Raw genomic sequence first — 57,671 nt, forward strand, 5'->3', positions numbered from 1 at the left:
GATGCGTTCCTCCAGCTCGCGCAGCTTGGTGTCCACCTCCCGCGCATCGGTGGAGGCTTCCTGCACGCGCTGGTCGCGCGCGTTGCGGAGCTGGTTCCGGGTCTCGGTGATCTGGGCCTCGGCCCGTTCGACCTGACCCTGGAGGTCGGAGATATTGCCCTCGGCCGAGGCGATCTGCCGTTGCAGACCCAGCAGGCGCGGCATCCGCTCCAGCCCCTGCGCCACCAGCGCCTTCACATCCGACTCCTCCCGCCGCAGCAGGTCGAGCTGGCGCTGCTGGCTGGTGATCTGGGCGCGGGTCGAAAGGATGGAGGCGCTGTACTGGCCCAGCCGGGCCTCCAGCACCTGGATCTGGCTGGCGAGACTGGCGAGGCGGCTGGCGAAGAGGATGCTCTGCCCCGTCATCGCCTCCCGCGCACGGGGGTCTTCGGAGGCGAGCAGCTCCCGCGGATAGGCGACGGCCGTGGCGCCCGCCACCTCGGCCGCGTCCCGCGCCGCCTGTGCCATCAGGGCCCAGCGGGTGCCGCGCGAGCTCTCCAGCGTGGCATCGGACTGGGTGTCGTCCAGCCGCATCAGGATCTGGCCGGCCTTCACCTCGTCACCGTCGCGGACCAGGATCTCCCGCACGATGCCGCCTTCCAGGTGCTGCACGGCGCGGCGGTTGCCCTCGGCCTTGATGATGCCCGGGGCGATGGCGGCCTCGCTCAGCGGTGCGGTGAAGGACCAGGTGCCGAAGCCGCCGACGAAGAGCGCGATGCTGGCGATGCCGAGCAGCATCGGCCCACGCGTCCGGGGGCGCGGCATGTCCAGCACCAGTTCCGGCAGGCCCGGGTGCTGTGCCGGGGCGGGGGTCAGGGCGCTGCCGGGCGGCAGGGCGATATTCGCGCTCATGCGGCAACTCCAGGCTGGCCGGGCAGGGGGTGGGGCCACGCGGCGCGGCCACGGCCGGACGCGGGCCCATGACGCGGCTCAGCACCTCCTGCCGCGGGCCGAAGGCCTCGATCTGCCCGTCACGCAGCAGCATCACCTTGTCCACGCCCTGGACCAGGACGGGACGGTGGCTCACCAGCACCACGGTGGTGCCGTGCCCGCGCAACTCGCGCAACGCACTCAGCAGGCGTGCCTCGGCATCGCCGTCGAGGCTGCTGTCGGGCTCGTCCAGCACCAGCAGCTTCGGCCGGCCGAAGAGCGCGCGGGCCAGGCCCACGAGCTGCCGCTGCCCGCCGGAAAGCTGCTGCCCCGCCTCGCCGACCTCGGTGTCATAGCCCTGCGGCAGGCGCAGGATCATCTCATGGCAGCCGGCCAGCTTCGCCGCGGCGAAGACATCCTCCGGCTCCGCCTCTCCCATGCGGGCGATGTTGCGGAAGACGCTGCCCTCGAACAGCTCCACATCCTGCGGCAGATAGCCGAGATGGCGGCCGAGATCCTCGCGCAGCCAAGTGGAGACATCCGCCCCGTCGAGCCGCGCGGCGCCGGCGCTTGGTGCCAGGGTGCCGATCAGCAGGCGGACCAGCGTGGTCTTGCCGGCGGCGGAGGGGCCGATGATGGCCACGCTCTCCCCCGCCTCGATCGTGAAGCTCAGCCCCTTGATCACCGCAGCCGTCTGTCCCGGCGGCGCATAGGCGAGGCGCTCGGCCACCAGCCGGCCCTTGGGCTCCGGCAGCGGCATGCCCGCCGGCCGCAGGCGCGGCAGCGCCAGGAAGGCCTTCAGGCGGTTCAGCGCCTGGCGCACCTGCACCAGCCCCTTCCAGCCGGCGATCATCTGCTCCACCGGCGCCAGGGCGCGGCCCATGATGATCGAGCCCGCGATGGAGGCGCCGGAGGTCAGCTCCTGCCGCAGCACCAGCCAGGCGCCGAGGCCCAGGATGGCGATCTGCAGGGCCAGCCGGGTGAACTTGGTCACCGACATCAGCAGCGCCGCACGGTTCGCGGCGCGCTCCTGCTGCGGCGTGCCCTCGGCCACGGCCTCCCGCCAGCGGCGCAGCACCGCGGGGGCCATGCCCATGCTGTCGATCACCTCGGCGTTGCGGATCAGCATCTCCGCCCGGCGGTTGGCGAGCAGGCTGGCCGTGCCCGCCTGCTTCAGCAGGGGGGAGGTCACCGCCTCGCCCAGCAGGGTCAGCAGGAAGAGCAGGACGGCGCCGCCCAGGGCCACCGAGCCGAGCAGCGGATGGAGCAGGAAGATCACCGCCAGATAGATGGGCACCCAGGGCACGTCATAGAGCGCGAGCGCCGCCGGGCTGCCGAGCCAGTTGCGGGCCAGGGAAAGGTCCCGCAGCGCCTCGGTGCGGTAGGTCCGGCCGCGCAACTGGGCCTCCAGCGCGCGCAGGAACCCTTCGGGCGCCACCCGGGCCTCGATCCAGCCGGCGGCGCGCTGCATCACCTGCCCGCGCACACCTTCCAGCACCGCGAGGAGCAGGATCGCGCTGCCCGCGACCACGGTCAGCCAGAGCAGCGTGTCGGTGCTGCGCGTCGCCAGGACCCGGTCGAAGACCTGCATCATGTAAAGGGAAATCGTGAGCTGCAGCACGTTCACCACGCCGCTGAACAGGGCCACGCCCACGAATTGCTGGCGGCAGGCGGCCAATGCCCGCGACAACACGGTGTCCTTTTCCCGGATCTCCTTGGGAAGTGTCATACGGAATTCCTTTCCAGGGAGGAGGCGGGGGCACAGTGGGTCGTGGGGTAGTCCAATACCAACGAAAAGGTTCCTAAAGGTTAACGAGTACAACCGCTAGTATAGGACGACCTCACGAGAGTTTGTATTAATTCTGTGATGGAATCAATATCGTGACGGAATCGAAAGATAAGCCATCCGCTTGGCCTCCCGCCGTCCCTGGGTGACGGTGTCCAGGATCAGGCCGCAGGCGATCGAGAGCCAGGCCAGGATGGTCAGCCCGACCGATGCCAGGAAGCTCGGCATGCGCGGCACCAGCCCGGTTTCCAGATAGGTTTCCAGCACCGGCACCATCAGCAACGCCGCCAGCAGCAGGAGCAGCGCGGCAAGGCCGCCGAAGAAGGGCAGGGGGCGTTCCCGCCGCACCAGCGCGGCGATGGTGCGCAGGATGCGGATGCCGTCGCGGATCGTGTGCAGCTTGGAGGCCGAGCCGGCCGGACGCTCCCGGTAGGGGGTGGCAAGCTCGCCGACCGGCAGGCGCAGTTCCAGGGCATGGACGGTGAACTCGGTTTCCGTCTCGAAGCCGTTCGCCAGGGCGGGAAAGGACTTCACGAAGCGCCGCGAGAAGGTGCGGTACCCCGAGAGCATGTCGGTGATCCGGTCGCCGAAGACGAGCCGGACCATGCCGGTCAGCATCAGGTTGCCGAAGCGGTGCCCTGGGCGGTAGGCGCCCACGCTCTCATCCACCCGGATGGCGGTGACCATGTCCAGCCGCTCCTCCAGCAGCCGCCGCACCATCTCCGGCGCCGCCGAGGCGTCGTAGGTGCCGTCGCCATCCACCAGCACATAGGCGTCGGCCTCGATATCGGCGAACATCCGCCGGACCACGCTGCCCTTGCCGGGCTGGCTTTCCGAGCGCACGACCGCCCCGGCCTCGGCGGCGACCTGCCGCGTCCGGTCGGTGCTGTTGTTGTCATAGACATAGATGGTGGCCCCGGGCAGGGCGGCGCGGAAGCCGCGCACCACCTCGCCCACGGCGGCTTCCTCGTCCCGGCAGGGGACGAGCACGGCGATGCGGGGTTCCGTCATCGGTCGGTGAAGACGAAGCGGCGGGACAGGGCGAAGTTCCCGCCCATGCCGGCCAGCGCGCCGGCGGCCACGCCGAGCACGGGGTGCGCCGCGACCAGCGGCAGTTTGGACAGGAGCAGGGCGTAGGTTCCGTAATTCAGGGCAAAGCCGATGAGATTCACCAGGAGGAAGCGCGCCCATTGCCGGTGCGCCGGCCCGGCGCCGCGGCCGCGGAAGGTCCAGGCCCGGTTCAGTGCCCAGGTGGTGGTGGCCGCCGCGAGATAGGACAGCACCCGCCCGCCATAAGGGCCGGCGCCAAGGGCGATGGCCGCCATGAGCACCGTGGAATCGACCACGAATCCGATGCCGCCGACCACGCCGAAGCGCCACATCTGCCTCAGCACGGCCCGGATCTCCGGTCCGTTTCGGTCGGTCGTGGCAAGGCTGGCCTCCATGACGCAGGGCAATAGGCGAGCAGCGCGTGAAAGCCAAGCGGCGGGCAATACGTTCCGTTACGGAGGCGGGGGCTTGCGCCGCGTCCGGGGGCAGGCTTCCCTCCGTGACAAACCCGACATCTGGAGAGGTTGTCCGATGTTCCGCCGTGATCTCCTGGCCGGCGTCGCCCTGGCCGGAATGGCCTCCGCCCTGCCGAAGGACGGCTATGCCCAGGCGGCGAAGCCCGCAGCCACGCCTGCCGCCCCTGGGGCCGCCGCGCCGCGCGTGCTGAAGTTCATCCCGCAGGCCGACCTCGCCGTGGTCGATCCCATCGTCACCACGGCCTATGTCACCCGCCACCACGGCTTCCTCGTCTGGGACACGCTCTACGGCTATGACGAGGACTACAAGCCGCAGCCGCAGATGGCGGAGGGGCACAAGGTCGAGGAGGATGGCCGCCGCGTCACCATCACCCTGCGCGACGGGCTGAAGTTCCATGACGGACAGCCGGTGAAGGCGGTGGACTGCGTCACCTCCATCCACCGCTGGGCGGCACGCGACGCGCTGGGCCAGGCGCTGATGGCGGTCACGGAGGAGCTCTCGGCGCCGGACGAGAAGACCATCCTCTTCCGGCTGAAGAAGCCTTTCCCACTGCTTTTCGATGCGCTGGGCAAGCCCTCCACCCCGATCTGCTTCATCATGCCGGAGCGTATCGCCAAGACCGACCCGGCCACGCCGGTGAAGGAGATCATCGGCTCCGGCCCCTTCCAGTGGGTGGCCGAGGAGCGGGTGCCCGGCTCGAAGATCGTCTACAAGCGCTTCGAAGGCTATGTGCCGCGCAAGGACGGCACGCCGAGCTGGACCGCCGGGCCGAAGGTCGCGCATTTCGACCGGATCGAATGGATGGTGATCCCGGACGCGGCCACCGCCTCCAACGCCCTGACCAATGGCGAGATGGACTGGTGGGAACAGCCCACCGCCGACCTCCAGCCGGTGCTGCGGAAGGACCGCAACATCGTGGTCGAGATCCCCGACCCGACCGGTCTGGTGGGGATCTGCCGCTTCAACCAGCTCCATCCGCCATTCAACAACCCGGCCATCCGCCGCGCCCTGCTCGGCGCGGTGAACCAGGCGGACTTCATGACCGCGGTGATCGGCGAGGACCGCAGCCTGTGGCGTGACAAGGTCGGCTTCTTCCCGCCGGATACGCCCATGGCCAGCGATGCCGGGATGGAGGCGCTGACCAGCCCGCGCGACTACGACAAGGTGAAGGCCGATCTGAAGGCGGCCGGCTACAAGGGCGAGAAGATCACCCTGATCGCCGCCTCGGACTTCCCCTCGCTGAACGCGCTGGCCCAGGTCGGCGCCGACATGTTCAAGAAGGCGGGGATGGAGGTGGAGTTCATCTCCACCGACTGGGGCTCCGTGGTGCAGCGGCGCGCCAGCCGCGAGCCCCCGTCCAAGGGCGGCTGGAGCGTCTTCTTCACCTTCTGGGCCGGACTCGACCTGTTCAACCCGGGCGTCAGCCAGTCCCTGCGCGGCAATGGCGACAAGGCATGGTTCGGCTGGCCGACCGCGCCGAAGCTGGAGGAGTTGCGCAACGCCTGGCTGGAAGCGCCGGACCTGGAGGCCCAGAAGAAGCTCGCGGCCGAGATCCAGAAGCAGGCGTTCGAGGACGTGCCCTACCTTCCTCTGGGCCAGTATTTCCAGGCCACCGCCTATCGCCGCACCCTGAGTGGCGTCCTGAAGGGCATGCCGCTTTTCTGGAACGTGCAGCGCACGGCCTGACCCGGAGGGCATGGCCCCTTTCCTTGAAGGGGCTGTGCCAGGGGCCGTTGGCCCCGCCTTCCAGGCCAATACTGGAACGGCACAGGAATTCGCTGGTATTTTCTTCCAGAACAGCGCGCTGCTCCGTTTTCCTCAGAAAATGCACGAGGATAAATATCCTCCTTTTCGTCACGTTTGAGCAATACTGGCGACATTTTTCCGTGAAGGAGCAACCGTTTTCCCCTCGCGGACACCATGGCGCCTCGTGTTAAGCTTCCTGTCAGGAAGGTGACGCTTCTCCGGCTCCCCACGACCGTTTCAGGCGGCGGGTGGCCCGGGGGTGGCACGCATTGTGCTGGCTGACGGCAAGGTTCCAACAGGCACGGCTTTCGCCGTTCCTGACCGGAGCCTTTCCCGTATGGCCGCTCTCCCGGGCGCCGCTTTGGAGATTCGTTATCGATGGATCGACGTTCGTTCCTGAGGACTGGCGCCGGATTGGGCATCGCTGCCGCGACAGCGGGCCTTTCCGCCCCCGCCCTGGCGCAGGGCGCGGGGGCGCGGACGCTGCGCTTCGTCCCTCAGGCGAACCTCGCCAATTTCGATCCGATCTGGGGCACCCAGTATGTGGTGCGCAACGCCGCCACCCTGGTCTGGGATACGCTCTACGGCGTGGACAGCAAGCTCCAGCCGCAGCGGCAGATGGCGGAAGGCGAGGAGGTCACCCCGGACGGCCTGCTCTGGACCTTCCGGCTGCGGGAGGGGCTGAAATTCCATGACGGCGCGCCGGTGCTGGCGAAGGACGTGGTGGCCAGCCTGAACCGCTGGGCGGTGCGCGACCCGATGGGCCAGATGATCCGGGCCCTGCAGAACGAGCTGGCGGCGGTGGACGACCGCACCATCCGCTGGTCGCTGAAGAAGCCCTATCCCAAGATGCTGCTCGCCCTGGGCAAGGTGAACGCACCCTGTGCCTTCATCATGCCGGAGCGGATCGCGAAGACCGACCCCTTCGAGCAGATCAAGGACTATGTCGGCTCCGGCCCCTATCGCTTCCTGCGCGAGGAATGGGTGCCGGGCGCCAAGGCGGTCTTCGTGAGGTTCGACGGCTACAGGCCGCGGCAGGAGCCCGGCTCCTGGCTGGCCGGCGGCAAGCAGGCGCTGGCGGAGCGGATCGAGTGGATCGTCATGCCCGACGCCGCCACCGCCTCCGCCGCCTTGCAGAACGGTGAGATCGACTGGTGGGAAAGCCCGATCAGCGACCTGATCCCGGTGCTGAAGGCCAACCGCAACATCCTGGTCGATATCGCCGATCCGCTCGGCAATATCGGCAATTTCCGCTTCAACCACACGCAGCCGCCCTTCGACGACGTGAAGGTGCGCCACGCGGTGATGACCGCGCTGGACCAGGAAGACTACATGAAGGCGATCGTCGGCAACGACGACAGCCTGTGGAAGCCGATGGCCGGCTACTTCACCCCCGGCACGCCGCTCTATACCGAGGCGGGCGGTGAAATGCTGAAGATGCGCAACATCGAGGCGGCGCGGAAGCTACTCGCCGCCTCCTCCTATGACGGCCGCCCCGTCACCTGCATCGTGGCGCAGGACCAGCCGATCACCAAGGCGCAGGGCGACGTCACCGCCGACCTGCTGCAGCGCATCGGCTTCAAGCTCGATTTCGTGGCGACGGACTGGGGCACGGTGGGCTCCCGCCGCGCGGTGAAGGGGCCGCCGAGCCAGGGCGGCTGGAACATGTTCCACACCTGGCATGCCGGCGGAGACTGCATCAACCCGGCGGCCTACACGCCGATCCGCGCCAATGGCGACGGCGCCTGGTTCGGCTGGCCGAAATCGGATGCGGTCGAGGCGGCGCGTGACGAATGGTTCGCCGCGCCGGATTTCGCGGCCGAGAAGGCGGCCATCGACAAGCTCAACATCGCGGCGGTGGAGGCGGGCCTCTACGCCCCCACCGGGTTCTTCCTGTCCTACCAGGCATGGCGGCGGAACGTCTCCGGCGTGGTGCAGGCACCGTTCCCTGTCTTCTGGGGCGTTTCCAAGGCATAAGGGTCCATGTTCTCGTACATCCTCCGCCGATCGTGGCGACGATCCCCGTGATGGTGATCGTCGCGCTCTTCGTCTTCTCGCTGCTCTATTTCGCGCCGGGCGATCCGGCGGCGGTGATCGCCGGCGACCAGGCGACGCCCGCCGATGTGGAGCGCATCCGCGCCACCCTCGGCCTGGACCGCCCCTTCCTGGTGCGCTTCGGCGAATGGGCCTGGCACATCATCCAGGGTGACCTCGGCACCTCGATCTTCACCAACCTGCCGGTCAGCACGATGATCGCGCAGCGCATCGAGCCGACGCTGTCCCTGATGGTGCTGACCCTGCTGATCGCCATCACCGTGGCTGTGCCGATGGGCGTGGTCGCAGCCTGGAAGGCGGGCTCCTGGATCGACCGCTTCGTGATGGGCTTCGCGGTGCTGGGCTTCTCGGTGCCGACCTTCGTGGTGGGCTACCTGCTCGCCTACTTCTTCGCGCTGCGCCTGGATTGGGTGCCGGTGCAAGGCTACACGCCGCTGTCCCAGGGCATCGGCCCCTGGTTCGCCAACCTGATCCTGCCCTCCCTGGCGCTGGGCAGTGCCTATATCGCACTGATCGCCCGCATCACCCGCGCCACGATGATGGAGGTGCTGCAGCAGGATTACGTCCGCACCGCCCGCGCCAAGGGGGTGGGCCAGACGGGCATCCTGTTCCTGCACGCGCTCAAGAACGCGGCCGTGCCCATCGTGACGGTGATCGGCCTGGGCATCGCCCTGCTGATCGGCGGCGCGGTGATCACCGAGAGCGTCTTCGCCATTCCGGGCCTCGGCCGCCTGACAGTGGATGCCATCCTGCGCCGCGACTACCCGATCATCCAGGGCGTCGTGCTGCTCTTCTCCTTCACCTACGTGCTGGTCAATCTCTGCATCGACCTGCTCTACACCCTCTTCGATCCGAGGATCCGCTATTGAGCACCTCCGTCCTCGAGCCGCGGAGCACCGCGGCCGCGCCGCAGATGCCGGACGTCATGCCGGTCGCGAAGGTCCGCAAGGGCGCGATCGGCTTCATCCGGCGCCACCCGACCATCGCCCTGGGCGGCTTCCTGCTCGCCCTGCTGGTCTTCATCGCCATCTTCGCCCCCTATCTCTGGACGGTGGATCCGACCGCCCTGGCCCCGGCGCGCCGCACGCGCGAACCCTCGGCCATGTACTGGTTCGGCACGGACATGCTGGGGCGCGACGTCTACTCGCGCGTGCTCTACGGCACCCGCGTCTCGCTGATCGTGGGCTTCGCCACCGCCTTCTTCGCCTCGGTGATCGGGCTGGCCATCGGCCTCTTCGCCGGCTTCGTGCGCTGGGCCGACAGCATCATCATGCGGGTGATGGACGGGCTGATGTCCATCCCCTCGATCCTGCTGGCCATCGCGCTGATGGCGCTCAGCCGCGGCTCGGTCGGCAATGTGGTGCTGGCCATCACCATCGCCGAGATCCCGCGCGTCTCCCGCCTCGTGCGCGGCGTGGTGCTTTCGCTGCGCGAGCAGCCCTATGTGGACGCGGCCATCGCCTCCGGCACCCGCACGCCGGTCATCATCTGGCGCCACATCCTGCCCAACACGATCGCGCCGATGACGGTGCAGGCGACCTATATCTGCGCCGCCGCCATGCTGATCGAGGCGAGCCTTTCCTTCATCGGCGCCGGCACGCCGCCGATCATCCCGTCCTGGGGCAACATCATGGCGGAGGGCCGCGCCCTCTGGCAGGTGAAGCCCTATATCGTCTTCTTCCCGGCCCTGTTCCTGTCCATCTCCGTGCTGGCGGTGAACCTGCTGGGCGATGGCCTGCGCGACGCGCTCGACCCGCGCGCGGCCAAGAGGATCTGACCTGACATGGCTCTTCTCGAAGTCGAGAACCTCCAGACCCATTTCCGCACCCCCGATGGCGGCGTGAACCGCGCCGTCGACGGGCTGAGCTTCCACGTCAATGCCGGCGAGACGGTGGCGATCGTGGGCGAGTCCGGCTGCGGCAAGTCGGTCACCTCCATGTCCATCCTGCGGCTCATCCCCGAGCCGCCGGGCAAGATCGCCGGCGCCATCCGCTTCGAAGGCAAGGACCTGCTGAAGCTCCCGGACCACGAGATGCGCGACATCCGTGGCAACGAGATCAGCATGATCTTCCAGGAGCCGATGACCTCGCTGAACCCGGTGCTGACCATCGGCAGGCAGATCGGCGAGAGCCTGCGCCTGCACCAGGGCATGAACCGGCGGCAGGCGGAAGCGCGCGCCATCGAGATGCTGAAGCTGGTTGGCATCCCGGCGGCGGAGCGGCGGGTGAAGGAGTACCCGCACCAGCTTTCCGGCGGCATGCGCCAGCGCGTCATGATCGCCATGGCGCTGGCCTGCAACCCGAAGCTGCTGATCGCCGACGAGCCGACCACCGCGCTCGACGTCACGATCCAGGCGCAGATCCTCGACCTGATGCGCGACCTGAAGCACCGCGTCGGCGCCGCCATCGTGCTGATCACCCATGACCTGGGTGTGGTGGCCGAGGTCGCGGAGCGGGTGATCGTCATGTATGCCGGCCGCAAGGTGGAGGAGGCCGAGGTGGGCGAGCTGTTCCGCGCGCCCAAGCATCCCTACACTCAGGGCCTGCTCGGCGCCGTGCCGAAGCTCGGCTCCTCCCTCACGGGAGAGACGGAGCGCCTGGCCGAGATCCCCGGCCTGGTGCCCAGTCTGAAGCAGAAGATCCAGGGCTGCGTCTTCGCCGGCCGCTGCTCCTACGCCACGGATTTCTGCCGCAAGGTCGCCCCGGCGCTGGAGCTCAAGGCGCCGGGCCATCTCGCGGCCTGTCACTATGCGGAGAAGGAGGCGCTCGCGGCATGAGCGGCACGCCGATCCTGGAGGTCGTCGACCTCAAGAAGCACTATCCCATCCGCGGCGGCCTGCTCGGCGGGGTGAAGGGCTATGTCTATGCCGTGGACGGCGTCTCCTTCTCGGTGAACCGGGGCGAGACGCTGTCCGTCGTGGGCGAGTCCGGCTGCGGCAAGTCCACCGTGGGCAAGGCCATCCTGCGCCTCTTCGACATCACCGAGGGGCAGGTGATCCTGGACGGCCAGCGCATCGACGACATGCCGCTCGGCACGCTGCGGAAGATGCGGCGGCGGATGCAGGTGGTCTTCCAGGACCCCTTCTCCTCGCTGAACCCGCGCATGCGGGTGCGCGACATCCTGGCCGAGCCGATCCGCAATTTCGGCCTGGCCAAGAGCAGCGACGACCTGGAGAAGCGGCTCTACAAGCTGATGGACACGGTCCGCCTGCCGCGCGACGCCATCAACCGCTGGCCGCACGAATTCTCCGGCGGGCAGCGGCAGCGAATCGGCATCGCCCGCGCCCTGGCGGCGGAGCCCGACCTCATCATCTGCGACGAGGCGGTCTCGGCCCTGGACGTGTCGGTGAAGGCGCAGATCGTGAACCTGCTGCAGGACCTGCAGAAGGAACTCGGCCTCGCGCTGCTCTTCATCAGCCACGACCTCGCCATCGTCGAGCACATGACGCACCGCGTGGCGGTCATGTATCTCGGCAAGATGGTGGAGGTGGCGCCGCGCCGGCAGCTCTTCGCCGCGCCGAAGCACCCCTATACGGAGGCGCTGCTCTCCGCCGTGCCGGTGCCGGAACCCGGCGCGGGGCGCAAGCGGATCGTGCTGAAGGGCGACGTGCCGAGCCCGATCAACCCGCCGTCCGGCTGCCGCTTCCACACCCGCTGCCCCTATGTCTTCGACCGTTGCCGCACCGACGAGCCGCGGCTGAAGCCGACGGAAAGCGGGCATTTCGCGGCCTGCCACCTGCACGACCTGCCGGAATCGCAGAACCCGCTGGCCCGGAACGTCCCGGCCTATCTCTGAGGACCGGCCCCGGGGCTTCTCGCGACGGGGGGAAGGCATCGCCTTTCCCCCGTTCGCATATCCGCCACCCTTTCCTGGGCCAAGCGCCACTTCATCTGAGAATCGTTCTCAATCAACGCCCTGCTTGACGTGGGCGCCGGCGAGACAGACTCTTTCGGAAAGCCGGGACTCTCGCCCGGCATGATCGATCCGACGCAGCTGGGATGGGGGAGGGGTGCGATGCCTCAGGTATCACTGACCGTGAACGGCACGGCGCATACGGTGGAGGTCGAAGGCCGGACCCTCCTGGTGGAACTCCTGCGGGAGAAGCTGCACCTGACCGGCACCCATGTCGGATGCGACACCAGTCAGTGCGGCGCCTGCGTGGTCCATGTGGATGGGGAGAGCGTGAAGTCCTGCACCGTCCTGGCCGTCCAGGCGCAGGGCAGCCAGGTCACCACCATCGAGGGGCTGGCCGGGCCGGATGGCACGCTGCACCCGATGCAGGAAGCGTTCCGCGAGCACCACGCGCTGCAGTGCGGCTTCTGCACGCCGGGCATGGTGATGTCGGCCATCGACCTGGTGAACCGCCATCCGGAGGGCATGACCGAGGCGGAGATCCGGCACGGGCTGGAGGGCAACCTCTGCCGCTGCACGGGCTACCATAACATCGTGGCTGCGATCGACGCGGCGCAGCAGGTGATGCACGGCCGCAAGCCGGCCCTCGCCCCGGCGGCCGAGTAAGGGGAGAGGGCGCCATGTACGATTTCGCCTATCACAAGCCGTCCTCCCTCGCGGAGGCGGTGAAGCTCCTGGCCGATCCGGACGCCAAGGCGCTGTCCGGCGGCCAGACCCTGCTGCCGGCACTGAAGCACCGGCTGAACCGGCCTTCCGCGCTGGTGGACCTCACCGGCATCGCCGAGATGAAGGGCATCCGCCGGGACGGCGACACCCTGGTCATCGGCGCCCTGTCGCGCCATGCGGACATCGCGGGCAGTGATGTGGTCCGTCAGGCGATTCCCGCCCTGGCGCGCATGGCGGGCCATCTGGGGGACACGCAGGTCCGCAACCGCGGCACCATCGGTGGCAGCCTGGCGAACAACGACCCCGCCGCCGACTACCCGGCCGCCGCCCTGGCGCTGGGGGCCCGCTTCGTGACCGACCGGCGGGAGATCGAGGCCGACGAGTACTTCCAGGGCATGTTCACCACGGCGCTGGAGCCGGACGAGCTGATCGTCGCCCTGCGCTTCCCGGTGCCGGAGAAGGCGGGCTACGCGAAGATGCGCAACCCGGCCTCCCGCTATGTCCTGACCGGAGTCTTCGTGGCGAAGGGGCCGGCCGGGGTGCGCGTGGTCGTGAACGGCGCCGGCCCCGGCGTCTTCCGGCAGTCCGAGATGGAGGCAGCCCTGGCCGCCAACTGGAGTCCGGATGCCGTGGCGGGGATTCGGCAGTCGCCGGATGAATTGCTCAGTGACATCCATGGCGGAGCCGAGTACCGGGCGCACCTCGTCACGGTGATGGCGAAGCGGGCCCTCCTGGACGCCGGCTGAAACCTTCCGCGGCCCCTTAAGGGTTTTATGAGGTCGAAGCCTGCGACGGGAGGCGTGCACGCAGCCACCGTCGCGGGCGCCGCCAAAGTCGGTTGCCGGAGGGCCGCAGGGGTCATCCGATATCCAGGGCGGGCGGCGGAATGGCCGCGACGTAAAATTGCATGTCTTGACTCCGCATTTTGTCGTTTCGGCTAGATTTCCGCATGAGCGCGTGCGACCATCATCGCACCGGTCCTGCATTCCGTCGGGCCGTGGAAGTTGCGTAGGCGAAAGAGACAGTGTTTCCCGACAACGACCCCCAGGGTGGCACCGGCGCCGTCGAGGCCGAGGTGAAGTGGTATAACGGGCGTAAAGGCTTCGGCTTTGTGCTTGGCCCTGATGGCCAGGACGTTTTCTTCCACGCATCGGCACTGACCGAGGCTGGCATCGAGCCCCCCGAGACGGGCGACAAGCTGGTTTGCGAGATCGGCACGGATCGCCAGGGACGCCGCCTGGTGACCCGCATCACCGAGCTGAAGAAGGGTCCCGGCGGCCATGCCGGTGGCGGCTTCGGCGACCGTCCGCCCCGCCGTGATTTCGGCGACCGTCCGCCCCGCCGCGACTTCGGTGACCGTGGCGGCTTCGGCGGCGGCTTCGGCGACCGTGGCCCGCCGCGTGGTGGCTTCGGCGACCGTGGCGGCTTCGGCGACCGTCCGCCCCGCCGTGACTTCGGTGGCGACCGTGGCGGCTTCGGCGGTGGCTTCGGCGACCGTGGCGCACCCCGTGGCAATTTCGGCGACCGTCCGCCGCGCCGTGACTTCGGCCGTGACGAAGGTGGCCCGACCTACGCCGTCGGCGGCACCGTCAAGTGGTTTGACCAGGTGCGCGGCTTCGGCTTCGTGACGCCGGACGATGGGGGCCAGGACGTGTTCCTGCACTCCTCCGTGCTGCAGCGCGCGGGCGTCCAGGATGTCCAGCAGGGCCAGAAGGTGGCGCTGGAAGTCCGTGACGGACAGCGTGGCCGTCAGGCGGTCGTGCTCAAGGATAGCTGATCCGTTTCCGCGGATCGAAAGACCCCGGCACCGCAGGGTGCCGGGGTTTTTTTATGCGCTGTGCGCCGGGCTTGTGACGCATGGCAGAAGCCGGGATAATCCTCTCCTGACATGTCAGTTGAAGAGGCAGCGCCATGACAGAACCCACCCCGGACATGCCGGCTGCTTCGCTGACCCGGCAGGCCATGGACAGGCTGCGGGGAGAGATCATCGACTGCCGGTTGCGCCCGGGTGAAACCCTGGCGGAAGGCAGCACGGCGCAGCGCCTCGGCCTCGGCAAGGCTCCGATCCGGGCGGCACTCGCCCGGCTGGCGGAGGAAGGACTGGTCGAGGCTGTGCCACGGCGCGGCTGGGTGGTGTCGCTGGTGACCATCCGCGACATCCACGAGGTCTTCGACCTGCGCCTCCTTCTGGAGCCCGAGGCGGCGCGCCGCGCGGCCGGGCGCGTGGCGTCGGGTGACACGGCCCTGGCGGAGGCGCGGCAGCGCTCCCTGGCCGCGGCGACATTCGCCGAGCGGCTGGAGGCGCGGCATGACTTCCACCGGCGTGTCGCGGCCCTGTCCGGCAATGAGCGCCTATCGCAGCAGATCGGGCGCCTGCTGGACGAGTCGCGGCGCATGATGCTCCTCCGCCCCGGGCAGGGCGGCTCCGACACGCCGGTGGGGGAGAGTCTCCTGTTGGCCATGCTGGAAGGGCGCGCGGCGGATGCGGCCCGCGCCATGCACGAGGCCGTCTGGACCTCCCGCACGGGCGTGCTTTCCGTCCTGACGGCTCCGGAGGCTGGCACCGTCTTGTGATACTGACAGGTGATGCTGGGGTCTTGAAACCGGCGTTGGCGATCAGGTTGATATGATCCAAGTTTAATGCCAGTCTGTGATGCAACCTTTGGTCGCATCGTGGTCCAGCACCGAGCTTTCCCGGGAGTGTCCTCCCGGAAGATGGGTCGCGCCTTGCCGGCCGGCACCACGCCATGTCCCGGGTGGTGCCGGTCGTCTTCCCACCCCGTGGGGCCATGTGGATGAATCAGCGCACCTTGCAGGACCAGGCCGCGGACTCCCGCCCCCGGACACTCCTGATGGCGAAAAGCCTGGCGCTGGCCCTCGCCATCGCGGCCATCGCCTTCCTCCTGTCACTGGATCTGCGGGAGCGCGCCATCGCCACCGGGACGCGGGACCTGGAACGCCTGGCGCTGGCCCTTTCCGAGCAGGCGGACCGCGCCTTCCAGTCGATCGAACTGATCAATCAAAGCATCACCGACAGCCTGCGTGAGCGCGGCGTGGAGGATAAGAAGGATCTGACGCGCTTCGCCGCCGCGCCGGAGCTGACGCGCCGCCTCAGGGACTGGGTCGCCGGCCTACCGCAGATCGAGACCATCGGCCTCTATGACCGGTCAGGCCATCTTGTCCTGGATGTGGTGGATGGGGATCGGCCACGCCCACCCCTGCCGCAAGGCTGGCTCTCCGGCCCGGCAGCCTTGGAGGGGAGGGACAGAATCACCAGCGATCCGTCCGGAGGGCCGGCAGGGCAGGGCCGGCGGATCTGGATCGGCCGCCGAATCCTTGGCACCCAGGGAGATCTCCTGGGCTTCGTGCTGGTGGCCATGCCGATCAGCTACTTCGAGGATTTCTACGCCAAGCTGGCCACGCTGCCCGGCATGGCGATCGCCCTGATCCACCAGGACGGCGCGCTGCTTTCGCGCTTCCCGCCGCTGGGTGTCGGAGCGGACGGCACCGCAACGTCGTGGATCACTCTGAAGCCGGAGCCCGGCGAGGTCAGGATCCTGCCGGCGTGGAGCGCCCTTGGCGAGAAGCCGCGTTTGATCGTCCTGCACTCCCTTGAGCTCAATCCCCTGATCATCGCCGTCAGCCGCACGCGGGACGCGCTGCTCCAGGAATGGCGGCAAGAGCTGTGGCTCCTCCTGGGCTCGGCGCTGCTGGCCGAGGCCGGCGTGCTCGGCATGGCACTGCTCGGGCACCGGCAACTGCGCAACCAAGCCCGCATCGCCCAGGCCCAGGCGGCGGAGAGCCGCGCCGAGATGCAACTGCTGCGGGAGCGCGAGCGGGCGGAGTATGACCGCTCCCTCCAGGCGATGCGCTTCGGCGTCGCCCTGGACAATCTGGTGCAGGGAGTCTGCATGGTGGATGCGGCGCTCATCCTGCAGGTGGCCAACCACCGCCTTTCGGTGATCCTGGGCCTGCCGAACGGCACGGATCTCGTCGGGCATCCAGTGTCCCGCCTCTTCGCGGCCGCGCTGGCGGGTGGCACCCTGACCCGGCAGGACCTGCGGAATTTCCGGTCTCATCTCCGGACCGATCCGCGTCCGGGCGGATCGGCGGAGGACAGCACGGCCGGCCGCGCCCACCGGACCTTCCTGTGGGAGCTGGAGGATGGTCGTTCCCTGTCGGTCAACCTGCTCCAGATGTCCGACGGGGGCTGGATCGCCACGCTGAAGGACGTGACCGCCCGGCGTTCCGCTGAGGCACGGGTTGCCCATATGGCGCTCCACGACGTGCTCACCGACCTGCCGAATCGCAACCTGTTCGGCGAGCGGCTGAGCGCCGCTGTGGCCCGGGCCAGGCGCGGCGAGGGCTGCGCGCTGCTTTATCTCGATCTCGACCATTTCAGCGAGATCAACGACACGCTGGGCCATCTCGCCGGGGACGCCGTGCTGCGGGAGACCGCGGCGAGGCTGCGGCGCTGCCTGCGCGGCACCGACACGGTGGCACGGTTCGGCGGCGATGAATTCGCCGTGCTGCAGACGGGGCTGGAACGCCCGGAGGATGCCGCCATGCTGGCGGAGCGCCTGATCAAGGAGCTGAGCCTGCCCTGCCGCCTGGGAGGGGAGACCTTGCAGCTAAGCGTCAGCCTGGGCATCGCGGTGCTTCTGCCCGGTGAGGTGGGGGACGAGGACACGTTGCTGCGCAAGGCCGATCTCGCCCTCTACCAGGCGAAGGCGGAGGGGCATGGGTGCTTCCGCTTCTTCGAGCCGGAGATGGAAGAGGCCATGCTGTCCCGGCGGCAGCTCGATGCCGATCTGCGCCGCGCCCTGGCCCGGCAGGAGTTCGAGCTGTTCTACCAGCCGATCCTGCGTCTCCGCACCGGCGAGGTGGTCGGCTTCGAGGCACTGATCCGCTGGCGCCATCCGCATCGCGGGCTGGTCTCGCCGGCGGAGTTCATGCCCTTCGTCGAGCGGAGCGACCTGATGGTGCCGATCGGCGCCTGGGTGCTGGAGGAAGCCTGCCGCCAGGCCGCGGCCTGGCCACCGCACCTGAAGATGGCGGTGAACCTGTCGGCCACCCAGTTCGCCGCCGGGGAGATGCTGGTGGAGCAGATCCTCGGCGCCCTGGAACACTCGGGCCTGCCGCCGGACCGGCTGGAGCTGGAGGTGACCGAGACGGTGCTGCTGGAGGACACGCAGGACACGCTGCGCGCCCTGCACCAGCTCCGCCGGCATGGCGTGCGGATCGCGCTGGACGATTTCGGCACAGGCTATTCCTCGCTCAGCTACCTGCGGAAATTCCCCTTCGACAAGGTGAAGATCGACCAGTCCTTCGTCCGCGACATGGGCGGGCGCGAGGACTGCGCCGCCATCGTGCAGGCCGTGATCAGCCTCGGGACCAGCCTGGGCATGATCACCCTGGCCGAGGGTGTGGAAACCCCGGAGCAGCACGAGATGTTGCTGCGCCTGGGCTGCGAGGAAGGCCAGGGCTACCTGTTCAGCCCGCCCCGCCCGGCCGGCGAGATCGTCGCGATGCTGGCGGAGCCCCTCCGGGCGAAGGCCGATCCCCGGAACTGACCCAGGGGGGCGCTGCTCACGCGGCCGGGCAAAGGTCCGCGAATCCGCCCTTCTGGATCAGGCGGGAAACAGCGGCGATGTCAGGCGCCATCTGGCGATCGCGTTCCCAGGGCTCGGCCACGTTGCGCACCAGCGCATGCGCCCGCTCCAGCAATGGCGAGGATCGCAGCGGCCGGTGGAACTCCACCGCCTGGGCGCCGCAGAGCAGTTCGATGGCCAGGATGTCGGTCAGGTTCCGTGCCATCTGCGCCAGCCGCAGCCCGGCCCCGGTGGCCATGCTGACATGGTCCTCCTGGTTGGCGCTGGTGGGCAGGCTGTCCACGCTGCGCGGCGTGGCCAGGGCGCGGTTCTCCGCCACCAGCGCCGCCGCCGTCACCTGGGCGATCATGAAGCCGGAATTCAGCCCGCCTTCCTTCACCAGGAAGGCCGGAAGGCCGGACAGCACCGGATCGACCAGCAGGGCGATGCGCCGCTCCGCCAGGGCGCCGATCTCGGCCAGCACCAAAGCGAGGTGATCGGCCGCGAAACCCACCGGCTCGGCATGGAAGTTGCCGCCGGACAGGACCGCACCGTCCTCCGTCACCAGCGGATTGTCGGTGACCGCATTGGCCTCCCGCGCCAGGATCTTCGCCACATGCTCCAGCGTGTCGAGGCAGGCGCCCATCACCTGGGGCTGGCAGCGCAGGGAATAGGGGTCCTGCACCCGCGGGTCGTTCTCGCGGTGGCTGTCGCGGATGGCGCTGCCCGCCATCAGCGCGCGCAGGAGGGCGGCGCTGCGGATCTGTCCCTCCTGTCCGCGCAGCGCGTGGATGCGCGGGTCGAAGGGCGTGTCGGAGCCCCGCGCACCCTCGGTGCTGAGCGCCCCGGAAACCAGCGCCGTACGCCACAGGTCCTCGGCCGCGAAATACCCGGCGAGCGCCAGGGCGGTGGAGACCTGGGTGCCGTTGAGCAGCGCCAGCCCTTCCTTGGGGCCCAGGGCGAGCGGCTTCAGCCCCAGCCGCTTCAGCGCCACCGCGCCGGGCACGGCGGCGCCGAGTTCCATGGCCTGGCCCTCGCCGATCAGGACGAGCGACAGGTGGGCGAGGGGAGCGAGGTCGCCCGAGGCGCCCACCGAGCCCCGCGCCGGGATCACCGGCAGGACATTGCCGTTCAGCAGGGCGAGCAGCGCCTCGACCGTCGAGGGCTGCGCCGCCGAGGCGCCGCGCGCCAGGGAGAGCGCCTTCAGCGCCAGAACGAGCCGTACCACCGGCTCCGGCAGCGGCTCGCCCACCCCCGCCGCATGGCTGCGGATCAGGTTGAGCTGGAGCTGCACGAGGTCCGGATCGCTGATCCGCGTGCTGGCGAGCTTCCCGAAACCGGTGTTCACGCCATACATCGTGTCCCCGGCGGCCAGCCGCGCGGCGAGCGCGTCGCAGGAGGCGCGCATCGGCGCCTCCCAGCCGGCGGGAAGCTCCAGAACCCCGCCTGCCATGACGGCGCGCAGAGCGTCGAGAGGAACCTGTCCCGGTGTGATCATGAGCGGTCTCCGGCGAGCATCGGCAGGTCGAGGCCCTGTTCCCGGGCGCAATCGACGGCGATATCATAGCCTGCATCGGCATGGCGCATCACCCCCGTGGCCGGGTCGTTCCACAGCACGCGCCGCAGCCGCCGTTCCGCCTCCGGCGTGCCATCCGCCACGATCACCATCCCCGCATGCTGCGAATAGCCCATGCCGACGCCCCCCCCATGATGCAGGGACACCCATGTGGCGCCGGAGGCGGTGTTGAGAAGGGCGTTCAGCAGCGGCCAGTCGGAGACCGTGTCGGAACCGTCGCGCATCGCCTCCGTCTCCCGGTTCGGGGAGGCGACGGAGCCGGAATCGAGATGGTCGCGGCCGATCACCACCGGGGCCTTCAACTCGCCCTTCGCCACCATCTCGTTGAAGGCGAGGCCCAGCCGGTGCCGCTGTCCCAGCCCGACCCAGCAGATGCGGGCGGGCAGGCCCTGGAAGGCGATCCGCTCCCGCGCCATGTCGAGCCAGTGGTGCAGGTGCGGATCGTCGGGGATCAGCTCCTTCACCTTGGCATCGGTGCGATAGATGTCCTCCGGGTCGCCCGACAGCGCCACCCAGCGGAAGGGGCCGATGCCGCGGCAGAAAAGCGGGCGGATATAGGCGGGCACGAAGCCCGGAAAGCCGAAGGCACCCTCCAGCCCCTCATCCTGCGCCATCTGGCGGATGTTGTTGCCGTAGTCGAGCACGGCCGCGCCCATGCGCTGGAAGTCCAGCATCGCCTGCACATGCGCGACCATGGATTTCTTCGCCGCCGCGGCCACGCCCTGCGGGTCGCGCTCCCGCCCATGCGCCCACTGGTCCAGTGTCCATCCGGCGGGCAGGTAGCCGTTCGCCGGGTCATGCGCCGAGGTCTGATCGGTGACGATATCCGGCACCACGCCACGCCGCACCAGCTCCGGGAAGACCTCCGCAGCATTGCCGAGCAGCCCGACGCTGATGGCGCGCTTCTCGTCGCAGGCCCTGCGGATCATGGCGAGCGCGGTGTCGAGGTCCTCCGCCTTCTCGTCGAGGTAGCGCGTCTGCAGCCGCTTCTCGATGCGGGAAGGCTGGCATTCCACCGCCAGCACGCAGGCCCCGGCGAAGACACCCGCCAAGGGCTGCGCCCCGCCCATGCCGCCGAGCCCGGCGGTCAGGATCCAGCGGCCCGCGAGGCTGCCGCCGAAATGCTGCCGCCCGGCCTCGGCGAAGGTCTCGTAGGTGCCCTGCACGATGCCCTGGGAGCCGATATAGATCCAGGAACCGGCCGTCATCTGGCCGTACATCATCAGCCCCTTGCGATCGAGCTCGGAGAAATGCTCCCAGTTCGCCCAGTGCGGCACGATGTTGGAATTCGCGATCAGCACGCGCGGCGCGTCGGCATGGGTCTCGAAGACGCCGACCGGCTTGCCCGACTGCACCAGCAGGGTCTGCGTCTCCGTCAGGCGGCGCAGCGTGGCGGTGATGGCCTCGTAGCATGGCCAGTCCCGCGCGGCGCGGCCGATGCCGCCATAGACGACCAGCTCCTCCGGCCGTTCCGCCACCTCGTCGTCGAGGTTGTTCATCAGCATCCGCAGCGCGGCCTCGGTGGTCCAGTGCCGGGCGCTGAGCTGCGGCCCGCGCGGGGCGCGGATGGTTGGCGCGTTGCGGAAGCGGTGGCTTTCGGCGGCGGAATCCGACATGGGCGAGGGGTCCCTTCGCGACGTGGAAAAGAGGCTGTGCGGCAGGCCAGGCGGAGAAGCCGGGACCGGCGGTGACGGTGCCGGCCGCTCCGCCAGGAAAGGGGGCGTCACGGTGCGCGGCGCGGCACCTGTTCCAGGAACGCCTTCAGCTCCGCCGCCCAGAACTTCGCCATCCCCGTGGTGCCGTGGCCGCGCGTTTCCGTGCTGGCGGGGATCAGGAAGACCCGGCCGTTCCGCACCTTCTTCATGGCCTCGGCCATGACGCCGGTTTCCGGCGGGTTGCGTTCGTCATCGGCGGAATTGATGGCGAGGACCGGCGCCTCGATCGTCTCCAGCTTGCCGGAGGGATCGTAGTTCGCCGAGGCGTTCCATTGATAGAGGAAGTCATTGGCATCGCGCGGCGCGGGCAGGGCCAGCCTCTCATCCACATACCGGTCGGCCCCGGCATGGGTGGCGCCGCGTGCCTGGAGATTCAGCGTGCCGCCATTGGTGGCGATGTCGAAGAAGGTGTTGGCCATCCGTAGCGACGGGGGCTGTGCCGTGTAGTTTCCGCCCTGATAGGCCGGGTCGGCCCGCACCGTCTCGATCAGCATCCGCCGCAGCATCCAGTTGCGCCCGGCCATCGGCGTGGGTTGCGAGGCCATGGGCACCAGCGCGTCCATGAAGCCCGGATGGGTGATGCCCCAGACCCAGCTTTCCATGCCGCCCATGGAATTGCCGATGACGAGGCGCAGGTGGCGGATGCCCATGCCCTCCGTCAGCAGCCGGTACTGCGCCCGCACCATGTCGTCATAGTCGTAGGACGGGAAATCCGCCTTCAGCCCGTCGGAGGGCTTCGAGGATTTCCCCGCGCCGATCGCATCGGGCAGGATGACGAAGTACTTCCGCGCATCCAGCGCCTGCCCGGGGCCGAACAGCTCCCCCGCGAAGACGGGGCTCAGCAGTCCCGTGCCGGAACCGCCCGTGCCGTGCAGCACCAGTACCGGCTCGCCCAAGGGATCGCCGACGGTGGCGTAGTGGACCCGCATCTCGGTCATGGTCCGGCCGTTGCTGAAGCGGAAGTCGCGGGCGATCCAGTCCTTCTCCTGCGCTGCCGGGCCGTCCGCGGCCCGGACGGTGCCGGGCAAAGCCCAGGACAGCAATGCCCAGGACAGCAGCACCGGCGCTCCCAGACCCGCGATGCGCGCGACCTGCCTGCGTTCCGGCATGAATCCTTCTCCCCCTCGTCCCGTCGCGGCCTGGGCCGCCGGTCTTTCCCGGGAGGGTGCGCCCGGCGCCGCGGGGCCGTCAATTCATGCCGGCGCGCCCCGCATGACCCGGCGTCAGGCGAAGGCGATGCCGTGCCCGGAGGTTCCGCCTGTCAATTCGGCTGTCAGCATCTGGTGCTCCGCGCTCTCCGAGAAGCCGAGCAGCACCCCGGCGCGGCTGAGGAGATGCGCATCGAGACTCGCGGTCCAGTTCGCCAGCCCGCCCGCATCCGGCGCCCGGTGCAGGGCATTCTCGTAGAGGCGGGTGACGAAGCCGGCATTGTCCAGCCCGGCATAGCCCGCCTGGAACTCCGCGCTGCCCTCGAAGCCCCGGGCGACGCCGGCGAGCGCCAGGCTGCCGCTCTCGACCTTCTCCGTCCAGAACTGCAGCCCACCCAGATCCGGATGGCGGCCGAAGGTGGCGTCGTAGAGACGGGCAACCTGCATGGCCGTCTCGTCCGCATCCCAGATCCCCGCCTGCACCACCGGTGCGGTGCGGGCGACGTTCTCCGGGCTTTCCGAGAAGGCGGCCAGCAGATCCTCGCGCGACAGGCCATGGGCGAGGCTGCCGGTGTGGAAGGCCAGCCCTTCCGCATCCGGCGCGCGCCCGAGCACATTGGCGTAGAGGCGGGTGACGAAGCCGGTGTCGTCGAGTTGGCCATAGCGCGCGGCGAATTCCGGGCTGTTCAGGAAGCCGGTGGCGATTCCGGCCAGGCTCTGCCCGCCCTCCAGCGCATCGATGAAGTGGTTCAGCCCGGTCTGGTCCGGCGAGCGCCCCAGCGCCGCCCCATAGAGGCGCATGACCTCCGCCGCCGGATCATGCGTGTCGAAGACCATCCGCCCATCCGCGAAGCGCACCTCCTCGACATCGCGCAGCACCGCGGTCGCGCCGCCGGCATGCAGCAGGAGGCTGCCATCCGCCTGCACCGCGACATCGCTGCCGCGCAGGCCAATGGCGCCCAGATCCAGCCGGTCATGGCCCGCGCCGCCATCGACATGGCTCAGCGCATAGCCGCCCAGGGACAGCCGGTCGGCCCCGGCACCACCCTGGACCAGATGCACGAGGCCGGGATCGCTGTCGCTCAGCCCGATCAGCGATCCACCATGGCCGTCACTGGCGACCGTGACGAAATGGCCTGAGCGCAGATCGGTCATCGACAGCACCGCGACCAGCTCACCCGCCTGCGCCCCGCTGCCATAAAGGCTCACCGTGCCATTGGCGTTGAGCATGCCGAAGCCGATGCTCTCGTTCATCAGGTCGATGCCGTTGCCGATGCCGAAGCCCGCCACGGAGGCATGGAAATCGCAGGCATCCTCGATGCTCAGCACCCCGGTGGCGCCGAGGAAGCGCATGATGACCCCCGCACCGAGCGTGCCGATCCCCGCCGCCGCATTCTCCGCCACCCGGTCGCCGAGGCTGAGTTCCGCCCCGGCCTGGATTGCGAAGCCGCCCGTGCCGGTGATGCTGGCGCTGTCGATCACCAGCGTCCCGCCCTGTGCGGTGATGGTGCCGTTGTTCACCAGCGCCCCGCCCAGGCTGCCATGGCCAGTGAAGCTGCCGGTCGCGCCGATGGTCAGCCCGGCGGAATCGAAATCGCCGCCGCCGAGCAGGATACTGCCATTGTCGGCGATGGTGTTGATCGAGTGGAAGTCGCGCCCGTTCTGCAGCTCCAGGCTGCCGGCGGCGCCGATCCGGGTCAGCCCCATCTGGTTGATGTTGCCGTTGTAGCCATTGATCCCGTACTGATCGATGCCTTCCAGCGTGAAGGTCACGGGGCCGGAATACCAGCGCGTGCCCTTGATGGCCGAGGTCTCGCCATCCAGCACGATATGCGCGTCGGGATCGATGGAGCCGCCCGCCGTCAGCGTCGCGCCGTCATGGGCGATCAGCGTGCCCTTGACCACCGAGTTGGTATAGAGCGTGAGCGAGGCGCCCGACTGCGCCTCCAGCGTGCCGTTGTTGGTGAAGGTCTGGGCGAAGACCGTGAGCGTCCCGCCCTGCGCGGACATCAGCCCGTTGTTCTCGATCGTCCAGAAGGCGGAGAGGCCGCGCGCGAAGGTGGCGCCGCCGCCGACCATGCCGCTGCCCTGCAACGTGCCATCGACGGTGATGGAAGGATTCTTGGAATAGGTCTGCGGAGCGAGGAAATTCCCGCCGACCAGCAGGGACCAGACCAGGGAGCCGCCCGCCAGCGCCACCACCCCGCCATCCGCCACGTGGAAGCGCCCGTTGGCGATCGTGGCCGTCCCGGCGATCTCCAGGCTGCCGCCGATCTCCGCGCTGTCCGTCCTGCCATTGTGCGCGAGTTCCAGCGTGCTGCCGCGGGGCAGGATCAGATGCCCCGCATCCGCCAGCGATCCCACCGCCACGGCGCCGCTGATCGTGACGGTCTGGCCTGCCATGATGTCCAGACGGTCATCGGTGTCGATGGGGCCGGTCAGAAGGGTCCCGTCCGGGTTGAAACTGCCTGCCATGGTATCCACCCCGTCCCCGGCCACCGATGCATGGCGGTTATCGGGAAAGAATCGGCGACCGACCAGATCGAAAACGAAAGAATTGTGCAGGAAAATCTATTGTTAATAACAACCTATAGTTGCGAATTCAGGTTCCGCTGAAGCATCGTGGCCTGGCCGGGATCGGCATTCCGGACCGCCTGCCCTAGGATCGCGGCGGCACGACAGGGTGGAGGGACCCCCATGGAGTATCGCAGGCTCGGCCGCAGCGGCCTGAAGGTTTCGCCGCTCTGCCTCGGCACCATGATGTTCGGCGGCCAGGCCGGGGAGGATGTCGCCGGGCGCATCACCGGCCGCGCGCGGGAGGCCGGGATCAACTTCATCGATACGGCGGATGTCTACAATGACGGCCGTTCCGAGGAGATCACCGGCCGCCTGATCCGTGGCGAGCGCGACTGGTGGGTGCTGGCCACCAAGCTCGCCAACCCGACGGGGCAGGGGCCCAACGACCGCGGCCTGTCGCGCCGCCACTGCATCCTGGCCGCCGAGGCCAGCCTGCGCCGCCTGGACGTGGAGGCGATCGACATCCTCTACCTGCACAAGGAGGACCACGCGGCGCCGCTGGAGGAGACGGTCCGCGCCATGGCCGACCTCGTGCGCGCCGGCAAGATCCGCCATTTCGGCGTCTCCAACTTCCGCTCCTGGCGCCTGGCGGAAATCTGCCGCCTCTGCGACGCGGCGGGCATCGACCGGCCCGTGGTCAGCCAGCCGCTCTACAACGCCCTGAACCGCATGGCGGAGGTGGAGCACCTGCCGGCCTGCGCGCATTTCGGCCTGGGCGTCGCGCCCTACAGCCCGCTGGCGCGTGGGGTGCTGACGGGTAAGTACCGCCCCGACGCCGCCCCGGCGGCGGGCACGCGGGCGGAACGTGCCGACAAGCGCTTGATGGAGACCGAATGGCGGCGTGAAAGCCTGGAGATCGCCCAGGAGATCGCGCGGCACGCCCAGGCGCGGGGCATTACCCCCGGCCAGTTCGCCATGGCCTGGCTGCTGCACAACCGGCTTGTCACCGCGCCCATCGCCGGACCGCGCACCGAGGAGCAATGGGCCGAGTATCTTGGCGCCCTGGACTATCGCTTCACGGCGGAGGACGAGGCGCTGGTGGATAAGCTGGTGCCGGCCGGGCACCCCTCCACCCCGGGCTACACCGACCCGGCCTATCCGGTGGAAGGGCGCGTGACCGCCTGACGCGGGGCGTCTTCCGGAGGGGCGCCTTCCGGAGGGGCGGCTTGCGTCCGGGCGGTGCCGGGGCCAGCTAGGGACGCGGCCCGCCCTGGCGCGGGCGCCGCGCCCGCCGATTCCGGCGCGGGGAAACGCGGCCCACGCTCCGGCGCTGAGGCGCCATAGAATGGAGAGAGACCCCGGATGTCCGGACGCTTCCTGCACACCATGATCCGCGTCGGCGACCTCGACCGCAGCGTGAAGTTCTACACGGAGCTGCTGGGCATGAAGGAGCTGCGCCGCAACGACGTGCCCGCCGGCCAGTACACGCTCGCCTTCCTCGGCTATGGCGAGGGCAACAAGGAGAATGGCGGCGAGATCGAGCTGACCTACAACTACGGCGTGGACAAGTACGAGATCGGCACGGGCTTCGGCCATCTCGCGGTCGGCGTGCCCGATGTGGCGGCGGCCTGCGAGAAGGTGCGCAACGGCGGTGGCAAGGTGACGCGCGAGGCCGGGCCGGTGAAGCACGGCACCACCATCATCGCCTTCGTCGAGGACCCGGACGGCTACAAGATCGAGCTGATCCAGCGCCCCTGATCCATCGGTGAGCCCATCGCCCCTGGATGTGCTGACCGGGACGCCCGCCCGGCTCTGGCGGGACGTCCTGGCCGGGACGGAGGATGCCGCCCGCGCGCTGGCCGGGCGGGACAAGGTGCGCCTCGCCGTCACCGGCCTGTCGCGGGCCGGCAAGACGGTGATGCTGACCTCGCTGGTGGCCAACCTGCTGGCGGCGGGCTCGCGCGCCCGCACCCTGCCGGCGCTGGAGGAGGCAGCCGGCGGCCGTCTCCTCTCCGTCCAGCTCGTCCCCGCGGGCACGGAGAACACGCCACGCTTCGACGCGCTGGCGCATCTGGAATCCCTGGCCGCCGACCCGCCGCAATGGCCGGCACGGACGGAGGATCTCTCGACCCTCTCCCTGGCGCTCACCATCCGGCGCCGGAACTTCTGGGGGCAGCTCCTGCCCGACCGGCAGGTGACGCTGGAACTGCTCGACTATCCCGGCGAGTGGCTGCTGGACCTGCCGATGTTCAACGGCACCCATGCCGGCTGGTCCGACGCCACCCTGGCCCGGCTGGAACGCATCCGGGCCGAGCCGGTGCGCGCCTTCCTGGACTTCGCCCGCGCCCTGCCGCCCGCCGCCACGGCGGAGGAAGCGCTGGTTCGGCGCGGCTGGGTGCTCTACCGCGACGCGCTGCGCCATTGCCGGGACGAGCTGGGCCTGCGCTTCCTCCAGCCCGGGCGGGTGCTGAACCCCGGCCCGCGCGGGGAAACGCCGCTGCTCTGGTTCTTCCCGCTGCCGGAGACGGCACGGGGCGGGGAGATGGCGGCACTGCTCGCCCGCCGCCACGACGCCTATCTCCAGGACCAGCGGGCGCATTTCTTCGAGCCGGTCTTCCGCCGCTTCGACCGCCAGGCGGTGCTGGTGGACGTGCTGGGCGCGCTGCATGCCGGGCGCGACTCCTTCGACGACACGGCCGAATCCCTGGCCGCCATCGCCGAGAGCCTGCGCTATGGCGGCTCCTGGCTCGACTGGATCACCGGGGCCGGCGTGTCCCATGTCGCCTTCGCCGCGACCAAGGCGGACCATGTGCCGGAAGCTTCGCGGGAGAACCTCGCGGCGCTGCTGGGCGACCTCGTCTCGGCACCCCGCGCCCGCGTCCTGGCCGCCGGGGCGGAGGTCTCGGTACAGGCCATCGCCGCGCTCCGCTGCACGGAGGACACGCTGGCCGAGCGCGACGGCCAGGCCGTGCCCGCCGTGCGCGGGGTGCTGCTGGAAACCGGGCGCTGGGCGCGGGTCGATCCCGGGCAGGTACCGGCGAAACGGCCGGACGAGGCCTATTGGAGCGCGCCCTATTTCGCCATGCCGGTCTTCCGCCCACCACGGCTGGAGCCCGGCGGCCATTCAGGCGTTCCGCATCTGGGGCTGGACCGCCTCCTGGCCAGCCTGATCGGAGACCTGCTGTGAGCGACCCGAGGACCCCGCCCGCCGGCCCGCGCGTGATCCTGGAGGAGGAGGCACCCTCCCGCCCGGACGAGCGCCTGGACCTGCGCTGGGAACAGGCGGTGGTGCCGGTGGCGGAGCCGCGCATCGGCGGCTGGTCCAGCCTCAGCCTCGCCGCGACCGGGGTGTCCTCGCTGATCCTCGGCCTCTCCATGCTGGACGCGGCGAATTTCGTCGCCTCGCAGTTCGAGCGCGGCCCGGTCCTGGGCGGGCTTACCCTGCTAGTCGCGGTCTTCGGCTTCGGCCTGATCTTCTGGGCCGGACTGCGGGAGGTCCGCGCCCTGGCCGCGCTGGATGCGGTGGACCGGACGCGGGAGGCTCTGGCCACCGGCGATCTCGCCCGCGCCAGGGCGGACGTCATCCGCTGGGCCGCCCGCGTGCCCGCCGCCCGCGACATCCTGCCGGCCCTGCGCGAGGCGCCCGACATCCCCACCCTGCGCGCCCTGCTGGAGGCCGGGCCGCTGCGCGCCCTCGATGCCCAGGCCATCGCCCTGGGCCGCACGGCGGCGGTGCAGGCCTTCGCCGCCACCGCCATCAGCCCGTCCCCGGCCTGGGACGCGCTGGTCTTCGGCTGGCGCGCGGTGCGGCTGGTGCGGCAGGTCGCGGCGCTGCACGGGCTGCGCCCCGGCATCGCGGGCACGGTGGCGCTGCTGCGCCGCTCGGCCTTCTCCGCCGCCACCGTCGCGGCCACCAATGTCCTGGCCGATGCGGCGACCCGCGCGGTGGTGTCCAACCCGCTGGTGGAGAAGCTGGCCGGCGAGGCGGCGACCGGGGCCGTCGCGGCGCGGCGCATGCTCTCCCTGGCCCGCGCCGCGGCGGCGGCCTGCCGCATCGTGCCCGCGCCCGGCTCGCCCCCGGACGGTCCCCGCTAAGGCATCCGCCGCCGAAGCGTTCCGCTCCGTCAGGCGTTCTCCCGGCAATGCCACCGCCGCCGGGACGCGGCCGCGACAGGAGCCAATCACCCATGACGCTTCGACGCCATTTCCTCCTCGGCCTGGCCGGAGGGGCCGCCGCCGGCGGCCTCACGGCCCGTGCCCTGGCCCAGCAGGGTCCGGGCCAGCTCCCGGGCATGGGGCCGCAGCCGGACCTGCCCGCACCGAACACGGCGCACCGCGTGGTCAACCGCTCCCATGGCGGCGGCTGGCCCGCCGGGCGGACGCCACGGGCGCCCCAGGGCTTCACGGTGACGGCCTATGGCACGGGGCTCGACAACCCGCGCATGATCCTCCCCCTGCCGGGCGGCGAGGTGCTGGTGTCCGAGGCCCCGCGCGCCAACCGGATCACCCTGCTGCGCGGCCAGGGGCGCGACGGTGCCGCGGCGGAACGCCTGGTGCTGCTGGACGGGCTGAACCGCCCCTTCGGCATGGCACTGCTGGGCGACACGCTCTTCGTCGCCAACACCGACGGGCTGCTGCGCTTTCCCTGGAATGGCGGGCGGGGAAAGATCACGGCACGCGGCGAGAAGGTCCTCGGCCTGCCGGCCGGCGGCTACAACAACCACTGGACGCGCAACCTGCTGCCGGCGCGGGACGGACGCAGCCTCTTCGTCAGCGTGGGCTCCGCCAGCAATGTCGGCGAGCACGGGCTGGACACCGAGCATCGCCGCGCCTGCGTCCTGCAAGTGAACCTGGACGGCTCGGACGAGCGCATCTTCGCCAGCGGGCTGCGCAACCCGGTCGGCATGGCCTGGGAACCCGGCTCGGGCGAGCTCTGGACCGTGGTGAACGAGCGCGACAACATCGGCGACGACCTCGTGCCCGACTACCTGACCCATGTGCGGCAGGGCGGCTTCTATGGCTGGCCCTTCAGCTATTTCGGCCAGCACCCCGACCCGCGCCTGCGGGATCAGATGGGGAGTCGGGAGCGGGAGCTGGTGGCCCGCGCCATCGTGCCCGACTACGCGCTCGGGCCGCACACGGCCTCGCTCGGCCTGGATTTCTCGACCGGGAGCGCCTTCCCGGCCGCCTGGCGCGGCGGCGCCTTCATCGGCCAGCGTGGCTCCTGGAACCGCACGGCCTTCGCCGGCTACCGCGTCATCTACGTGCCCTTCGCCAACGGACGCCCGAGCGGCCCGGCGCGGGATTTCCTCACCGGCTTCATGGCCGATCCGGAAACGGGGCAGGTGCATGGCCGCCCGGTCGGCGTCGCCATGGATGCGGCGGGCGCCCTGCTGGTGGCCGATGACAGCGGCAACACGGTCTGGCGCGTCACCGCCACGGGCTGACGCGTGGGCGGGGCGCACCGCGCCCGCCTCACCCGAAGCGGAAGCCGGACAGCGCCTTGCCCATCACCCGGTCGCTGTAGTCCCGCTGGCCGGCATCCTCCCCGGCGGCACCGGCGGCGAAAAGCAGCGGGATCAGGTGCTCCTCACGCGGGTGGCAGGCGCGCGCGCCGGGGGCCTGTTCCCAGTCCAGCAACAGCCGGTCGCGCTGCGCGGGCGCCGCGGTCACGGCCTGGGCGAGCCAGTCGTCGAAACCCACCGACACCTCGTCATTCACCCCATCCGGCCGCATGAAGTGGCGCAGGTTGTGATAGGTCATGCCGGTCGCCACGATCAGCACGCCCTCCTCCCGCAGCGGCGCCAGCGCCCGGCCCAGGGCGAGATGCGCCGCCGGGTCCAGATCCTCGCGCACGGAAAGCTCCACCACCGGGATCTCCGCCTCCGGAAAGGCCAGGAGGAAGGGGATGAAGACGCCGTGGTCGAAGCCGCGCGCGTCATCCCCGGCGGATTCGATCCCGGCCTGTCCCAGCAGCGCCCGCACCCGCGCCGCCAGTTCCGGCGAGCCGGGGGCCGGGTAGCGCAATTCGTAGGTATGCGGCGGAAAGCCGTAATAATCGAAGATCAGCGGCGGCCGCGTGCCCGTGGTGACGGTGGGCACCGCCGTCTCCCAGTGGCCGGACACGGCCAGGATGGCCTTCGGCCGCGCGGGCAGGCGCTCCGGGATGCCACGCAGGTGCTCCGCCATCCGGTCCCAGGTCTTCGGCCAGTCCATGAAGAAGCAGGGACCGCCGCCATGCGGGATGAAGATCACGGGCTGGCGGGGGGCTCGGGTGGTCATGATCCGTGTCTCCATATCGCGGGGGGGCGGGCCACCGGGAAAGGTGGCCCGCGCTTTCAGGCATGCGCCGGCCGGCGCGATGCGGCGGGCAGGGGGGTCGGCCTCAGCGCCAGGGCGCCGTCGCCCAGCAGGGCCTGGGCGAAGAGCGCCACGGCCCAGAAGGCGGGGAATTCCCAGCCGCCGCCGGCATTGTTGAAGAAGAACCCGTTGGCCCCATGCACGGTGACGATGGCGCCGAGCAGGACGGGGATCAGCACCAGCGCGGCCAGCCGCGCCCAGAGGCCGAGGATCAGCGCCAGGGCGCCAACGACCTCGACCGTCATGGTCGCATAGGCGAGGGCCGGCGGCAGGCCGAGCTTGCCGAAGAAGGCGGCGGTGCCGGCGGGGGTGAAGACGAAGATCTTCAGCCCGGCATGCGCCAGGAACAGGATGCCGAGTGAGAGCCGGAGCAGCAGGGCGGCCCAGGGGGCGGTGCGGGAATCGGTCATTGGGGGAGGGGTCTCCGTGGGGATCGTTGCCAGCCGGAATGCACCCTCGCCAGCCCCGGGATAATCCCGCTATTCCGGAACTCACTTCACACCAGGAGAGTGAGATCCATGCTGGACCGCGTGACGGGCATGGAGGTCTTCGCCCGGGTGGCCGGGCTGGGCAGCTTCTCCGCCGCCGCCCGCGCCCTCGGACTGTCCCAGACCATGGTGACCAAGCATGTCGCGGCCTTGGAGGAACGCCTGGGCGTGCGCCTCCTCCACCGCACGACCCGCCGGCTCTCCCTCACCGAGGCCGGGCGGAGCTTCCTCGATTCCTGCCTGCGCCTGCTGCCGGAGATCGAGGAGGCCGAGCGCGCCGTCTCCGCCGACCGGCTGGAGCCGCGCGGTCTGCTGCGGATCAACGCGCCGGTCTCCTTCGGCACGCGGCATGTGGCGCCGCTGCTGGCGGAATTCTGCCGCCGCCATCCGCGCGTGACCGTGGAACTCGGCCTGAACGACCGGCTGGTGGATCTGGTGGAGGAGGGATGGGACCTCGCCATCCGCATCCGCCGCCTGGGCGACAGCAGCCTGGTGGCGCGGCGCCTGGCGCCCGTCCGCATGGCGGTCTGCGGCGCACCCTCCTACCTCGCCGCGCATGGCACCCCGCACCGGGTGGAGGATCTGCGGCGGCATGCCTGCCTCGGCTACACCCTGTCGGAGGCGGTGGGCGCGGATCGCTGGGTGTTCGGGGCGCGTGGGGAGGTCTCCGTGCCGGTCGGCGGCAGCCTCCGCGCCAACAATGGCGACGCGCTGCGGGAGGCGGCGATCGCCGGGCAGGGACTGATCTACCAGCCCGTCTTCCTGCTGGACGAGGCGCTGCGCGACGGCAGGCTGGCCGAGATCACCCTGGACCATCCCACCATGGGCTGGCTCGGCATCCATGCGGTGCAGCCACCGCTCGCCGGAGCAGGGGCGGGGCGCCAGGCCCCGGCCAAGACCCGGGCGATGGTGGCCTTCCTCGCCACAGCCTGGGCAACGGAGCCGCCCTGGGAGAAGGACCTGCCGCCAGCGCGGCGCTGAAGCCGCCGGGGGGCACCGGTTCATCCGGATGGCCCCAGAGCCAAGGACGGTCCTGGCCGTTGTTTTTTATGAATTCTTTATGCGGAAGGCCAGCGCGGCAAATATCGCCTTTACAGGGCCGGACCTATTCTTCCCGCATGCCAGACATCCGCACGGCGGCGTCCGCGCCCCAGCCTTCCCAGGCTCCCATGCGCCCGGAGATCCCGGCCTCGGTCCCGCTCCCACCAGTCCCACTCCCCCTGGCCCTGCTGAGCCGGCCCGCGCGGCTGAGGCGGATGCTGACCCCGGAGGCGGCGCCGGCCGGGGATCTCCTCGATGCGGTGGAAACGCAGCCGCATGACCGCGTGCTGATCATCGGCGGCGGCAGCGCGGACCTGCTCTGCGCCGCGGTGCGCCGGGGCTGCCGCGCGGCGGTGTGCCTCACCGAACCCCCGGCCCATCCTGTCGCGGCCGAGGTCGTGGTGGCCCCCGGCCTGCGCAGCGAGGAGGAGGCCCTGTCGGTGGCCCGGTCCGCGCGCCGCGCCCTGGCCGACGCGACCTCCGGCGGCCGTCTGGCCCTGCGCCTGCTCGGCGAACGAGCGAGGGGCGTGGCCCTCTCGCTGGTCCGGCGCCTGCGTGGCCAGGGGTTCCGGGCGGTGCATGTCGCCTCCGGGCCGGATGGCGCGGTGGTCGTCACCTGCCGGCTGCATGCGCCGCTGCCCGAACGGTTGCCGGTGCGCTGAGGGAGGCGGCAATAATGGGCCAAGCCCCCTCGCATCGCCTTCCCCACCTGGAAGGCTGGATTCCCGCCCTGGCCACGCCCTTTCGCCCAGGCGACGGGGAGTTGGACGAAGCAGCCCTGGCCCGGCTGGCCGAACGCTGCGTCACGCGCGGGGCCTCCGCCGTGGTGGTCTGCGGCAGCACCGGCGAGGCGGCCGCGATGACCGCCGCCGAGCAGGCCCGGGCACTGCGCACCGTGTCCGAGGCGGTCGGCCGCCGGGCCGGGGTGATCGCCGGCATCGGCGGCGGCTGTACCCAGGCGGCGGTGGAGCTCGCCGCCATCGCTGCCCGGGGCGGTGCGACGGGCCTGCTCTGCGCCGCCCCGCCCTATATCCGGCCGAGCCAGGAGGGCATCCGTGCCCATGTCCGGGCCGTGGCGAGCGCCGGCGGGCTGCCCCTCATCCTCTACGACGTGCCGTCGCGGACAGGCGTCGCCATCGCCGATGAGACGGTGGCTTTCCTGCGCGAAAGCGGGCTGGTCCAGGCCCTCAAGGACGCCACGGCGGATATCGCCCGCCCGGCCCGCCTGCGCCGCCTCTGCGGCGCGGATTTCCCGCAATTCTCGGGCGATGACGCCACGGCCGTGCCGCATCTGCTGGCGGGCGGGGCGGGGTGCATCTCGGTCACCGCCAACCTGCTGCCCGCCCTCTGCACGGCCCAGCACCGGGCCTGGGCGGCACAGGATGCCGGGCGTCTCGCCATGCTGCACCAGGCCCTTTCGCCGATGCACGAGGCGCTGTTCACCGAAAGCAATCCGGTGCCCCTGAAAGCCGGGCTGAAGACGCTGGGCCTCTGCGACGACCGCCCGCGCCTGCCCCTGATCCGCGCCCGCGCGGACACCCGGGCAACCCTGGAGCGGCTCCTCGACCTGCTTCTGCCGCAGGAGGAGGTGATGGCGTCCCGGCCCGGGGAGATGCCGTTCCCGGCGCCCTGGCCTGCCCATCCGGACAGGGACGGGAGACCCGGGCCGTTCCACTGAAGCCGATCCCGGACAGGTGGAACCACCTGTCCGGGAAAGGGCACGGTCCGGTTCAGGCCGAGCGGATGCGGCGCAGGCTTTCCTCGCGGCCCAGGGCCAGCAGCACCGCGTCGATCGGCGGCGACTGGGTGCGCCCGGTCAGCGCCGCGCGCAGCGGCTGCGCCAGGGCGCCGAGCTTCACCCCCTGCGCCTCGGCCTGCTCGCGCAGCAGCGTTTCCAGCGCCGGACCGTCCCAGGCCACCGTCTCCAGCGCCCCGGCCAGGGTGGCCAGCCGCGCCCGCGCTTCCTCGGTGAGCTGCCCGGCCGCCTTGGCATCGGGCTCCGGCCGCTCCAGCACGAAGGCGGCGCCGTCCGCCATCTCCTCCAGCGTGCGGGCGCGGGGCTGCAGGCTGGGAACCAGGGCACGGACCCGTGCCGCGCCGGCATCGTCGATCGGCAGTCCGCGCCGGGCGAGGCGCGCCATCACCTCCCGCGCCAGCCGGTCGGGATCGGCATCCCGGATATAGACGCCGTTGAGATGCGCCAGCTTGGTGTAGTCCATGCGGCTGGCCGAACGCCCGACATCCTTGAGCTCGAAGAGCGCGATGGCGCGGTCGCGGGGCACGATCTCCTCGTCCCCATGCCCCCAGCCGAGGCGCAGCAGGTAGTTGCACACCGCCTCCGGCAGCAGCCCCTGGTCGCGGAACTCCAGCGCGCCCACCGCGCCATGGCGCTTGGACAGCTTCGCCCCGTCGGCGCCATGGATCAGCGGGATATGCGCGAAGTCCGGCCGCGGCCAGCCCATCGCGTCATAGATCATGATCTGGCGGAAGGTGTTCGTCAGATGGTCGTCGCCGCGGATCACATGGGTGATGCCCATGTCGTGGTCATCCACCACCACCGCGTGCTGATAGGTCGGCGTGCCGTCCGAGCGCAGGATGATCATGTCGTCCAGCTCGGCATGGCTCACCCGCACCTCGCCCTGCACGAGGTCGCGGATCACCGTCTCCCCGTCACGCGGCGCCTTGATGCGGATGGCGCCGGGCACGCCCGGCGGCGCCTCGGACGGGTCGCGGTCGCGCCAGCGGCCGTCGTAGCGGGGCGGGCGGCCCTCCTTCATCGCCTGCTCGCGCATCGCGGCCAGTTCCTCGGCCGTGTCGAAGGCGAGATAGGCCTTGCCCTCGGCCAGGAGCTGCCGCGCCACCTCGGCATGCCGCGCCTCGCGGGCCGACTGCATCACCGGCGGCTCGTCGGGCGAGAGGCCGAGCCATTCCAGGCTTTCCAGGATCTGCCGCACCGCTTCCGGGGTGGAGCGTGCCTTGTCGGTATCCTCGATGCGCAGCAGGTACTGCCCGCCATTGTGCCTGGCGAAGAGGTAGTTGAACAAGGCGGTGCGGGCGCCCCCGATATGGAGGTAGCCCGTGGGGGAGGGCGCGAAGCGCGTGCGGACGGTCATTCCGGCTGATTAGCACCGTGTCCGGACGGGTTTGAAGACGGGGCGCCGCCGTCGCTGGGATGCGGCGCGGGCGTGACGGCCCGGGCCGGGCCGGAGACGGTTCCCTCACGGAGAGTTGCGCTCCGATCCGGAATGAAACAACCTTGGGTTGTTGTCTGTCACCTTCCTCCTCGCGCCGGACCGTCAGGCCCGGCCCGGCCTCTCCACGCGCCTGCGCGACGGGTTCCACGCCCTGTTGCAGGCCGAGTGGAGTCGCGTGCCGCCCTGGTTCGCGGTCGCCCTCGGCGGCGGGATCCTCCTGTACTTCGCCCTGGCGTGGGAGCCCTCGGAGGCCTGGCTCTGGCTGCCCGTGCCGCTTCTGCTCCCGGCGCTCTGGCTATGGCGCCGGGCGCCGCTGCCCGCCCTGTTGCTGGGCCTGGCCGGCACCGTCGCCCTGGGCTTCTCCATCGCCCTCTGGGCCCGGGTCAGCCTGCCCCCTATGCCGGACCTGCCGCGCCGGGCGGTGATCCTGACGGGGGCCGTGGATTCGGTCGAACGCCTGCCGGGCGGAAGGCGTGTCGTGCTGACGGGGGTGACCCCCGGTGAGGGGCAGCCGGCGCTGGAGCGCAGCCTGCGCCTCCGGCTGAAGAAGGGCGACGAGACGCCGGTCTCGCCGGGCGACCGGCTGCGGGTGCGCGCCCTGCTGCGGCCACCGCCGCCACCCTCGGCCCCCGGCGCCTGGGACTATCAGCGATCCGCCTTCTTCGAGGGCAGCGCCGGCAGTGCCTCGGCCCTCGCGCCCGTGGAACGGCTGGAGGCCGCGCCGTCCTCTCCGGGAGGAACCGGCTTCGCCCGGCTGCGGAGCCTGCTGGAACAGCGCGTCCTGGCTGTCCTCGGCAGCGGCGCCACGGGCACGGTGTCGAGCGCCATGCTCACCGGCAGCCAGACGCCCATTCCCGACGACGCCGTGGCGGCGATGCGCGACAGCGGCCTCGCGCATCTGCTGTCCGTGTCCGGCCTGCATGTGGCCATCGTGATCGGCCTGGGCATGAGCGTGGTGCGGCTGCTGGTGGCGCTGGTGCCTCCCTTGGCGCTGCGGGTGGACAGCAAGTCCGTGGCCGCCGCCGCCGGGCTGCTGCTCGGCACGGGCTATACGGTCCTCACTGGATCGCAGGTGCCGATGCTGCGCTCCCTGGCCATGGCTGCCCTGGCCACGGTGGCGGTGCTGCTGGGGCGCCGGGTGGTGTCGTTGCGTGCCCTGGCCCTGGCCGCCGCGCTGGTGCTGGCCTGGCAGCCGGCGGCGCTGCTCGGCCCTTCCTTCCAGATGAGCTTCGCCGCCGTCCTGGCCCTGATCGCGGGGTGGGAGGCGATGCGCGGGCCGCTGGACCGCCTGCGGGGCCAGGGCGAGGCCTGGCGGCGGGGGCTGGTGGCGGTGCTCGGCCTGACCCTCACCTCGCTCCTCGCCGGGCTGGCGACCACGCCCTACGGCCTGCACCATTTCGGGCGGCTCCAGCTCTATGGCGTGGTGGCGAATGCGGTGGCGGTGCCGGTGACGTCGCTGCTGGTGATGCCAGCGGGGATGCTGGCGGTGCTGCTGATGCCCTTCCGCCTGGAATGGCTGGCGCTGGTGCCAATGGGCTGGGGCACGGATATCGTGCTCGTCACGGCCCGCCGCGTCGCCTCCTGGCCCGGTGCCACCGCCATCGCGCCGCCGATTCCCGCCTGGGGCCTGCTGGTGGCGAGTTTCGGGATGATCTGGCTCTGCCTCTGGCGCACGCGCTGGCGCTGGGCCGGGGTGCCGCTGATCCTGTTCGGCCTGTTCTCCGCCCCGCTGGAACCGAGGCCCGACCTGCTGGTCTCGGCCGATGCGCGGCTGATCGCCTTCCGTGGCCCGGAAGGCGTCTTCCTCGAACGGGCCTCGGGCGGCAACGGCTTCACGCGCGACAGTTGGCTGCGCGACTGGGGGGAGGCAGGCTTCGCGCCGTTGCCGGCGGAGGGGGAGAGGGTGGAGGCCGGGCTGAGCTGCGCCGCGGACCACTGCCTGTTGCGGCCCCGTGCCGGGGGGCCGCCACTCGTCCTGCTGCGCAAGGTGAAGACCCGCCGGGGCGTGGCAGCGCCGCCGGTCCGGATGGAGCCCTGGTGCGACAGCGCGGCGGTGCTGGTTTCGGCCGAACCGGTCCGTGGCCGCTGCCGTGCGGGCCACGCCGCGCCGCTGGTGGTGGACCGTTTCAGCGTCTGGCGCGACGGCGCCCAGGCGGTGTTCCTGGCCCCGGAAGGGGCGCCAAAGGGAGCTTGGGTGGTCTCGGACCGGATGCTGCGGGGCGAACGCCCCTGGGTGCCGCCCGTCCCGAGGCCGAGGCCGCGCGAGGCCCCGGCGCGGGAGGATGAGGGCGGGATGGAGAGCGCCCCCCAGCCGGAGGAAGCCCTCCCCGCGGAGGATCAGTAGCGGCGCAGCAGCCCGACCAGCGTGCCCTGGACCTTCACCCGGTCGGGGCCGAAGATCCGGGTCTCGTAATGCGCGTTGGCGGGCTCCAGGGCGATGGAATTGCCCTTGCGGCGCAGGCGCTTCAGCGTGACCTCGGCATCGTCCACCAGCGCCACGACGATGGTGCCGTTCTCGGCCGTCTCGCCCCGGCGGATGATCACCGTGTCATTGTCGAGGATACCGGCCTCCACCATCGAATCCCCGGAGACTTCCAACGCGTAGTGCTCGCCGCCCGCGAGGAGCGAGGCCGGCACCTCCACGCTGCTGCCGGTGTCGCGCAGCGCCTCGATCGGCTGGCCGGCGGCGATGCGGCCATAGAGCGGCAGTTGCACGGTGCTGTGCTCGGCCGGGGAGGGCACGCCCACCAGGTTCGGCGCGAAATTGCCGCGGATGACGTTGGAGCCGGCCACGGGCCCGGAACCCGCCCGGGTTGGGGCCTTCCCCGGCGCGAGGCTGTCCGGCAGCCGTACCACCTCCAGTGCCCGCGCCCGGTGCGCGCGCCGCTTCAGGAAGCCGCGTTCCTCCAGCGCCGTGATCAGGCGGTGGATGCCTGACTTCGAGCGCAGGTTGAGGGCCTCCTTCATTTCCTCGAAGGAGGGCGAGAAGCCGGTCTGGCGCAGGTGCCGGTCGATGAAGACGAGAAGCTCGTGCTGCTTCCGCGTTAGCATGGCGCATCTCCCAACCGGGCGGCGAACAAAGAGGAAACGTTATCTGCTTGTTCTAGATAAGTTCCTGGCTTGTCGTCAAGTTTATCCCCGGATTCCACAGGTGTTCCGCCATCACGGAAGAGCCAGGGAGGGGCCGGATCAGACCCCAAGCGCCGCGAGATCGATGATTTCCACCGTTCCGCCCGCCGCCAGGGCCGGGGCATGCGGCGCCCGCAGCACCAGCGCATCGGCGCGGGCCAGGGTCTTGAGCATCGAGCTGTCCTGCGCCGCGAAGGGGGTGGCGACGGGCAAATCCGGCCCCGGGGCTTCCAGGCTCGCCCGCAGATAGTCCTCCCGCCGGTCGTTCTCCGGCAGGTCGCGCCCCAGCCGGGCCAGCCGGGTCGGGGCGGGGCCGGCGGGCAGGCCGGCGAGGCGCGCGATGGCCGGGCGCAGGAACAGCACGCCGCAGACCAGGGCGGAGACCGGGTTGCCCGGCAGGCCGAGCAGCGGCACGCCGCGCAACTGCCCCCAGATCAGCGGCTTGCCGGGGCGCATGGCGATCCGCCAGAAATCCAGCGCGAAACCCTGCGGCCCCAACGCCGACTGCACGAGGTCGTGCTCCCCGACGCTGGCCCCGCCCGTGGTGGCCAGCAGGTCGCAGCTTTCCGCCGCCGTGGCCGCCATGGCGATGGCCGCGGAATCATCCCCGACGACAGGCAGGATCACGGGATCGCCCCCGGCGCCACGCACCAAGGCGGCCAGGGCATGGGCATTGGAGGAAACGATGCCGCCCGGCGGCAGCGGGTCGCCGGGCAGGGCGATCTCGTCACCTGTGGCCAGGATGCCGATCCGGGGCCGGCGATGCACGGTCAGCCACGCATGGTTGGCAGCGGCGGCGAGGCCGATATCCCGGGCCGTGAGCCGTCGCCCGGGGGAAAGCAGCTCCTCCCCGGCGGCGAAGTCCAGCCCGCGCCGCCGGATCCAGCGCCCGGCCCGCACGGTCTCCCGCACGGTGACACGGTCGCCTTCGGCCGTGGCGTCCTCCTGCAACAGGATGCCGTCCGCGCCTTCCGGCACGAAGCCGCCGGTGAAGATCCGCACCGCCTCGCCCGGCCCGACCGTGCCGGCGAAGGGATGCCCCGCGGGTGCGGCGCCCGTCACCGCCAGGCTCGCGCCCTCCACCGCCTCGGCGGCCCGCACGGCATAGCCGTCCATGGCCGAGACATCGGCGGGGGGCTGGGTGAGGCGCGCCGCCACGGGCGCGGCCAGCACGCGGTTCCAGGCTTCCGGCAGGCTGACCGTCTCCGCCGGGACGGGGGCCAGCGCATCCAGGATTCGCCGCAGCGCCTCGGAAACCGGGATCATCCTCGCTCGAACCCTTTCAGTCGGCCTCGAAAGTGCCGGACTTGCCGCCCGACTTGTGCACCACGCGCACCGCCTCGATCCGCATCCCCCGGTCCACCGCCTTGCACATGTCATAGACGGTCAGGGCCGCCACGGTGGCGGCGGTCAGCGCCTCCATCTCCACCCCGGTGCGTCCGGCGGTGGCGACGGTAGCGGCGATCTCCACCGAATCCGGCTCCACCGGTTCCAGGTCGAGCTTCACCGAGGTGAGGGGCAGGGGGTGGCAGAGAGGGATCAGGTCGGCGGTGCGCTTGGCGGCCATGATGCCGGCGAGCCGCGCCACGCCCAGGACATCGCCCTTGCCGGCACGTCCCTCGCGGATCAGCGCCAGGGTCTCCGGCCGCATCACGACGCGGCCGCGCGCGGTGGCACGGCGCTCGGTCACGGCCTTGGCCGAGATATCGACCATCGCGGCCTTCCCGGCCGCGTCGAAATGGGTGAGGGGACCCTGACTGTTCCCCTTGGGGCTGCTCCCCGGGGAACCTTCCGGCTCGTCGGCGCTCAACCCGCCTCGATCAGCGTCCTGGCCGCCGCTCCCACATCCGGCTGGCGCAGCAGATGCTCCCCGACCAGCAGGCAGCGTGCCCCGGCGGCGGCCATGCGGCGCACATCCTCGGGCGTGCGGATGCCGCTCTCGCCCACCGGGATGCGGTCGGCGGGGATCAGCGGGGCGAGGCGTTCCGTCACCGCGATATCCGTCCGCAGCGTGCGCAGGTCGCGGTTGTTCACCCCGATCAGCCGCGTCTCCAGCCCCAGGGCACGCTCCAGCTCGCGCTCGTCATGGACCTCGGCCAGCACGGACATGTCCAGGCTGCGCGCGGTGTCCTCCAGCGCATGCGCCTGCTCGTCGGTGATGGCGGCCATGATCAGCAGGATGCAGTCGGCCCCCGCGGCCCGTGCCTCGAAGACCTGATAGGGGTCGAGCATGAAATCCTTGCGCAGCACCGGCAGTTCGCAGGCGCCGCGGGCCTCGGCGAGATATTCGAGGGAGCCGCCGAAATGCGGCGCGTCGGTCAGCACGGACAGGCAGGCGGCGCCGGCCTCGCAATAGGCCCGGGCCAGGCCGGTCGGCGAGAAGTCCTGCCGGATCAGCCCGCCGGAGGGGGAGGACCGCTTGATCTCGGCGATCAGCCCGGTGCGGCCCTCGCCCAGGAACTTGCACAGCGCCCCGGTGAAGGAGCGCGGTGCCGGGGCGGCGGAGGCGCGCCGTTCCATCTCGGAGCGGGAGACCTCGTGCATCCGCGCCTGCACCTCCACGGCCTTCTCGGCCATGATCCGGGCGAGGATGTCGGGCATGTCCCGGTTGGCGGCACTGCGGGTGTCGGGGGCCGCGAGTGTTGAGGCTTGGTCCATGGAACGGTTTCCTGCGGCGTGTGACGCCGCCTCATCAAGTTCCGGCCGCTGCCCGGGTTGCATGAATGGGTCTGCACGAACCGGGTTGCCCGGGGGTGGTGGCGGTGGCGGGGGTGGTCAGGATGCGGTGGCGGTGCGGAGGCGCTCCAGCACGCCGCGCGCGGCGCCCTGGTCGATGGAGGCGGCGGCCATCCGGGCCGCCTCGCGCAGATCGTCGCTCCGGCCCGCCACCACAAGGGCCGCGGCCGCGTTCAGCACGACGCAGTCGCGATAGGGGCTGGCGACGCCATCCAGCAGCGCCAGCAGCGCGGCCGCGTTCCGCTCCGGATCGCCGCCGCGCAGGGTTTCCACCGGGGAAACCGGCAGGCCCACATCCTCCGGCGAGACGGTGAATTCCCGCAGGTGCCCATCGCGCAGCTCCACCACCTGGCTGGGCCCGCTGACGGTCAGCTCGTCCAGCCCCTGGCCATGCACCAGCCAGGCATGCTCGCTGCCCAGGCGCCCCAGGGCCTCGGCCATCGGGCGCAGCCATTGCGGGGCGAAGGCGCCGGTCATCTGCCGCTTCACCCCGCCGGGATCTGCCAGGGGGCCGAGCAGGTTGAAGATGGTGCGCGTGCCGAGCTCCACGCGCGGCCCGGCGGCGTGGCGCAGGGCCGCGTGGTGGCGCTGCGCCATCAGGAAGACCATCCCGGCCTCGCGGATCACCGCCGGGATGCGCTCGAAGGGGATGTCGAGATTGACCCCCAGGGCCGAGAAGGCATCCGCCGTGCCGGAGCGCGAGGACTGCGCCTTGTTGCCATGCTTGGCCACCGGCACGCCGCAGCCCGCGACCACCATGGCGGCGGCGGTGGAGATGTTCAGCGTCCCCGCGCCGTCACCGCCCGTGCCGACGATGTCCACCGCGCCGGGGGGCACCTCGGCGGGAACCATGCGGGTTCGCATGGCGCGGACCGCGCCGGTCATCTCGGCCACCGTCTCGCCGCGCAGCCGCATGGCCATCACCAGCCCCGCGATCTGCGCCGGCGTGGCCTCGCCGTTCATGATGATGCCGAAGGCCCGCTCCGCCTCGGCCTCGTCCAGCGTCTCGCCCTGGGCGAGGCGCGCTAGCACCGGCTTGAGGGAGGTGTCGCTCATGGCCGGCCCCTGTTCGGGCCGGGACGGGAAAGAGTGGCGTTCGGGATCATGGCCGGGCAGTGTTCCGCCTCCCGGCCCCGTGATCAAGCGGGTGGCGCGGCGTCACGGCATTCCCCCGGCGACCTGCGGCAGCAGCGCCTCGTTGACCTGCACCGGGGTGCGGTCGCGCAGGGCGCTCAGGTACTCGGTCTCCAGCTCGTCGCCCATGCTGGCCTCGATCCGGCCACGGAAGGCGCGCAGGGCGGCGGCGTCGTTCACATCGCCCGGCGTGACCTCCAGCACCTGCGCCACGGCGAAGCCCTGGGCGGTGCGGGCCATGGTGGCGTCGTTGAGCTTCGTGCCGAAGATCTGGTTCAGCAGCTCGGGCGGCACGCGGGGGCCGGCCTCGTTGCGCCCGTCGCGGCCGAAGGGATCGCTGCGCAGGGCGATCACCCCTGCCTCCTTCGCCGCCTCCTCCAGGCTGCGGCCGTCCTTGACCGCGGCGAGCAGGGCGGCCGCCTTCTCCTCCTGGGCATGGGCGCGGGCGTCCTCGATCCAGGCGGTGCGGACGGCGTCCCGCACCTGCTCGAAGGGCCGGGGGGCGGGGGCTGGACCGAATCCAGCTCGACGCCCACGAAACCGGCCCCGGCCTTGGATTCCTCCATCCGCGCGGGCTGCCGGGGCTGCGCGGCGAAGATGGCGGCCAGGGTCTCGTCCCGGGCATAGTCCGGCACCGGGAGCGTGGCGGCCTGCCCGTCCGGGGCATGGCCGGTGGCATCGACCGTCACCGTGCCGGCCTCCATGCCGAACTGCTTCGCCGCCTCCGCCAGCTTCGCGCCGCCGGCCAGCGCGTCCTCGGCGCCGTTGATGCGCTCGAAGGCCAGGTCCGCCGCCTTGCTCTGGGCCAGCTCGTTGCGCAGCTCGTCCCGCACCTGATCCAGGCTGCGCACCGCCGGTGGCTCGACCTTGACCACCTTCAGCACATGCCAGCCGAAGGAGGACTTCACCGGCGCTGACACCACGCCCTCCGGCGTGGCGAAACCCGCCTGGGCCAGTTCCGGCACCGGGATCTCGGCCTGGGAGAGCGTGCCCAGCTCCACCGGCTGCCCGCCCTCCGCCTTCGCCCTGTCGCTGATCGCGGCGAAATCGGCGCCGCCCTTCCATGCCTCGGCCAGGGCCCGGGCCTCCTCCTCCGCCCTGGGGCCGCTGGGGAAGAGGACCTGCTCCAGCGTCCGGCGCTCCGGCGTGTGGAAGCGGTCGCCGGCGGCAGCATAGGCCTGGGCGATCTCCTCATCCGTGACCTGGACGTCCTTCATCACGATCTCGGCGGCCAGCCGGGCCACGGTCGCGGTGCGGAATTCCGGCGTGGAGAACTGCTGCGGGTTGTTTTCCCAGAAGCGGCGGAGCTGCTCCTCGGTCGGGGCCGGGGGCTCCGGGGCGTCGGACAGCGGCAGGATCGCCAGCTCCACCACGCGGCGCTCGCCCGCCTGCGCCAGCAGGGGCTTCACCAGCGCATCCGGGGCATGGATGCCGGCGCGGAGCGAGGTGACGATCTGCTGCCGCTCCAGCTCCCGCCTCACCAGGGCGAGGAAGCCGTTCTCGTCCAGCCCGTTGCCGCGCAGGAACTGGTTGAAGATGGCGCGGCTGAACTGCCCGCCGGCCTGGAAGGCCGGAATGGTGAAGACATAGTCCCGCACCGCCTCGTCGGAGGCGGCGATGCCCATACGGTCGGATTCCGCCGAGGCGATGCGCTGGTTGACCAGGGCCGCCACCGCCTGCTGGGCCGCGGTCTGCCGCACGGCGTCGTTGATGGCGAAGTCCGGGCCGAGCTGCCGCTGCAACTGCGCCAGTTGCCGCCGCGCCGCCGCCTGGGCCTCGGCCAGCTCGATCGGCTGCCCGTCCACCCGCGCCACGGCGCTGTCGCGGCCGAAATTGCGCACGACATCCTCGATCCCCCAGATGCCGAAGGAGAGGATCAGCAGCAGGAACAGGCCCTTGGCGAACCATGTCCCGGCGAGGCGGCGGAAGGCGGTGAGCATCTCGGTCCGGCAAGTCCCTGGGGCGGCCCGGGGGCGCCCGAAAGAAGAAGGGTCCGGCACGGTACGCCGGGTCGGGGGCACGCCTTAGCGGAGGCGGGCGGAGTTGCCAAACCTCCACCGCCCGGGATACCGCCGGGGAGAGCGAATGAAACACTCGGAGAGGTTTCGATGACCCCTGGCATCCGCCCGCTGATCGCCGGCAACTGGAAGATGAACGGCACCGCCAGGGAGGCCGCCAGCCTCGCCGATGCGGTGCGCCAAGGGGCGGGGGCGGTGACCGGCGCGGCGGACCTGCTGGTCTGTCCGCCCTTCGTCCATATCCACGCGGCGGCCGCCGCCATCGCCTTCCAGCCCGTCGCGGTCGGGGCGCAGGACTGCTCGCCAAAGGAGAAGGGAGCCCATACCGGCGACATTTCCGCCCCGATGCTGGCGGATGCGGGCTGCGCCTATGTCATCCTTGGCCATTCCGAGCGCCGCGCCGACCATGGGGAGACGGATGCGCTGGTGAAGGCCAAGGCGGAGGCCGCCATCGCCGCCGGGCTGATCCCCATCGTCTGCGTGGGCGAGAGCGAGGCCCAGCGCGATGCCGGGGAGGCCGAATCCGTGGTGGCCGGGCAGATCGCCGGCTCCCTGCCGGATGGCTTCACGGCGGCGAAGGGCGTGGTGGCCTATGAGCCCGTCTGGGCCATCGGCACCGGCAAGACGCCCACCGAGGCGGACATCGCCGCCATGCATGCCCGGATGCGGCAGGAGCTGGTGGCCCGCTTCGGCGAGGCGGGGCAGGGCACCCGGCTGCTCTATGGCGGCTCGGTGAAGCCTTCCAACGCCAGGGCGATCCTGGCCCTGCCGCATGTGGATGGCGCGCTGGTGGGCGGCGCCTCCCTGGTGGCGGCCGACTTCCTGGCCATCGCCGCCGCCGCTGGCTGACCCAGGCCGGATTCGGGCGCAAAACCCCGGCCGGGCCGCTCGGCCGGGGTAGCAACGGTCACGCGGGACGGGTAGAAGCCGGGGCACCATGACCACCGTCCTGCTCGTCCTGCACTTCTTCGTCGCCCTCGCGCTGATCGGCGTGGTGCTGCTCCAGCGCAGCGAGGGTGGCGGCCTCGGCATCGGCTCCTCCCAGGGGATGGGCGCCTTCATGACCGGGCGCGGCACCGCCAACCTGCTGACCCGCTCCACCGCGGTCCTGGCCACGCTCTTCATGGTGCTGGCCATGGCGCTGGCGCTGATGAACCGTGGCGCCAGCCAGAGCGGCGGCAGCTCGATCCTGAACAACCCGCCCCCGGCCGCCGGCGCGCCCGCCGCACCCCCCGTGGCCCCGGCGCCGGGCGCGCCCCCGGCCCTCCCGGCCCTGCCGGCGAATCCGTCCGGCCCCACCGTGCCGAACAACTGAGCGGCCCCTGCATCGATCCCCGCGCGGTTCAACACCCGCGCGGGTTTGATCCACGCATGGCCCTCCCGCGTGCCATGCGTGTAGCCGGCCGCCCCCGAAAAGGGTTATGACGGCCTCCCATGACGCGGTTCATCTTCATCACCGGCGGCGTGGTCTCCTCCCTCGGCAAGGGCATCGCCGCCGCCTCCCTCGCGGCGCTGTTGCAGGCGCGCGGATACAAGGTCCGCCTGCGCAAGCTCGACCCCTACCTCAACGTGGATCCGGGGACGATGAGCCCCTATCAGCACGGCGAGGTCTTCGTGACCGATGACGGGGCGGAAACCGACCTCGACCTCGGCCATTACGAGCGCTTCACCGGCGTCCACGCGAACCAGGCGGATGCCTGGACCTCCGGGCGCATCTATTCGGAGGTGCTCGCCAAGGAGCGCCGCGGCGACTACCTGGGCGGCACCGTCCAGGTCATTCCGCACATCACCGACCACATCAAGGCCGGCGTCCTGGCCGAGACCGAGGACTACGACTTCGTGCTGGTCGAGGTCGGCGGCACGGTCGGCGACATCGAGAGCCTGCCCTTCCTGGAAGCCTTGCGGCAGCTCGGCAACGAGCTCGGCCACCGGCAGAGCCTCTTCATCCATCTGACGCTGGTGCCCTACATCTCCTCGGCCGGCGAGCTGAAGACCAAGCCGACCCAGCACAGCGTGAAGGAACTGCTGGGCCTGGGCATCCAGCCGCAGATCCTGCTCTGCCGCTGCGACCGCCAGATCCCGGACAACGAGCGCCGCAAGATCGCGCTGTTCTGCAATGTGCGCCCCGAGAGCGTGATCCCCGCCCTGGATGCCAGCAGCATCTACGAGGTGCCGCTGAGCTATCACGAGGAAGGGCTGGACCGCGAGGTCCTGCGCCATTTCGACATGTCCGCCTATGGCGAGCCGGACCTGAGCCGCTGGCAGCGGATCGTGCGCGGCCTCAACCACCCCGAGGGCGAGGTGAAGCTCGCGGTGGTGGGCAAGTACACCAACCTGCTCGACGCCTATAAGTCGCTGCACGAGGCGCTGATCCACGGCGGCATCGCGCACAACGTCAAGGTGAAGCTGGACTGGGTGGATGCCCAGGTCTTCGAGACCGGTGGCGCGGTGGAGCGGCTGGAGGGCGTGCACGGCATCCTGGTGCCCGGCGGCTTCGGCGAGCGTGGCGCGGAGGGCAAGATCGAGGCCGTCCGCTTCGCCCGCGAGCACAAGATCCCCTTCCTCGGCATCTGCTTCGGCATGCAGATGGCGGTGATCGAGGCGGCGCGGAACGAGGCCGGGCTGAAGGAGGCCTCCTCCACCGAATTCGGCCCCTGCGCCGAGCCGGTGGTCGGCCTGCTGACCGAATGGCGGCGCGGCAATGTCACCGAGCGCCGGGACGAGGCCAGCGACCTGGGCGGCACCATGCGCCTGGGCTCCTACCCCTCCATCCTGGCCGAGGGCTCGCTGGTGCGGCAGGTCTATGGCGGCGCCGCCGAGATCACGGAGCGCCACCGCCACCGCTTCGAGGTGAACGTGAACTACCGCGACCGGCTGGAGGAGCACGGGCTCCGCTTCTCCGGCATGTCGCCGGACGGCGTGCTGCCGGAGATCGTGGAGCGCCCGGACCATCCCTGGTTCATCGGCGTGCAGTTCCATCCGGAGCTGAAGAGCAAGCCCTTCGCCCCGCACCCGCTCTTCGCGGGCTTCGTGGGCGCGGCGGTGAAGCAGGCGCGGCTCGTATGATCACCGTCCGCATCGGCGCCCCGGGCAGCCGGGTGGCGGAGATCGCCAACAACCGGCCTCTCGCCTTCATCTCCGGCCCCTGCCAGATCGAATCCCGCGCCCATGCGCTGGAAACCGCCCATGCCCTGCGGGAGATGGCGGAGAAGGCCGGGGTCGGGATGATCTACAAGTCGTCCTACGACAAGGCGAACCGGACCAGCGCCCATGCCGCCCGCGGCATCGGCATGGCGGAGGGGCTCGCCATCCTGGCCGAGGTGCGGGAGGCCACCGGCCTGCCCGTGCTGACCGACGTGCACGACGCCGCGCAATGCGCCCCGGCGGCGGAGGCGGTGGACTGCCTGCAGATCCCGGCCTTCCTCTGCCGCCAGACCGACCTGCTGCTGGCGGCTGGGCGGACGGGCAAGCCGGTGAACGTGAAGAAGGGCCAGTTCCTGGCGCCCTGGGACATGCGCAACGTGGCGGCCAAGCTGGCCTCCACCGGCAACGACCAGGTGATGCTCTGCGAGCGCGGCGCCTCCTTCGGCTACAACACCCTGGTCTCCGACATGCGCGCCCTGCCGATCATGGCGGAAACGGGCTTCCCCGTGGTCTTCGACGCCACCCATTCGGTGCAGCAGCCGGGCGGGCAGGGGACCTCCTCGGGCGGGCAGCGGGAATTCGCCCCGGTCCTGGCCCGGGCGGCGGTGGCCGTGGGCGTGGCGGCGGTCTTCATCGAGTGCCACGAGGACCCGGACCACGCGCCCAGCGACGGGCCGAACATGATCCCGGTCCGCGAGATGCCCGCGCTGATCGAGCGCCTGATGGCGTTCGACCGTCTGGCCAAGCCGGGCTGACCTCCTACTCCTGGAGCTGGAATTCCCCTTCCAGCTCCAGCGACACCTCGTCCCCCACGGCGGGCAGATAGCCGGTCATGCCGAATTCCGAGCGCCGGATCGCCGCCTTGCCGTCGAAGCCGAGCGTGTAGCGCCCGCTCACCGGATGCACCCCGGCGGCGTTGAAGGTGACGCGCAGCGTCACCGGCCTCGTCACGCCCCGCAGGGTCAGCCGCCCATGCACCCGGGCGCCGCGGTCCCCCGTCCGCTCCACCTTCTCCGCCACGAAGCGCGCTTGCGGGAAGCGGGCGAGGTCGAAGAAATCCGGCGTCCGCAGGTGCCGATCGAGATCCGCGTCATGGGTCCGCAGCCCATCGACCGGCACCGTCACCTCCAGCGAGGTGCCGGCGATGTTCGCCGGGTCGAGCACGAGCAGCGCCTCGATCCCGGTGATCTGTCCGCGATAGATCGACAGGCCGAAATGGTTCACCGCCCAGGTGATGCGGCCATGCGCGGAATCGAGGCGATAACGCCCCGCGCGGATCGCCATCGGGTCGCGGTTCATGGCGGGGGCGCCCTGCGGCAGGGCAGGGAGGGCAGGGAGCAGAAGGAGCGGCAGCAGGAAGCCGCCCAGGGCGCGTCGCCTCATAGCCTCCGAATCCCCCGTCAACCGTGCCGGCCTCCGCAGCCGCGCATTGGGAAGGGCGGCCGCCATCCGGTCAATCCATGGGGGCGGGCAGCCGCGGTCCATGGCCGGTATCCCGGCGGGGATGCTCCCCCACTCTTGCCCCCTACTCTTGCCCCCTACTCTTGCCCTGGGCGGACGGGCACCCTATGCGCCATAACCGGGACACCAACAGAGGGATACCTGCCGTGGCCGCCATCGCCGATATCATCGCGCGCGAGGTCCTCGACTCGCGCGGCAATCCCACGGTCGAAGTCGATGTGGTGCTGGATTCCGGCGCCGCCGGCCGCGCCGCCGTCCCCTCGGGCGCCTCGACCGGCGCCCATGAGGCCGTGGAACTCCGGGACGGCGACAAGTCCCGCTACGGCGGCAAGGGCGTGGCCAAGGCCATCGCCAATGTCGAGGGCGAGATCTTCGATGCCATCTCGGGCATGGAATCGACCGAGCAGGTCAAGATCGACGAGACCATGATCGAGCTCGACGGCACCCCCAACAAGAGCCGCCTGGGCGCCAACGCGATCCTGGCCGTGTCGCTCGCCGTGGCCAAGGCTTCGGCGGCGGATCTGGGCGTGCCGCTCTACCGCTATGTCGGCGGCGTCTTCGCCCGCACCCTGCCGGTGCCGATGATGAACATCATCAACGGCGGCCAGCACGCGGACAACCCGATCGACATCCAGGAATTCATGATCATGCCGGTTTCCGCCGGCACCGAGGCCGATGCCGTCCGCATGGGCTCCGAGGTCTTCCAGGCGCTGAAGAAGAAGCTGCACGACGCCGGCCACAACACCAATGTGGGCGACGAGGGCGGCTTCGCGCCGAACCTGAAGTCGGCCGAGGAAGCGCTGGGCTTCATCGCCCAGGCCTGCGAGGCGGCCGGCCACCGCGTCGGGGAGGACATCGTCTTCGCGCTCGACTGCGCCTCGACCGAGTTCTTCAGGAACGGCGTCTATGACATGGAAGGCGAGGGCAAGAAGCTCGACGCCGCCGGCATGGTCGATTACCTGGCCGGGCTGTGCGGCAAGTTCCCGATCGTCTCGATCGAGGATGGCTGCGCCGAGGACGACTGGGAGGGCTGGAAGCTTCTCACCGAGAAGCTGGGCGCCCAGTGCAACCTGGTGGGCGACGACCTCTTCGTCACCAATCCGGAGCGCCTGCGCCAGGGCATCGAGCAGGGCATCGGCAACGCGATCCTGGTGAAGGTGAACCAGATCGGTTCGCTGACCGAGACGCTGGAGGCCGTCGAGATGGCCCATCGCGCCGGCTACAAGGCGGTGATGTCGCACCGTTCCGGCGAGACCGAGGACGCCACCATCGCCGACCTCGCCGTGGCGACCAATTGCGGGCAGATCAAGACCGGCTCGCTGTCCCGCTCGGACCGGCTGGCCAAATACAACCAGCTGATCCGCATCGAAGGCGGCCTCGGCACCTCCGCCCGCTATGCGGGCCGCTCCGTGCTGCCGCGCGGCTGAGCACGAAGCGGGGCGCTCCTCCGGGAGCGCCCCGCACCGCTTCCCGCGAAGCGGCCGGCGGGGGCCAGGGGCCGTCCCGTCCTGCGCCCCACGAAAAGTGACAGGCGGGGCGGCCGGGACACAGTGGAACCGCGAAACCAATCCTTATGCCTTGAATCCCTTGCACGTTCGCATGTGCGAGTGTCTTCTCTCGCCTATTGAGGGGTTTTCATCGCTCGGGGGGGCGATCAACCATGCTGAAGTCGATCAAGAGACGCCTGCAGGGGGCTGTGCTGCCGGCGATCTTCCTGGCCATCTGCGCCTATTTCGCCCATCACGCGATCAGCGGCTCGCGCGGCACCGAGGCCCGGACCGTCCGCATGGCCCAGATCGAGGACGCGAAGGCCGAGTTGCGCCTGGCCGAGGCCGAGCGGGATGCGATGGAGCGCCGCGTCGCCGGGCTGCGGGCGGAGCACCTGGACCGCGACATGCTCGACGAGCGTGCCCGCGCCCTGCTGAACGTTGTCGGCAAGGACGAGATCGTGATCCCCTACGGGCCCAACGAGCGCCTGTTCTGAACCATCCGCCACCCGGCTCCGCCGTGGTTTTCCTGGCCGTGGCGGAATGCCCAAAGGGGTTGTTGTGCGGCGCACAAGATTCGCTGCGGCCTGATTCAAGTCCTCATGCCTGTCATCTAGAAGTTTAAATGTATAGATGGCCCTACCCGCCATTCTTGACTGAACAATTACGGGTAGAGAGACGAAAAATCTCCTGTTGCAACGCAGCATCAACTACTTACGACCTCTCCGGCTGCTTGGGTGCGCTTGCAGGCGCGCCGTCTCCCGCGTATCTGCCGAGTAAAGCTATCGCCGCGAATACCGGCAGATAGCCTATCAGGACAGCAGCGAGAGGGCCCCCATGATCCAGGGCGTCGAACCGACCTCCAAGCAGCGCCGCGGGAAGTCCAAGGATCCATCCGCCTTGCGTGAAGAGTTGTTGAAGGCCTATCGCGACATGGTGCTGATCCGGCGTTTCGAGGAGCGCGCGGGCCAGCTCTACGGCATGGGCCTGATCGGCGGCTTCTGCCACCTCTATATCGGCCAGGAGGCCGTGGTGGTGGGCATGCAGATGTGCCTGAAGCCGGGCGACCAGGTGATCACCTCCTATCGCGACCACGGCCACATGCTCGCCACGGGCATGGAGGCGCGCGGCGTGATGGCGGAGCTGACCGGCCGCGCCACGGGCTATTCCAAGGGCAAGGGCGGCTCGATGCACATGTTCAGCGTCGAGAAGGGCTTCTTCGGCGGCCACGGCATCGTGGGCGCGCAGGTCTCGCTCGGCGCCGGCCTCGCCTTCTCGAATTGGTATCGCCAGAACGACAATGTCAGCCTGACCTATTTCGGCGAGGGCGCGTCGAACCAGGGCCAGGTCTACGAGAGCTTCAACATGGCCGCGCTGATGAAGCTGCCGGTCGTGTTCATCATCGAGAACAACAAGTACGGCATGGGCACGAGCGTCGAGCGTTCCTCGGCCTCGAAGAACCTGTCGCTGAACGGCGCGCCCTGGGGCATCCCCGGCGAGCAGGTGGACGGCATGGACGTGCTGGCGGTCAAGGAGGCCGGCGAGCGCGCCGTGGCCCATTGCCGCGAGGGCAAGGGCCCGTATTTGCTGGAGATGAAGACCTACCGCTATCGCGGCCACTCCATGTCCGACCCGGCCAAGTACCGCACCCGCGACGAGGTGCAGCAGATGCGCGAGACGCACGACGCCATCGAGATGGTCCGCAAGCGCCTGCAGGAGCTCGGCGTGGACGAGGCCGAGACGAAGAAGATCGACGACGAGGTGAAGGCCATCGTCACCGATGCCGCCGAGTTCGCGCAGACCTCGCCCGAACCCGACGAATCCGAACTCTGGACTGATGTTCTGGTGGAGAGCCGCTGAGATGGGTGCCACCCTCCTGATGCCCGCCCTGTCGCCCACGATGACCGAGGGCAAGCTTGCGCGCTGGCTGAAAAAGGAAGGCGACGAGGTCAGGTCCGGCGACATCATCGCCGAGATCGAGACCGACAAGGCCACGATGGAATTCGAGGCCGTGGACGAAGGCAAGCTGACGAAGATCCTGGTGCCCGAAGGCACCGAGGGCGTCAGCGTGAATGCCCCGATCGCGGAACTGGATGGCGGCGGAGAGGGCGCGAAGCCTGCCGCCCCGGGCGCCGGCGGCAACCAGCCGACCGAGCCCGCCCCCCCGGCCGCCGCGCACACCGATGTGGCGAAGCAGGCCGAGGACCACAAGCAGGTGGCCGAGAAGGGCGCGGCCGAGCGCCCCGAGGCCGCGGCCAAGCCGGTGGCGCCGGAGAAGGACTGGGGCCCGACCAAGCCGATCACCGTGCGCGAGGCCCTGCGCGACGCCATGGCGCTGGAGATGCGGGCCGATGACCGCGTCTACCTGATGGGCGAGGAGGTCGCGCAGTACCAGGGCGCCTACAAGATCTCCCAGGGCCTGCTGGACGAGTTCGGCCCACGCCGCGTGATCGACACGCCGATCACCGAGCACGGCTTCACCGGCATCGCGGTGGGTTCGGCCATGAACGGTCTGAAGCCGATCCTGGAGTTCATGACCTTCAACTTCGCCATGCAGGCGATCGACCAGATCATCAACTCCGCCGCCAAGACCCGCTACATGTCGGGCGGCCAGATCACCTGCCCGATCGTCTTCCGTGGCCCGAACGGCGCCGCCGCCCGCGTGGCCGCGCAGCACAGCCAGGACTACGCCGCCTGGTATGCGAGCGTGCCCGGCCTGATCGTGATGGCGCCCTGGTCGGCGGCGGATGCCAAGGGCCTGCTGCGCGCCGCGATCCGCGACCCGAACCCGGTGATCTTCCTCGAGAACGAGATCCTCTACGGCCAGACCTTCGAGTGCCCGACCGCCGATGATTTCGTCCTGCCGATCGGCAAGGCGAAGATCGAGCGCGAGGGCAAGGACGTCACCATCGTCGCCTATTCGATCGAGGTCGGCCTCGCGATGCAGGCGGCGGAGCAACTGGCGGGCGAGGGGATCGAGGCGGAGGTCATCAACCTGCGCACGCTGCGCCCGCTCGACACCGAGACCATCGTCAACTCGGTGAAGAAGACCAACCGCCTCGTCATCGTGCAGGAAGGCTGGCCCTATGCCGGCATCGGTGCCGAGGTGGCGATGCGGGTGATGGAGGAGGCCTTCGACTACCTCGACGCGCCGCCGGCCCGGGTCTGCGCCGCCGATGTGCCGCTGCCCTATGCCGCGAACCTGGAGAAGCTGGCCCTGCCGCATCTCTCCCAGGTGGTGGACGCGGTGAAATCCGTGACCTACCGCAAGTAAGGGGCGCATCCGCATGGCCACCAACATCCTGATGCCCGCCCTGTCCCCGACCATGACGGAAGGGACGCTGGCGCGCTGGCTCAAGAAGGAAGGCGACACGGTCAAGTCCGGCGACATCCTCGCCGAGATCGAGACCGACAAGGCCACGATGGAGTTCGAGGCCGTCGATGAGGGCGTGCTGGGCAAGATCCTGGTGCCCGAGGGTTCCGAGGGCGTGAAGGTCAACGCGCCCATCGGCATTCTGGTCGAGGAAGGCGAGGCGGTGCCCTCAGGCGCCCCGGCCACCCACGGGGCCGCCAATGGAAAGGGCGGGGAGGGCAACACCTCCCCCTCCGGCAGCCCGGCGCTGGAAGCGGTCAAGGATGCCGGCGGCAAGGTGGCTGGTGCCGCCGGGCAGCCGGTGCCCGCGCCGCAGCCCAAGGGCCATGCCGCGCCGGCCGCCTCCTCGGGCAGCGGTTCCAATGGCCGCGTCTTCGCCTCGCCGCTCGCCCGCCGCATGGCGGAGCAGGCGGGGATCGACCTGGACGCCGTGAAGGGCTCCGGCCCCAACGGACGGATCGTGAAGGCGGATATCGAGGCGGCCCAGAAGGGTGGCGGTGCCGCGAAGCCGGCCGCGGCCCAGCCCGCCGCTGCCCCGGCCGCCGCGCCGCAGGCCGAGGCACCGAAGCCCGCGCCCAAGCCCCCGGCGATCACCGCCCCGCACAAGGCGATCCCGAACAGCACGATGCGCAAGGTCATCGCGCGCCGCCTGTCGGAATCGAAGCAGACCGTCCCGCATTTCTACGTCTCGATGGACATCCAGCTCGATGCGCTGCTGAAGCTGCGCGCCGACCTGAATGCCCGCGCGCCGAAGGATGGGCCGGGCGCCTTCAAGCTCTCGGTCAACGACCTGGTGATCAAGGCCGCGGCGGCGACGCTGCGGAAGTTCCCCAACGTCAACGCGACCTGGACCGACGAGGCGATCCTCCAGTACGACGACGTGGACATCTCGGTGGCCGTGTCGATCCCGGAGGGGCTGATCACGCCGATCGTGCGCAAGGCCGACCAGAAGGGCCTCGCCACCATCTCCAACGAGATGAAGGACCTCGCCGCCCGCGCCAAGTCGGGCAAGCTGAAGCCCGAGGAGTTCCAGGGCGGCGGCTTCTCCATCTCGAACATGGGCATGTTCGGGGTGAAGGACTTCGCGGCCATCATCAACCCGCCGCAGGCCGGCATCCTGGCGGTCTCCGCCGGGGAGCAGCGCCCGGTGGTGAAGGACGGCGCCCTGGCGGTCGCCACGGTCATGACCTGCACGCTCTCCGTCGATCACCGCGTGGTCGACGGCGCGCTGGCGGCGGAGTGGCTGGCCTCCTTCAAGAAGACGGTCGAGGACCCGCTGAGCCTGATGCTGTGACCCTCCTGCTGCGGGATGCCATCCCGGCCGATATCCCTGTGCTGCTGCGCCTCACCCGGGCGCTGGCGGAACATGAAGGGCGGCCGGAGCTGGTGACCGCGACGGAGGACGACCTGCGGCGTGCCTTCTTCGGCACGCCGCCCGCACCGGCACCCGTGGCCTGGGCGCTGGTGGCGGAACGGGACGGCCTTCCGGTCGGCTTCGCCGCCTGGAGTTTCCCCTTCCGCATGTACCGGGGCCGCACCGCGATGCAGGCCACCACCGTCTTCGTGGAGGCCGCGGCACGCGGGCAGGGGGTCGGCCGGGCCATCTTCGCCGATCTGGCGCGCCGCGCCCTGGCGGCGGGCTGCGAGAGGCTGGACTGGGGCGTGAAGGACGACAACGTGACGGCCATCGCCTTCTACGAAAGGCTCGGCGCCCAGGTGGTCACGGGCAGCCGGCGCCTGTTCCTCGACGGTGCGGGCCTGCGGAACCTCCTGGCCTGACCGTCATGACGCCCCCTCCCGATCCCCGCCGGTCGCCGCTCCACACACCTCTCTTCCAGGCCTGGGCCGCCTTCGCCCTGTGCTTCGCGGTGCTGCTGGCACTGGGCTGGGCGGCGCCGCGGCGTTCGCTGGATGTCTTCGACCAGCGCTTCTACGCCATGACGGCCTGGGACCTGGTGCATCACGGCGTCTATTCCGACGGCTTCTTCGACAAGGTGGACAGCAGCCGAGAGGTGCCGCCGCCCGGCATGTTCCTCGGCCCCGGCTATCCGCTGCTCCTCGCGGGCATGATGGAGCTCGACCCGAAGCTGCGGGAAAACGCGGCCTGCCTCGTCCGCCACTGGTCCAGCGGCGATGTGGCGCGGGCCTGCCCACCCTATCGCGGCATCACCCTGCCGGTGCAGATGGCGCTCTGTGCCGGGTCGCTGGCCTTCCTCTTCGCCGCCGCGCGGCGGCTGTCCGGCGGCACGGCCATCGCGGCCCTCGCCACCGCCATCGGCCTGGGCACGCTGGCGAGCTACGCCAAGCTCCTCACCCTGGCCATGACCGAGAGCCTGGGCCTCTTCCTCTTCGCCGGGGCGGCGCTGCTTTTCCTTCGGCTGTTCCAGGACCGTGGTCCGGCCCGCCTCCTGCCCCTGCTGGCGGGCCTGGCCCTCGGCCTGCTGGTGCTGACGCGGCCCAGCCATGTGGTGCTGGTCCCCGTGGCGCTGCTGGCGATCGCCGTCTTCGCCTGGCGCGGACGGCTGCCCTGGTCGGCGCTACCGCTCGGGTTTCTCGGCGTGGCGCTGGCCCTGCTGCCCTGGATGATCCGCAACGAGCTCGTGCTCGGCCGCTTCGCCCTGAGCGCCGGCTACGGCCCGGCGGTGCTGGTGGAGCGCCTGTCCTATGACGACATGACGCCGCGCCAGCTCCTGGCCTCCTTCTTCTACTGGCTGCCGGATTTCGGCGACAACCTCGCCGCCGCGCTGTTCGGCCAGGACACGGTCTGGCAGCTCGACTGGGACCGGCCCGGCAGCTTCTACGACCTCGGCCAACAGCATCGCGAGGCCGCCCTGGCCCTGCCCGGCGGCATCGACGCGCATCTCGCCGAGATCGTGCGGGAGGGAATCCTGGTCCACCCGGTCTGGCACACGCTGACCACCCTGTCCCTGGCCTGGAGGGGCCTCTGGATCGGCCGCT

General features: G+C 70.5%; 48 protein-coding genes and 1 pseudogene (1 of these 49 running past the window's edge). 30 read left to right on the forward strand and 19 right to left on the reverse strand.

Going from position 1 to position 57,671, the window contains the following annotated elements:
* The 4 genes and pseudogenes from MVG78_RS12485 to MVG78_RS12500 all read right to left on the reverse strand — a co-directional run.
* Window positions 1-777, reverse strand: the 5' portion of a protein-coding gene (locus MVG78_RS12485) for an HlyD family type I secretion periplasmic adaptor subunit (protein ID WP_247551916.1). Its footprint begins 483 nt before the window's first position; the window shows 777 of its 1,260 coding nt (coding positions 1-777); the start codon lies at window positions 775-777; its stop codon lies beyond the left edge, outside the window.
* Window positions 778-1,024: 247 nt separating this feature from the next.
* Window positions 1,025-2,638 (reverse strand): annotated as a pseudogene (locus MVG78_RS12490) (type I secretion system permease/ATPase); the annotation flags it as partial.
* 144 nt (window positions 2,639-2,782) lie between these two features.
* Window positions 2,783-3,706: a glycosyltransferase gene (locus MVG78_RS12495; RefSeq protein WP_247551918.1), complete on the reverse strand. Its 924-nt coding sequence runs from the start codon at window positions 3,704-3,706 to the stop codon at window positions 2,783-2,785.
* Window positions 3,703-4,089, reverse strand: coding sequence for a GtrA family protein (locus MVG78_RS12500; protein ID WP_247551920.1), 387 nt, complete (start codon window positions 4,087-4,089; stop codon window positions 3,703-3,705). Before MVG78_RS12500 ends, MVG78_RS12495 begins: the two co-directional genes overlap by 4 nt.
* Window positions 4,090-4,276: 187 nt before the next feature.
* Between MVG78_RS12500 and MVG78_RS12505 the strand changes: the two genes are divergently transcribed.
* The 11 genes from MVG78_RS12505 (at window position 4,277) to MVG78_RS12555 (ending at window position 18,174) form a co-directional block, all read left to right on the forward strand.
* Window positions 4,277-5,908, forward strand: a complete 1,632-nt coding sequence (locus MVG78_RS12505) for an ABC transporter substrate-binding protein (protein ID WP_247551921.1) — start codon at window positions 4,277-4,279, stop codon at window positions 5,906-5,908.
* Window positions 5,909-6,346: 438 nt separating this feature from the next.
* Complete coding sequence (locus MVG78_RS12510) at window positions 6,347-7,945, forward strand: ABC transporter substrate-binding protein (protein WP_247551923.1); 1,599 nt, start codon at window positions 6,347-6,349, stop codon at window positions 7,943-7,945.
* Window positions 7,946-7,977: 32 nt separating this feature from the next.
* Window positions 7,978-8,892 (forward strand): ABC transporter permease, encoded by a 915-nt coding sequence (locus tag MVG78_RS12515; protein WP_428480651.1) that lies wholly within the window; start codon window positions 7,978-7,980, stop codon window positions 8,890-8,892.
* Window positions 8,889-9,800 carry an ABC transporter permease gene (locus tag MVG78_RS12520; protein WP_428480652.1) on the forward strand — a complete coding sequence of 304 codons (912 nt, stop codon included), beginning with the start codon at window positions 8,889-8,891 and terminating at the stop codon, window positions 9,798-9,800. The genes MVG78_RS12515 and MVG78_RS12520 overlap by 4 nt, the downstream gene beginning before the upstream one ends.
* Window positions 9,801-9,806: 6 nt before the next feature.
* Window positions 9,807-10,799, forward strand: a complete 993-nt coding sequence (locus tag MVG78_RS12525; protein WP_247551925.1) for an ABC transporter ATP-binding protein — start codon at window positions 9,807-9,809, stop codon at window positions 10,797-10,799.
* On the forward strand, window positions 10,796-11,818 hold the full coding sequence (locus MVG78_RS12530) for an ABC transporter ATP-binding protein (protein ID WP_247551927.1): 1,023 nt from the start codon (window positions 10,796-10,798) through the stop codon (window positions 11,816-11,818). Before MVG78_RS12525 ends, MVG78_RS12530 begins: the two co-directional genes overlap by 4 nt.
* Before the next feature lie 219 nt (window positions 11,819-12,037).
* Window positions 12,038-12,541, forward strand: a complete 504-nt coding sequence (locus MVG78_RS12535; protein ID WP_247551929.1) for a (2Fe-2S)-binding protein — start codon at window positions 12,038-12,040, stop codon at window positions 12,539-12,541.
* A gap of 14 nt (window positions 12,542-12,555) precedes the next feature.
* On the forward strand, window positions 12,556-13,347 hold the full coding sequence (locus MVG78_RS12540; RefSeq protein ID WP_247551931.1) for an FAD binding domain-containing protein: 792 nt from the start codon (window positions 12,556-12,558) through the stop codon (window positions 13,345-13,347).
* 278 nt (window positions 13,348-13,625) lie between these two features.
* Window positions 13,626-14,378 (forward strand): cold-shock protein, encoded by a 753-nt coding sequence (locus tag MVG78_RS12545; RefSeq protein ID WP_247551932.1) that lies wholly within the window; start codon window positions 13,626-13,628, stop codon window positions 14,376-14,378.
* A gap of 134 nt (window positions 14,379-14,512) precedes the next feature.
* Entirely contained in the window at window positions 14,513-15,175 is a 663-nt protein-coding gene (locus MVG78_RS12550; protein WP_247551933.1) for a GntR family transcriptional regulator, read from the forward strand.
* A gap of 278 nt (window positions 15,176-15,453) precedes the next feature.
* Window positions 15,454-18,174 carry a bifunctional diguanylate cyclase/phosphodiesterase gene (locus tag MVG78_RS12555; protein ID WP_247551935.1) on the forward strand — a complete coding sequence of 907 codons (2,721 nt, stop codon included), beginning with the start codon at window positions 15,454-15,456 and terminating at the stop codon, window positions 18,172-18,174.
* A gap of 16 nt (window positions 18,175-18,190) precedes the next feature.
* Here MVG78_RS12555 and hutH read toward each other — a convergent pair whose 3' ends face one another.
* From hutH to MVG78_RS12575, 4 genes are all read right to left on the reverse strand, one after another.
* Window positions 18,191-19,690, reverse strand: a complete 1,500-nt coding sequence (gene hutH / locus MVG78_RS12560) for a histidine ammonia-lyase (protein WP_247551937.1) — start codon at window positions 19,688-19,690, stop codon at window positions 18,191-18,193.
* Window positions 19,687-21,384, reverse strand: coding sequence for a urocanate hydratase (gene hutU, locus MVG78_RS12565; RefSeq protein ID WP_247551939.1), 1,698 nt, complete (start codon window positions 21,382-21,384; stop codon window positions 19,687-19,689). The genes hutH and hutU overlap by 4 nt, the downstream gene beginning before the upstream one ends.
* Window positions 21,385-21,491: 107 nt before the next feature.
* On the reverse strand, window positions 21,492-22,592 hold the full coding sequence (locus MVG78_RS12570) for an alpha/beta fold hydrolase (protein ID WP_247551941.1): 1,101 nt from the start codon (window positions 22,590-22,592) through the stop codon (window positions 21,492-21,494).
* A gap of 114 nt (window positions 22,593-22,706) precedes the next feature.
* Complete coding sequence (locus MVG78_RS12575; RefSeq protein ID WP_247551943.1) at window positions 22,707-25,106, reverse strand: DUF4214 domain-containing protein; 2,400 nt, start codon at window positions 25,104-25,106, stop codon at window positions 22,707-22,709.
* Between the two features lie 222 nt (window positions 25,107-25,328).
* Between MVG78_RS12575 and MVG78_RS12580 the strand changes: the two genes are divergently transcribed.
* The 5 genes from MVG78_RS12580 to MVG78_RS12600 all read left to right on the forward strand — a co-directional run bounded on the left by MVG78_RS12580 (window position 25,329) and on the right by MVG78_RS12600 (window position 30,595).
* On the forward strand, window positions 25,329-26,333 hold the full coding sequence (locus tag MVG78_RS12580) for an aldo/keto reductase (protein WP_247551945.1): 1,005 nt from the start codon (window positions 25,329-25,331) through the stop codon (window positions 26,331-26,333).
* Window positions 26,334-26,510: 177 nt separating this feature from the next.
* A complete protein-coding gene (gene gloA / locus MVG78_RS12585; RefSeq protein ID WP_075823721.1) occupies window positions 26,511-26,906 on the forward strand; it encodes a lactoylglutathione lyase in 396 nt (131 codons plus the stop codon).
* A gap of 7 nt (window positions 26,907-26,913) precedes the next feature.
* On the forward strand, window positions 26,914-28,335 hold the full coding sequence (locus tag MVG78_RS12590) for a YcjX family GTP-binding protein (RefSeq protein WP_247551946.1): 1,422 nt from the start codon (window positions 26,914-26,916) through the stop codon (window positions 28,333-28,335).
* A complete protein-coding gene (locus MVG78_RS12595) occupies window positions 28,332-29,243 on the forward strand; it encodes a DUF697 domain-containing protein (RefSeq protein WP_247551948.1) in 912 nt (303 codons plus the stop codon). Before MVG78_RS12590 ends, MVG78_RS12595 begins: the two co-directional genes overlap by 4 nt.
* Window positions 29,244-29,335: 92 nt before the next feature.
* Window positions 29,336-30,595, forward strand: a complete 1,260-nt coding sequence (locus MVG78_RS12600; protein WP_247551950.1) for a PQQ-dependent sugar dehydrogenase — start codon at window positions 29,336-29,338, stop codon at window positions 30,593-30,595.
* A gap of 28 nt (window positions 30,596-30,623) precedes the next feature.
* On the opposite strand, the gene MVG78_RS12605 is transcribed toward MVG78_RS12600, so the two are convergent.
* A complete protein-coding gene (locus MVG78_RS12605; protein WP_247551952.1) occupies window positions 30,624-31,430 on the reverse strand; it encodes a DODA-type extradiol aromatic ring-opening family dioxygenase in 807 nt (268 codons plus the stop codon).
* 56 nt (window positions 31,431-31,486) lie between these two features.
* On the reverse strand, window positions 31,487-31,918 hold the full coding sequence (locus MVG78_RS12610; protein ID WP_247551954.1) for a DoxX family protein: 432 nt from the start codon (window positions 31,916-31,918) through the stop codon (window positions 31,487-31,489).
* Window positions 31,919-32,026: 108 nt separating this feature from the next.
* Here MVG78_RS12610 and MVG78_RS12615 point away from each other — a divergent pair, with 108 nt between their 5' ends.
* The 3 genes from MVG78_RS12615 to dapA all read left to right on the forward strand — a co-directional run bounded on the left by MVG78_RS12615 (window position 32,027) and on the right by dapA (window position 34,715).
* Window positions 32,027-32,977, forward strand: coding sequence for a LysR family transcriptional regulator (locus MVG78_RS12615; RefSeq protein ID WP_247551956.1), 951 nt, complete (start codon window positions 32,027-32,029; stop codon window positions 32,975-32,977).
* A 275-nt stretch (window positions 32,978-33,252) separates the two neighbouring features.
* Window positions 33,253-33,699 (forward strand): hypothetical protein, encoded by a 447-nt coding sequence (locus tag MVG78_RS12620; protein ID WP_247551958.1) that lies wholly within the window; start codon window positions 33,253-33,255, stop codon window positions 33,697-33,699.
* 101 nt (window positions 33,700-33,800) lie between these two features.
* Window positions 33,801-34,715: a 4-hydroxy-tetrahydrodipicolinate synthase gene (gene dapA / locus MVG78_RS12625; protein WP_247551959.1), complete on the forward strand. Its 915-nt coding sequence runs from the start codon at window positions 33,801-33,803 to the stop codon at window positions 34,713-34,715.
* Window positions 34,716-34,767: 52 nt separating this feature from the next.
* Here dapA and gltX read toward each other — a convergent pair whose 3' ends face one another.
* A complete protein-coding gene (gene gltX / locus MVG78_RS12630) occupies window positions 34,768-36,150 on the reverse strand; it encodes a glutamate--tRNA ligase (RefSeq protein WP_247551961.1) in 1,383 nt (460 codons plus the stop codon).
* Window positions 36,151-36,301: 151 nt separating this feature from the next.
* Between gltX and MVG78_RS12635 the strand changes: the two genes are divergently transcribed.
* A complete protein-coding gene (locus MVG78_RS12635; protein WP_247551963.1) occupies window positions 36,302-38,575 on the forward strand; it encodes a ComEC/Rec2 family competence protein in 2,274 nt (757 codons plus the stop codon).
* Here the strand turns inward: MVG78_RS12635 and lexA are convergent.
* From lexA to MVG78_RS12670, 7 genes are all read right to left on the reverse strand, one after another.
* Window positions 38,569-39,282: a transcriptional repressor LexA gene (lexA, locus tag MVG78_RS12640; protein WP_247551965.1), complete on the reverse strand. Its 714-nt coding sequence runs from the start codon at window positions 39,280-39,282 to the stop codon at window positions 38,569-38,571. The genes MVG78_RS12635 and lexA overlap by 7 nt on opposite strands.
* 138 nt (window positions 39,283-39,420) lie before the next feature.
* A complete protein-coding gene (locus MVG78_RS12645) occupies window positions 39,421-40,626 on the reverse strand; it encodes a molybdopterin molybdotransferase MoeA (protein WP_247551967.1) in 1,206 nt (401 codons plus the stop codon).
* Between the two features lie 16 nt (window positions 40,627-40,642).
* Window positions 40,643-41,074 (reverse strand): cyclic pyranopterin monophosphate synthase MoaC, encoded by a 432-nt coding sequence (gene moaC, locus MVG78_RS12650; RefSeq protein ID WP_247551969.1) that lies wholly within the window; start codon window positions 41,072-41,074, stop codon window positions 40,643-40,645.
* A gap of 92 nt (window positions 41,075-41,166) precedes the next feature.
* Window positions 41,167-42,018 carry an indole-3-glycerol phosphate synthase TrpC gene (trpC, locus tag MVG78_RS12655; protein WP_428480653.1) on the reverse strand — a complete coding sequence of 284 codons (852 nt, stop codon included), beginning with the start codon at window positions 42,016-42,018 and terminating at the stop codon, window positions 41,167-41,169.
* A 117-nt stretch (window positions 42,019-42,135) separates the two neighbouring features.
* Window positions 42,136-43,152: an anthranilate phosphoribosyltransferase gene (gene trpD, locus MVG78_RS12660; RefSeq protein ID WP_247551971.1), complete on the reverse strand. Its 1,017-nt coding sequence runs from the start codon at window positions 43,150-43,152 to the stop codon at window positions 42,136-42,138.
* Between the two features lie 102 nt (window positions 43,153-43,254).
* The gene (locus MVG78_RS12665; RefSeq protein WP_247551972.1) at window positions 43,255-43,584 is read right to left on the reverse strand and encodes a hypothetical protein; all 330 of its coding nucleotides are present in this window, start codon (window positions 43,582-43,584) and stop codon (window positions 43,255-43,257) included.
* Window positions 43,581-45,170 carry a peptidylprolyl isomerase gene (locus tag MVG78_RS12670; RefSeq protein WP_247551974.1) on the reverse strand — a complete coding sequence of 530 codons (1,590 nt, stop codon included), beginning with the start codon at window positions 45,168-45,170 and terminating at the stop codon, window positions 43,581-43,583. The genes MVG78_RS12665 and MVG78_RS12670 overlap by 4 nt, the downstream gene beginning before the upstream one ends.
* Window positions 45,171-45,350: 180 nt before the next feature.
* On the opposite strand from MVG78_RS12670, the gene tpiA reads away from it, so the two are divergent.
* The 4 genes from tpiA (at window position 45,351) to kdsA (ending at window position 49,147) form a co-directional block, all read left to right on the forward strand.
* Complete coding sequence (tpiA, locus tag MVG78_RS12675) at window positions 45,351-46,097, forward strand: triose-phosphate isomerase (RefSeq protein WP_247560427.1); 747 nt, start codon at window positions 45,351-45,353, stop codon at window positions 46,095-46,097.
* A gap of 88 nt (window positions 46,098-46,185) precedes the next feature.
* Entirely contained in the window at window positions 46,186-46,563 is a 378-nt protein-coding gene (secG, locus tag MVG78_RS12680; RefSeq protein WP_247551976.1) for a preprotein translocase subunit SecG, read from the forward strand.
* A gap of 119 nt (window positions 46,564-46,682) precedes the next feature.
* Entirely contained in the window at window positions 46,683-48,314 is a 1,632-nt protein-coding gene (gene pyrG / locus MVG78_RS12685) for a CTP synthase (protein ID WP_247551978.1), read from the forward strand.
* Window positions 48,311-49,147, forward strand: a complete 837-nt coding sequence (gene kdsA, locus MVG78_RS12690) for a 3-deoxy-8-phosphooctulonate synthase (RefSeq protein ID WP_247551980.1) — start codon at window positions 48,311-48,313, stop codon at window positions 49,145-49,147. Before pyrG ends, kdsA begins: the two co-directional genes overlap by 4 nt.
* 4 nt (window positions 49,148-49,151) lie before the next feature.
* Here kdsA and MVG78_RS12695 read toward each other — a convergent pair whose 3' ends face one another.
* Window positions 49,152-49,775, reverse strand: a complete 624-nt coding sequence (locus MVG78_RS12695; protein WP_247551982.1) for a YceI family protein — start codon at window positions 49,773-49,775, stop codon at window positions 49,152-49,154.
* 224 nt (window positions 49,776-49,999) lie between these two features.
* On the opposite strand from MVG78_RS12695, the gene eno reads away from it, so the two are divergent.
* From eno to MVG78_RS12725, 6 genes are all read left to right on the forward strand, one after another.
* Window positions 50,000-51,280: a phosphopyruvate hydratase gene (eno, locus tag MVG78_RS12700; RefSeq protein ID WP_247551984.1), complete on the forward strand. Its 1,281-nt coding sequence runs from the start codon at window positions 50,000-50,002 to the stop codon at window positions 51,278-51,280.
* A 233-nt stretch (window positions 51,281-51,513) separates the two neighbouring features.
* Complete coding sequence (locus tag MVG78_RS12705; protein WP_247551986.1) at window positions 51,514-51,837, forward strand: FtsB family cell division protein; 324 nt, start codon at window positions 51,514-51,516, stop codon at window positions 51,835-51,837.
* Between the two features lie 436 nt (window positions 51,838-52,273).
* On the forward strand, window positions 52,274-53,200 hold the full coding sequence (pdhA, locus tag MVG78_RS12710; protein ID WP_428480811.1) for a pyruvate dehydrogenase (acetyl-transferring) E1 component subunit alpha: 927 nt from the start codon (window positions 52,274-52,276) through the stop codon (window positions 53,198-53,200).
* 1 nt (window position 53,201) lies between these two features.
* On the forward strand, window positions 53,202-54,614 hold the full coding sequence (locus MVG78_RS12715) for a pyruvate dehydrogenase complex E1 component subunit beta (protein ID WP_247551990.1): 1,413 nt from the start codon (window positions 53,202-53,204) through the stop codon (window positions 54,612-54,614).
* Window positions 54,615-54,627: 13 nt separating this feature from the next.
* The gene (locus MVG78_RS12720) at window positions 54,628-56,007 is read left to right on the forward strand and encodes a pyruvate dehydrogenase complex dihydrolipoamide acetyltransferase (protein WP_247551992.1); all 1,380 of its coding nucleotides are present in this window, start codon (window positions 54,628-54,630) and stop codon (window positions 56,005-56,007) included.
* A complete protein-coding gene (locus MVG78_RS12725; RefSeq protein WP_247551994.1) occupies window positions 56,004-56,492 on the forward strand; it encodes a GNAT family N-acetyltransferase in 489 nt (162 codons plus the stop codon). The genes MVG78_RS12720 and MVG78_RS12725 overlap by 4 nt, the downstream gene beginning before the upstream one ends.
* The last annotated feature ends 1,179 nt before the right edge of the window (window positions 56,493-57,671 follow it).

Origin of the sequence: Roseomonas gilardii subsp. gilardii, from assembly GCF_023078375.1 — a bacterium.
Lineage (GTDB): Bacteria > Pseudomonadota > Alphaproteobacteria > Acetobacterales > Acetobacteraceae > Roseomonas > Roseomonas gilardii.

Excerpts from the sequence above, each read along its gene's own strand:
- MVG78_RS12555 (WP_247551935.1), top strand. The coding sequence starts at position 15,454 with ATGGCGAAAAGCCTGGCGCTGGCCCTCGCCATCGCGGCCATCGCCTTC.
- MVG78_RS12620 (WP_247551958.1), top strand. The coding sequence starts at position 33,253 with ATGCTGACCCCGGAGGCGGCGCCGGCCGGGGATCTCCTCGATGCGGTG.
- MVG78_RS12535 (WP_247551929.1), top strand. The coding sequence starts at position 12,038 with ATGCCTCAGGTATCACTGACCGTGAACGGCACGGCGCATACGGTGGAG.
- gltX (WP_247551961.1), bottom strand. The coding sequence starts at position 36,150 with ATGACCGTCCGCACGCGCTTCGCGCCCTCCCCCACGGGCTACCTCCAT.
- moaC (WP_247551969.1), bottom strand. The coding sequence starts at position 41,074 with ATGGTCGATATCTCGGCCAAGGCCGTGACCGAGCGCCGTGCCACCGCG.
- MVG78_RS12645 (WP_247551967.1), bottom strand. The coding sequence starts at position 40,626 with ATGATCCCGGTTTCCGAGGCGCTGCGGCGAATCCTGGATGCGCTGGCC.
- trpD (WP_247551971.1), bottom strand. The coding sequence starts at position 43,152 with ATGAGCGACACCTCCCTCAAGCCGGTGCTAGCGCGCCTCGCCCAGGGC.
- secG (WP_247551976.1), top strand. The coding sequence starts at position 46,186 with ATGACCACCGTCCTGCTCGTCCTGCACTTCTTCGTCGCCCTCGCGCTG.
- MVG78_RS12605 (WP_247551952.1), bottom strand. The coding sequence starts at position 31,430 with ATGACCACCCGAGCCCCCCGCCAGCCCGTGATCTTCATCCCGCATGGC.
- MVG78_RS12575 (WP_247551943.1), bottom strand. The coding sequence starts at position 25,106 with ATGGCAGGCAGTTTCAACCCGGACGGGACCCTTCTGACCGGCCCCATC.
- gloA (WP_075823721.1), top strand. The coding sequence starts at position 26,511 with ATGTCCGGACGCTTCCTGCACACCATGATCCGCGTCGGCGACCTCGAC.
- MVG78_RS12570 (WP_247551941.1), bottom strand. The coding sequence starts at position 22,592 with ATGCCGGAACGCAGGCAGGTCGCGCGCATCGCGGGTCTGGGAGCGCCG.
- MVG78_RS12715 (WP_247551990.1), top strand. The coding sequence starts at position 53,202 with ATGGGTGCCACCCTCCTGATGCCCGCCCTGTCGCCCACGATGACCGAG.
- MVG78_RS12695 (WP_247551982.1), bottom strand. The coding sequence starts at position 49,775 with ATGAGGCGACGCGCCCTGGGCGGCTTCCTGCTGCCGCTCCTTCTGCTC.
- hutU (WP_247551939.1), bottom strand. The coding sequence starts at position 21,384 with ATGTCGGATTCCGCCGCCGAAAGCCACCGCTTCCGCAACGCGCCAACC.
- MVG78_RS12510 (WP_247551923.1), top strand. The coding sequence starts at position 6,347 with ATGGATCGACGTTCGTTCCTGAGGACTGGCGCCGGATTGGGCATCGCT.
- kdsA (WP_247551980.1), top strand. The coding sequence starts at position 48,311 with ATGATCACCGTCCGCATCGGCGCCCCGGGCAGCCGGGTGGCGGAGATC.
- MVG78_RS12720 (WP_247551992.1), top strand. The coding sequence starts at position 54,628 with ATGGCCACCAACATCCTGATGCCCGCCCTGTCCCCGACCATGACGGAA.
- MVG78_RS12600 (WP_247551950.1), top strand. The coding sequence starts at position 29,336 with ATGACGCTTCGACGCCATTTCCTCCTCGGCCTGGCCGGAGGGGCCGCC.
- MVG78_RS12495 (WP_247551918.1), bottom strand. The coding sequence starts at position 3,706 with ATGACGGAACCCCGCATCGCCGTGCTCGTCCCCTGCCGGGACGAGGAA.
- pdhA (WP_428480811.1), top strand. The coding sequence starts at position 52,274 with ATGGTGCTGATCCGGCGTTTCGAGGAGCGCGCGGGCCAGCTCTACGGC.
- MVG78_RS12610 (WP_247551954.1), bottom strand. The coding sequence starts at position 31,918 with ATGACCGATTCCCGCACCGCCCCCTGGGCCGCCCTGCTGCTCCGGCTC.
- MVG78_RS12705 (WP_247551986.1), top strand. The coding sequence starts at position 51,514 with ATGCTGAAGTCGATCAAGAGACGCCTGCAGGGGGCTGTGCTGCCGGCG.
- MVG78_RS12670 (WP_247551974.1), bottom strand. The coding sequence starts at position 45,170 with ATGCTCACCGCCTTCCGCCGCCTCGCCGGGACATGGTTCGCCAAGGGC.
- MVG78_RS12525 (WP_247551925.1), top strand. The coding sequence starts at position 9,807 with ATGGCTCTTCTCGAAGTCGAGAACCTCCAGACCCATTTCCGCACCCCC.
- MVG78_RS12505 (WP_247551921.1), top strand. The coding sequence starts at position 4,277 with ATGTTCCGCCGTGATCTCCTGGCCGGCGTCGCCCTGGCCGGAATGGCC.
- hutH (WP_247551937.1), bottom strand. The coding sequence starts at position 19,690 with ATGATCACACCGGGACAGGTTCCTCTCGACGCTCTGCGCGCCGTCATG.
- MVG78_RS12550 (WP_247551933.1), top strand. The coding sequence starts at position 14,513 with ATGACAGAACCCACCCCGGACATGCCGGCTGCTTCGCTGACCCGGCAG.
- lexA (WP_247551965.1), bottom strand. The coding sequence starts at position 39,282 with ATGCTAACGCGGAAGCAGCACGAGCTTCTCGTCTTCATCGACCGGCAC.
- MVG78_RS12580 (WP_247551945.1), top strand. The coding sequence starts at position 25,329 with ATGGAGTATCGCAGGCTCGGCCGCAGCGGCCTGAAGGTTTCGCCGCTC.
- MVG78_RS12530 (WP_247551927.1), top strand. The coding sequence starts at position 10,796 with ATGAGCGGCACGCCGATCCTGGAGGTCGTCGACCTCAAGAAGCACTAT.
- trpC (WP_428480653.1), bottom strand. The coding sequence starts at position 42,018 with ATGGACCAAGCCTCAACACTCGCGGCCCCCGACACCCGCAGTGCCGCC.
- MVG78_RS12540 (WP_247551931.1), top strand. The coding sequence starts at position 12,556 with ATGTACGATTTCGCCTATCACAAGCCGTCCTCCCTCGCGGAGGCGGTG.
- MVG78_RS12615 (WP_247551956.1), top strand. The coding sequence starts at position 32,027 with ATGCTGGACCGCGTGACGGGCATGGAGGTCTTCGCCCGGGTGGCCGGG.
- pyrG (WP_247551978.1), top strand. The coding sequence starts at position 46,683 with ATGACGCGGTTCATCTTCATCACCGGCGGCGTGGTCTCCTCCCTCGGC.